The sequence below is a fragment of the Pseudotabrizicola formosa genome, assembly GCF_002900965.1.
Classification (GTDB): Bacteria; Pseudomonadota; Alphaproteobacteria; order Rhodobacterales; family Rhodobacteraceae; genus Pseudotabrizicola; species Pseudotabrizicola formosa.
This window is the reverse complement of record NZ_PJOM01000002.1, coordinates 798,336-855,851: the sequence shown is the minus strand read 5'-3', so window position 1 is coordinate 855,851 and position 57,516 is coordinate 798,336. Positions and strand designations below refer to the sequence as shown.

Below are 57,516 nucleotides of genomic sequence, written 5' to 3'. Positions count from 1 at the left end.
GATGAGGAGGCGGCCGAGGATCTGGCGGCTCTGGCCCGGATCACGGCGCGGCGCATGCTGTACATTTCACGGCGCGGCGGCATGTGGCTGATCGGCTTTATGTGCTTTGTCCTGACCGTTCTGGCTCTGCTTGGGGCGGTCTATGGGGTGGAGTTCGCACAGGCGGTGCTGCTGATGGCAGCCCCCATGGTGCTCATTGGCTATCTGACCCTGCGCCTTGCGCTGCGGGTCGAGACCGAGGCCCCGGTGGGGGCGGCTCTGGTGCGGCTTTTGATGCGGCACCGCTTTGTCACCCAGTTCATCGGCATGATCTCGATCTTCGTGACGGCGCTGTTTGGCATGTATCAGAACATCAGCTGAAGGATGCCGCTATGCCTGCCCTTGACGGGCGGGCAAAGGGGCGTAGGTAAGGCGGCCATGACCAAGACATCCTCTTCTGACCGTATCGTTCTGGGTGGCGCACCCGAAGGGTTTGACGCCCGCTTGCTGGCCCGTGAACTGGCACGCGGTGCGCCGGTGATTCATGTCGCCCGCGATGACAAGCGGATGGAGGCGATGCGGGTGGCGCTGTCGGTCATGGCGCCGCAAGCGGTGGTGCTGGACTTTCCGGCCTGGGATTGCCTGCCCTATGACCGGGTGTCGCCCAATCCCGATATCGCCGCACGGCGGATGGCCACTCTGGCCGCCCTGAGCGCCGGGGTGCCGGGGCCCTTCGTGCTGCTGACCACCGTCAACGCGGCAACCCAGCGGGTGCCCTCGCGCGCGACTGTGGCGGCCAGCAGCTTTACCGCCGCTGTGGGCAAGCGGGTGGATGAGGCGCAGCTCAAGGGCTTTTTGGCGCGCATGGGGTTTTCCCCGGTGTCCACCGTGGCCGAGGCTGGCGAATATGCCCTGCGCGGCGGGATCATCGACATCTACCCGCCGGGCCATCCGGGGCCAGTGCGGCTGGATTTCTTTGGTGATGTGCTGGATGGGCTGCGCCGCTTTGACCCGGTCACCCAGCGCACGGTGGAAAAGCTGACCGCCGTCGATCTGTCGCCGGTGTCAGAGGTCATCCTTGACGAGGCGTCGATTACCCGGTTCCGGCAGGCGTATCGCATCGAATTTGGCGTCGGCGGGTCGGATGATCCGCTGTACGAGGCGGTGAGTGCCGGGCGCAAGCATCAGGGGATGGAGCATTGGCTGGGCCTGTTCCATGACCGGCTGGAAACGCTGTTCGACTATCTGCCGGAGGCATCGGTGATGCTGGATGATCAGGTGACGCCGATGCGCCTGTCCCGCTGGGACGGCATTGATGACGCCTATGATTCCCGGCGCGAGGCGATGAGCGTGAAGGGTCGGCTGGATACGGTGTACAAGCCTGCGGCCCCGGGGTTGCTCTATCTGGATGATGCGGGCTGGCAGGCGGCGGTGGCGCAGCACCGCGTGGTGCAGCTGTCGCCCTATCCGCAAAGCCCCGGGCCGGGCATGCTGGATGCCGGCGGGCGGCAGGGGCGCAATTTCGCGCCCGAACGGCAGATGGAATCCATCAGCCTTTTCGGGGCCTTGGCCGATCATCTTCGGATGTTGCGTCAAGACAATCAGGTGGTGATCGCCAGCTGGTCGGAGGGCGCGCGCGAGCGGCTGGAAGGGCTGTTGCAGGATCAAGGCGTTCGCGACGCCAAACGCATCAGGGATATGCGCGACCTGCCCGAAGGGCGCGGCGGGCTGTTCCTGCTGGTCTGGGCGCTGGAGGCGGGGTTTACCGCCCCGGGGCTGGTGGTGATTTCCGAACAGGATGTGCTGGGCGACCGGATGGTCGGCAAGCCGCGCAAGAAGCGCAAGGCCGACAACTTCCTGCGCGAGGTCGATACGCTGACGCCGGGTGATCTGGTGGTGCATGTCGAACATGGCGTGGGCCGCTATCTGGGGTTGGAAACCATCACGGCACTTGGCGCACCCCATGCCTGTGTGGCGCTGGAATATGCGGATGCGGCAAAGCTTTACCTGCCGGTCGAGAATATCGAACTGCTGTCGCGCTATGGCCATGAAGAGGGCTTGCTGGACCGTCTGGGCGGCGGGGCCTGGCAGGCGAAGAAGGCCAAGCTCAAGGAACGCATCAAGGAGATTGCAGACCGCCTGATGCGGATTGCCGCCGAACGTGCGCTGCGCCATGCCCCGATTTTGGAAGCACCTCACAGCATATGGGAAGCCTTTGCCGCGCGCTTTCCCTATCAGGAAACCGACGACCAGCTGGCCGCGATTGCCGATGTCGTGGCCGACCTTGAAAAAGGCTCGCCGATGGACCGGCTGGTGGTGGGCGATGTGGGCTTTGGCAAGACCGAGGTGGCGATGCGCGCGGCCTTTGTCGCCGCCATGGCCGGGATGCAGGTGGCCGTCATTTGCCCGACCACCTTGCTCGCCCGCCAGCACTACCGCAGCTTTGCCGAGCGGTTTCGTGGATTCCCCGTTACCATCAAGCCCTTGTCGCGCTTTGTGAGCACAAAGGAGGCAAATGCCACCCGGGCCGCCATGACCGATGGCTCTGTGGATATTGTCGTGGGCACCCATGCCTTGCTGGCCAAAGGGGTGAAGTTCAAGAACCTTGGCCTGCTTGTGATTGATGAAGAACAGCATTTCGGGGTGGGCCATAAGGAGCGGCTCAAGGAAATGCGGTCGGAAATCCATGTGCTGACCCTGACCGCCACGCCGATCCCGCGCACCTTGCAACTCTCGCTCACCGGGGTGCGTGACCTTTCGATCATCGCCACCCCGCCGGTCGACCGTCTGGCGATCCGCACTTATGTGTCAGAGTTCGATACGGTCACCATCCGCGAGGCGCTGCTGCGCGAACGGTTCCGGGGCGGGCAGTCGTTTTATGTGGTGCCGCGCATTTCCGACCTGCCGGAGATCGAGGCCTTCCTCAAGACCCATGTGCCCGAAGTCACCTATGTCATCGCCCATGGCCAGCTGGCGGCGGGTGAATTGGATGACCGCATGAACCAGTTCTACGACGGCAAGTTTGATGTGCTGCTGGCCACGACGATCGTGGAATCGGGGCTGGATATCCCGACCGCCAATACGATGATCATCCATCGCGGCGATATGTTCGGCCTGAGCCAGCTCTATCAGATCCGGGGCAGGGTCGGGCGGTCCAAAACCCGCGCCTATTGCTACCTGACCACCAAACCGCGCAGCCCGTTGACACCGCAGGCGCAAAAGCGGCTCAAGCTCTTGGGGTCACTGGATAATCTGGGGGCCGGGTTCAACCTTGCCAGCCATGACCTTGATCTGCGCGGCGCGGGCAACCTGCTGGGTGAGGAGCAGTCAGGCCATATCCGCGAGGTGGGGTATGAGCTGTACCAGCAGATGCTGGAGGATACGATTGCCAAGATCAAATCGGGTGAGATCAACGGCCTGGCCCCGATTGATGACCAATGGTCGCCGCAGCTGAACCTTGGCCTGCCGGTGATGATTCCGGAAGATTACGTGGTCGATCTGGATGTGCGGCTGGGCCTTTATCGCCGCTTGTCTGGCTTGACCACCAAGGTCGAGCTGGAAGGCTTTGCCGCCGAATTGATCGACCGTTTCGGCCCGCTGCCGAAAGAGGTCAACACGCTGATGCTGATCGTGCGGATCAAGGCGATGGCGAAACGGGCCGGCATCTCCCGCATCGACGCCGGGCCAAAGGGGGCGACCATCCAGTTCCACAATGACAAGTTCGGCAATCCGGCGGGTCTGGTGGATTTCATCAAGGCCGAAGGGGTGGGCGCAAAGGTGCAGGGCAACAAGATCGTGCTGCTGCGCGACTGGAAGTCTGAGGCCGACCGGATCAAGGGGGCCTTTGCCATCGCCCGCGATCTTGCGGAAAAGATTGTGCGGCCAAAGGGATAGCGATGGTTTTGCACGTGCCCCCGCAGGGGCACGTGCATGGGATCAGAGCCTGCGCGCCACCGCATAGGCCAGACCGGTGAACAGCATGACCCCGATCATCAGCGGCAGCGGGGTGCCGTTGAAGGCCAGCCCCACCGGGGCTGCGAGGATCACCGAACACACTGTCGACAGCGCCCCGGTGACCGAAGCCGCCATGCCCGCAATATGCCCCACAGGTTCCAGCGCCAGGGCATTCAGGTTGCCGATGGTCATGCCCACCATGAAGAACACGCCGATGGTCCAGATCAGATAGGCGAAGAATTCCAGCTCCAGCACCTCGGGCGCGGGCCAAAGGTTCAGGGTGAAGGCGATCACAAACGCCGCCGAGACCAGCATCTGCGTGGCAAAAGACACCCGCACCAGACGCCGCATGCCCAGACGCATCACCAGCGAGGCGTTGAGCAGCGAGGACGAGCCGGAAATCAGCGCGATCAGCGCAAAATAAAGCGGAAAGCTCTCAGCCCGGCCATAGGTCTGGTCAAACAGCTGTTGCGTCGAGGAGAGCGTGCCGAACAGGGCGGCAAAGCCAAGGGTTTGCGCCAGAATCGAGAGGCGGATGCTGCGCAGCGACAGCACCTCTTTCAATGCGGCCCAGATTGGGGCGGCGCGGAACGGGCGACGGTCGGCGGGCAGCAGGGTCTCGGGCTGCCGGATCGTGAGCCACAGCACCGAGACGGCAGAGAACAGCAAGAAGGCCAGGAAAATGCTGCGCCAGCCAAAGCCTGCCATGATGTACTGGCCCAGCAAGGGGGCTGCGGCAGGCACGAGTGTGAAGATCATCATCGCAAAGCTGACGATCCGCGCCATGCGCGGCCCCGAATGCACATCGCGCACCAAGGCCAGCGACACCACGCGCGGGCCAGCCGCCCCGAGCCCCTGAAGCACGCGGGCGAGCAACATGGTTTCCAGCGTGGGTGCGACATAGGCCAGCAGGGCCCCGCCACAATAGAGCAGCGCCCCGCCCACGATCACCGTCTTGCGGCCAAAGCTGTCGGACAATGGCCCGGCAAACAGCGTGCCGATCCCCATGCCGAAGACGAAACTGGTCAGGATCAGTTGGGCATTGTTGGGGGCATCGGGGGAAAGCTCGGCCGCGATCTCCGGCAGGGCGGGCAGCATCGCGTCGATGGAAAAGGCGATGGTGGCAAACAGCATCGCTATCAGCGCGATGAACTCGGTCTGGCCGAGGGCGCGCTGCGGTGGGTGGGGGTGTGACATGGCTGTGTCCTTTCCGCGCTTGGCTAACACGCGCGCAAAGGAGCGACCATGGCGCTAACGGCCTGTGCTCTGTGCGCTCCCGCGCAGTTCGGCCAGCACATCGGCCCAGACTTGCGGCGGCTGCGCGCCGGACACCACGTATTGATTGCCGATGATAAAGCAGGGCACCCCGGTGACCCCGCGCTGCCGGGCGTGGATATCGCGGGCTTTCAGCGCCTCGCGATCCTCATCCGTGGCCAGCAGGCGTTCGGTCAGGGCGCGGTCCATGCCAGCGGCCTCGGCAATATCGGTCAGGGTGCTGGCATCACCAATGTCGCGCCCCTCGCGCCAATAGGCGCGAAACAGCGCCGAGACGATGGCGGTTTGCCGCCCCTCCAGCCCGGCCCAATGAATCAGGCGGTGGGCGTTGAGGGTGTTGGGCATGGTCTTGATGCTGGAAAAGTCGATCGTCAGTCCGGCCTCCCGGGCGGCCTGCTCCACACGGGCGTAGATCTCGACCGCCTTGGCCTTGCCGCCGAATTTTGCCTCCAGATACGCGGCCCGGTCCACGCCTTCAGCTGGCATGCCGGGGTTGAGCTGAAAGGGATGCCATTCGATGTCGAACGGATGATCCGGGGCGGATTCGAGCGCGCGGTCGAGGTTGGCCTTGCCGATATAGCACCAGGGACAGACCGGATCGGAAAAGATATCAAGCTTGATCATGAGACCCCCATGCCGCGCAGCGCGCGGCGGTTGAGCTTTGCATTGGCCCCGCGGGGCAGGGCGGGCAGGTGGCGAAAGAGGCGCGGCTGTTTGTAGCGGGCCAGATGGGTTTCGGCATGGGCGGACAGGGCCGCGTCCTCCAATGGGGTGGCGGCCGTGTAGAAACAGGCGATGACGGTGACGCCGGGCTTGACCTCGACCTCGGTCACCGCCGCTTCGATCACCCCCGGACAGCGGGCCATCGCGGCCTCCACCTCGACCGGGCTGACACGGTAGCCGCCGGCATTCATCTGGTCATCGTCGCGGCCCAGATAGGTCACGGCGCCTGATGCGTCGATCTGCACCTGATCTCCGGTCAGGAACCAGTCGCCCTTCAGCCGTGCCGCGGTGGCCTCGGGGGCGTCCAGATAGCCCAGCATCAGCCCCGGATCACGGCGGTCGATCGCCAGCTGGCCGGGGGTGCCGCGCGGCACCGGGGCCAGGTCCGGCCCAAGGGCGGCAATGCGCCGCCCGGCTTGTGCAAAGCCGGTGGCCCCGTCCGGTGCGGGCCGGTCTGGTGCTTCCGAGATGAAGGTCGAGATTTCCGACATGCCAAGCGCCTCACAGACCGGAGTGCCTGTGGCGCGGGTCCATGCGGCGCGCGTCTCGGGCGCCAGTTTCTCGCCCGCTGACAGCCCGTGGCGCAGATGCGGCAGGGCGCGCAGGGGAAGGCGCAACATCTGACGATAGACGCCGGGGGCGGCGGCAAAGATCGTGGCGCGGTAGCTGTGCAGCAGGTCGGGCAGATCGGCGGGGCTGGTCCCCGCGCCGGGGATCAGCGCCGTGGCCCCCACGGTCCAGGGGTCCATCAACCCGGTGCCCAGCGTGTAGGTCCAGTTGAAGGCGCCCGCGTGCAGCAGGACATCCTCGCCGGTCAGCCCTTCCCAGCCGTCATGCATCATCCGGCGTGCCAGGATGGCACGATGCGCATGCACCACGGCCATCGGATTGCCAGAGGTGCCCGAGGTGAAGATGATATAGCCGGGCCGGTCGGGATCGCCCTGGTGAAAGGCTGCTGGGGGCAGGCTTTCCATCGCCCGGATCTCGGCATCGCTGATCACGGGGCAGGTCTGGCCATCGGGCAGCGCCACGCCGTCGCTTGCCACAATCAGACAGGGGCCGATGCGCGCCGCCATCGGCGTGATCTCGGCCCGGGTCAGCTGTGCCGAGGTTGCGACCGGCACCATGCCAGCGGCCAGAGCCCCCAGAAACAGGATGGGAAATTCGACCTGATTGGCCAGCCGCATCAGGATACGGTCGCCGGGCCGCAGCCCTTTGGCCAAGAGACCGGCGGCGCAGCCCAGAACCGCGCCATGCAGACGGGCATAGCTCCAGTCCTCTGCGCCATGCGCCGTGATGATCCGCAGCGCCAGCTTGTCGGGCGCGCGTGCCACCGAACTGGCCAGCACATGCTGCGCCATGTTGAACGGCGCAGGCACGGTTGGGGCGGGTCCGGTCTCTAGAAGGGATTGCATGACCCTTGCCTAATCTGCCGCGCCGGCCCGCGCAATCGCAAACCCGGCTGATCAACCGGCACAGGGCCGCAGCGTCAGCCGAGCCAGCCCGATACGCGGTTGGCCCCGCCGGAAATGTCGCGGCCAATGCCCTCGACCGTGGCGCAGCCCGAAAGGATCATCAGAGCGGCCGCCGCCGCCATCAGAAAGGATTTACGCATCTGTCTGCCCGTTTCTTGGTTTATTGCTCATGCCACCAGACCTCTGGCTGAAACCCGATCCAGTCGCCATACAGCGGCAGACGGGCAGGGAATTTCAGCTCTTTGCGGTGTGCCAGTCGTGAAACATCAGAATACCACATCGGCACCACATATCTACCCGTGGTCAGCACACGGTCCAGCGCCTGTGTCGCGGCTGCAAAGGTCTCGGTATCGGGCGCATTGAGCATTGTCTCGATCATCGCCTCGGCCGCCGGAGACGCCATGCCCATCCAGTTGCGGGTGCCGGGCTGCGTTACCCCGGCGGACCCCCAGTAGAGCGTCTGTTCATTGCCCGGCGACAGCGACAGGCTGCGGATGTAATGCGTCATGTCAAAGGCATAGCTGTTGGTGCGTTCGATGTACTGCGCATTGTCCACGGTGGTGACGCGCGCCGAGATGCCAAGGCGCTTCAGGCTTTCGACATAGATATCGGCGGCGGTGATCATGTCATTGGCCCCGTTGACCAGCAGGATCTCGAACGCCACCGGCTGGCCTGCGGGGTCTTTCAGCTGGCCTGCGTCAATCGTGTACCCCGCCTCGGCCAGCAGGGCGGTGGCGGCGCGGATGTTGCGGCGGTTGGCCTCGGTGCCATCGCCCTGCGGGACGCTGTACCCTTCAATCGCGCCGGGCAGCAATCTGTCGGCAAAGGGCTCCAAAAGCTCTAGCACCCGCCCCTGTGCCGGGGTGCCGGGGGTAAAGCCCAAGGGAGAATTGCCGAAATAAGACGGGATGCGCGGATTGGCCCCGCCATTGATGGTCTGGTTCACCAATTCAAAGTTGAAGGCCAGAATCATCGCCTCGCGCACCCGCCAGTCGGCAAACAGCGCGCGCCGCGTGTTCATCACAAAGCCTTCGATGCCCGAGGGGCGCTGATGCGGGATTTCGGATTTGACGATGGTGCCATCGGTCACCTCGGGCCAGGTATAGCTGCTGGCCCATTTGGCCGGGCTGGTTTCGCGCCATGTGCTGATCAGCCCGCCCTTGAACGCCTCGAACACCACGCCGCCATCGCCGAAATACTCGGTGCGCACCTCGTCAAAATTGTGCTGGCCGCGGTTGAAGGGCAGATCCTTGCCCCACCAGTCCGGGTTGCGGCGAAAGCTGACGGAGCGCCCGGTCTCGAAGCCATCGACGACATAGGGGCCCGAGCCGATGGGCGCTTCCAGCGTCGAGGCGTCGAACGCCTTGCCCTCCCATTGCGCCTTTTGCAGGATCGGGCGCAGGCCCAGGATCAGCGGCAGTTCGCGGTCGGCTGTGTTGAAGGTAAAGCGGATCGAGCGGGGGCCCGTGATCTCGGCCCGGTCGATCTTGTTCCAGGCGGTGTGATAACGCGGGTTGCCAAGCGTGCCCAGGGTTTCAAACGACCAGCGCACGTCTTCGACCGTGACCGGGCTGCCATCAGAGAATCGGGCAGCCTCACGCAGGGTAAATTCTACGTAGGTCCGTGCCGCATCGGTGGTGATCGATTCGGCCAGCAGACCGTAGAGCGTGAAGGGTTCGTCATAAGACCGGCCCATCAGCGTCTCGACCGTCAGGCTGGCCACCGACGCCGGCGCACGACCGCGCAGGATGAACGGGTTCATCGAGTCAAAGCTGCCCGACTCGCCGGTGATGATGCGCCCGCCCTTGGGAGCCTCGGGGTTCACATAGGGCAGCGACACAAAATCCGGGGGGAGGGCGGGGGTGCCATACATAGCTATGCCATGAGCCGCAGAATCACTTCCCTGTGAAACACCCGGAGTGGCGGCGAACACAAGCAGCGCCGCGACCACAAATCCCTGTCTGATGTGGAAAAAATCTGGTCCCATTCCGGCAACAAACCCCCGCGGCCTTGGTTTCTTTGGCCGCACGCTAGGCCGGGTTGTGAGCCTTTTCAAACTTTTAACTTGGCCATCGGCGACAAGCGGCGTATATAGAGGGCACTGCTCGATAGGTTTCTTGCCTGTATGAAACCTGCCTCAATAACTTAACGCCGGCTTCGTGCCGGCGTTTTTTTTGGCCCGGTCGGGAACCTGCACCCCTGTCATTCGCGTTTGCAGCATGTAAGCTGCATCAGCAGCAAAATGAGGGGAACGCCATGAGCCTGAAGGGCAAGACCGCCGTCATCACCGGATCAACCTCGGGTATCGGGCTGGGCATCGCCGAAGCCTTGGCCGGGGCGGGTGCCGATGTCGTGATCAACAGCTTTACCGATAAGGATGAAGATCACGCCCTGGCCAAAGAGCTGGCCGACAAGCATGGCGTCACCGTGCGCTACATACAGGCCGACATGTCAAAGGGCGAGGATTGCCGCAAGCTGATCGAGCAGGCCGGGGCCTGCGATATTCTGGTCAACAATGCCGGTATCCAGCATGTGGCGGCGATCGAGGATTTCCCGGTGGAGAGCTGGGACCGGATCATCGCCATAAACCTGACCTCTACCTTCCACACCACCGCCGCCGCCTTGCCGCTGATGCGCAAGGCCGGCTGGGGCCGGGTGATCAACGTGGCCTCGGCGCATGGGCTGACCGCCAGCCCCTACAAGGGGGCCTACGTTGCGGCCAAGCATGGGCAGGTTGGATTCACCAAGGTCACAGCGCTGGAATGTGCGGGGCAGGGGATCACCGCCAATGCGATCTGCCCCGGCTATGTGCTGACCCCGCTGGTCGAGGCGCAGATCCCCGATCAGATGAAAAAGCATAACATGGACCGCGACACCGTGATCGAGAAGGTGATGCTGGAGCGTCAGCCCAGCAAGGCCTTTGCCACGGTCGAGCAGATCGGCGGGACGGCGGTGTTTCTGGCATCCGACGCGGCGGCACAGATCACCGGCACCACGATTTCGGTCGATGGGGGCTGGACGGCGCTGTAGCGCCGCTGCATCAAGGCCCGCAAAGGGCGGGCCTTGACCCGCGAAAGGCGGGCCTTGATGAGCGACATTCTCTGTATCGGATCGGTTCTGTGGGACATCATCGGCCGCGCGCCCGCATCCTTGCGGCTGGGGTCGGATGTGCCCGGTCGCATCACCCGGCTGCCGGGGGGTGTTGCACTCAACATCGCGATGACGCTGACCCGCTTCGGCCTGCGCCCCGCGCTGTTGACGGCGGTCGGCCGCGATGCCGAGGGTGACGAGCTGATCGCGGCCTGTCTGCGGATGGGCATGGAGTGCAGCCATATCTACCGCTCGGATGATCTGCCGACCGACCGCTATATGGCGATCGAGGGCGCAAACGGGTTGATCGCGGCGATTGCCGATGCCCATTCGCTGGAAATGGCAGGTGACAAGATCCTGCGCGCCCTGGGGGATGGCTCCTTGGGATCGCAAGCCGCGCCCTATGCCGGGCTGATCGCGCTGGACGGCAATCTGACCGAAGCCTTGATTTCCGACATTGCCCGCTCGCCCCTGTTTGCGCGGGCCGATCTGCGGGTGGCCCCGGCAAGCCCGGGCAAGGCAGAGCGGCTTATGCCGCTATTGGGGCATCCGCGCGCCACGCTTTATGTGAACCTTGAAGAGGCCGGGCTGATCGCCAAGGGCCGGTTTGACACGGCGGCAGAGGCGGCCGAGGCCTTGCTCGCGCGCGGCGCGGCCCGGGTGCTGGTCACCGATGGCGGGCGCGATGCGGCGGAAGGCACGGCGGGGCAGGGTGTCATCACCGGCGCGCCGCCACCGGTTCTTGTGACCCGGGTGACGGGGGCAGGTGATACATTTATGGCCGCGCATATCGTGGCCGAACAGCGCGAGGGCGCGTCGCGCACCCGTGCCTTGGAGGCGGCGCTGCAGGCGGCTGCCGATTACGTTTCTGGAGATATCGGATCATGACCCTTCCCCTGACCTATGCGCCCGAAGTGGCACAGGCCCGCGCGCAAGGCGCAGCCATCGTGGCACTGGAATCCACCATCATCACCCATGGCATGCCGTTCCCGCAGAATGTGGAAACCGCCCGCGCGGTCGAGGATGAGATCCGCGCGCAGGGCGCGGTGCCCGCCACCATCGCCATCATGGACGGGCGGATCCACATCGGCTTGACCGAGGCAGAGCTGGACCGGCTGGGGCAGGCGCAGGATGTGGCCAAGCTGAGCCGCGCCGACCTTGCGGCCTGCCTTGCAACCGGCGGGATGGGGGCCACGACAGTTGCCGCCACGATGATCTGCGCGCATCTGGCCGGCATCCATGTCTTTGCCACGGGCGGCATCGGCGGGGTGCATCGCGGGGCCGAGACCACCTTTGATATTTCTGCCGATCTGCTGGAGCTGGCGCAGACCCCGGTGACGGTGGTGGCAGCGGGGGCAAAGGCCATTCTGGACCTGCCCAAAACGCTGGAGGTGCTGGAAACCCATGGGGTGCCGGTGATCGCCTATGGGCAAGATGACTTTCCGGCGTTCTGGTCGCGCTCCTCGGGTCTGAAGGCCCCGCTGCGCATGGACACGGCGGCACAGATCGCGGCGGCGCAGCGGATGCGCACCGCGCTTGGCCTGCCCGGCGGCCAGCTGGTGGCCAACCCGATCCCAGCGGAGGCTGAAATTGCCAGTGCCGAGATCACCCCGGTAATCGAAGCCGCGCTGCAACAGGCCGAGGCCGATGGCATCAGCGCCAAGGCGGTGACGCCCTATCTGCTGGACCGCATGTATGAGATGACCGAAGGCCGGTCGCTGACCGCCAATATCGCGCTGGTGCTGAACAACGCGCGGCTGGCGGCGGGAATCGCGCGCGAAATGGCAGCAGCCGTGCCGCCCGCCGCATAAAATTCGTGTGGTGGAAGGGTTTGGCTGCACAAGTGCCATTGTGCAGCCTCCGGCCCTTGCCTAACTATGTCCCCACCAGCGAGGGATCATGTCAGAGCACGCACCACACACCAAACGCAAAAGCCTGCTTGCGGGCCTGCGCTCGTCCTTCCTGACCGGGTTGGTGGTGGTTCTGCCCATCGGGCTGACCATCTATCTGATCTGGACCGTCATCGGCTGGATTGACGGCTGGATCCTGCCGCTGATCCCCGGACCGTGGAAGCCCGATGCTCTGGTGCGGCAATGGTTCGGGCCGGAGGCCACCATTCCGGTGCGCGGTGTCGGCGTGGCGGTGTTTCTGGTGTTCACGGTCTTTGTCGGCTGGCTGGGCAAGGGGTTCATCGGGCGCAAGTTCCTGACCTGGGCCGAAGGTCTGGTGGACCGGATGCCAGTGGTGCGCTCGCTCTACAACGGGTTGAAGCAGATTGCCGAAACCGTGTTTTCGCAAAACGAGAGCAGCTTTGAACGCGCCTGTCTGGTGCAATATCCCAAGGAACATATCTGGGCCATCGGCTTTGTCTCGACCCGCGCCAAGGGCGAGTTGCAGGCCAAGCTGAACCATGAAGGCTATCTGGACGTGATTTCGGTGTTTTTGCCGACCACGCCGAACCCGACCTCGGGGTTTTTGCTCTATGTGCCGGAAAAGGATGTGGTCTATCTGGACATGAAGGTGGAAGACGCGGCCAAGCTGATCATCTCGGCCGGGCTGGTCTACCCCAACGGCAAGGATGCCGCCGGGGTCACGGTGCGCAATCCGTCAGCCAAATAGCGCAGCCAGATCAAAGCTGGCCTCATCCCCCAGCTTTTTGCCATGCGCCTCCAGAAAGCCATCCGCCGCGGCATGACCCGCCGCCCGCAGCCGTGCAATCAAGGTCGGCGAGGGCGACATCTTGCTGGACCCGGTCATCTCGGTCATCAAGGCCTCATCGCTGATCAGATGGGTACGGATCCCCTTCATCGTGCCGCTTTCCAGCCGCCCGTCACGCAGCAGGCGGCGCACGAAATGCACGGCGCGCAATTCCCCCAGCAGCGCCGAATTGAAGCTGATTTCATTGATCCGGTTCTGAATCTCGATCGGGGTTTTCGGCACCCCTTCCCGCAGGAAGGGATTGATCGAGACGATCACCACATCATCGGGCAGATCGGGCTGATACAGCGGCCAGAGTGCGGGGTTGCCGGCATAGCCGCCATCCCAATAGGCATGGCCGTCAATCTCTACCGCCTGAAACACGGTTGGCAGACAGGCCGAGGCCATCAGCGCCTCTGGCGTGATCTCGTCGCCGGCAAAGATGCGGATGCGGCCGGTGTCCACCCGCGTCGCCCCGATATACAGGCGCGGGCCCTCATCGGCACAGACCTGGCTGAAATCCAGCCGCCGCACGATGCGTTCCAGCGGATTGCGCCACATCGGACCCCAGGCGTAGGGTGTGTAGACCTGCGCGGCCAGCCCCGCCGGTGAAAACGGTGCCATCGACAGGGCAAGCTGCCCCAGCGCCTCAAACCCCGGTGCCATCGGTTGCATCCATTCGGGGATGCGCAGATCGGACACCCGCGCCACATCGCGCCACAGCCGGGCCAGCGAGGCGCGCGCGCCCGTGCGCCCGCCCCTGATCATGCCGGCCTTGAGTGCCGCCGCGTTCAGCGCCCCCGCCGAGGTGCCGGAAATCGCGGCAATTTCGATGCTGTCATCCTCCAGCAGCCGGTCCAGCACGCCCCAGGTAAAGGCCCCGTGCGCGCCGCCGCCCTGCAGGGCCAGATTGATCTTGGTTGCCATGCGCGGTCTCCTTTTCGATCATTCTAGTCTTTCTGCACTGCAGCACAAGGTTCGCCCTTGCCATTCTACAGCGATAGGGGTAACGACACGCCACTTCACAGGCAGGTGCGGGCCATGACGGGGAGACATCCCGTCTGGTCCACCGGTTGGGGGAAACCCTGAGAACACTTGCCGAGGCGCAAACCGGAAAAGGATACATGGACATGGCGCTCCCAGAATTTACCATGCGTCAGCTGCTTGAAGCTGGCGTTCACTACGGTCACCAGACACAGCGCTGGAACCCGAAGATGGGCGAATACATCTACGGCGACCGCAACGGCATTCACATTCTTGACCTGACGCAGACCGTTCCGATGCTGGATCAGGCGCTCAAGGTCGTGCGCGATACGGTTGCCAAGGGCGGCCGCATCCTGTTCGTCGGCACCAAGCGTCAGGCGCAAAAGCCGATCGCCGAAGCAGCCGAGCGTTGCGCACAGTTCTACATGAACCACCGTTGGCTGGGCGGCACGCTGACCAACTGGAAAACCATTTCGGCCTCGATCCAGCGTCTGAAGCAGATCGACGAGCGTCTGGCATCCGGTGCTGAAGGCCTGACCAAGAAAGAACGTCTTGGCATGGAACGCGACCAGGCCAAGCTGCAGGCGTCGCTTGGCGGCATCCGCGAAATGGGCGGCACGCCGGACCTGATCTTCATCATCGATGTGGGCAAGGAAGATCTGGCGATTCTGGAAGCCAAGAAGCTGGGCATTCCGGTTGTGGCCGTGGTCGACACCAACTGCTCGCCCAAGGGCGTGGATTACGTGATCCCCGGCAATGACGACGCGGCCCGCGCGATTGCTCTGTACTGCGAGCTGATCGCCCGCGCAGCGCTTGACGGCATGTCGGCCCAGATGGGCGCGGCGGGCGTTGACCTTGGCGCGCTGGAAGAAGCGCCTGCCGAAGACGCGCTGGAAGAAGCTGCCGAAGCCTGATTGGCTGTCGTCAATTTGTGACATGGCGGGGGGATAACCCCCGCCAACCCCATTTTATGGAATTCGGGAGACTGACCATGACAATCACCGCAGCAATGGTGAAAGAACTGCGCGAATCCACCGGCGCAGGCATGATGGACGTGAAAAAGGCCCTGACCGAAAGCAATGGCGACATGGACGCTGCCGTGGACTGGCTGCGCACCAAGGGTCTGGCCAAGGCTGCCAAGAAGGCCGACCGTGTTGCCGCCGAAGGTCTGGTCGGCGTGGCTGTGACCACCGGCAAGGGCGTCGCTGTCGAGATCAACTCGGAAACCGACTTTGTCGCCAAGAACGCCGATTTCCAGGCGCTGGTGCGTGATGTGGCCAATGTTGCCCTGACCGCAGGCGATTCGGTCGAAGTGGTGAAGGCCGCGCATCTGAACGGCAAGACCGTGGATGACGTGATCCAGGAATCCATCGCCCGTATCGGCGAGAACATGACCTTCCGCCGCATGCACATCCTCGAAGGCGAAACCGTTGTGTCCTATGTGCATAACTCCGCCGCCGAAGGCATGGGCAAGATCGGTGTTCTGGTGGCGCTGAACGGCCCGGCTGACAAGGCGCAGGCCGTTGGCAAGCAGTTCGCCATGCACATCGCGGCCACCGCACCCCTGTCGCTGTCCGAAGCCACGATGGACCCGGTTGTGGTGGAACGTGAGCTGACCGTGCAGACCGCCAAGGCGCTGGAAGAAAACGCAACCTCGGCCAAGCCGAAGCCGGAAAACGTGATCACCCAGAACATCATCCCGGGCCGGATGAAGAAGTTCCTGGCCGAGAACACGCTGCTGGGTCAGGCTTTCGTCATCAACCCCGACCTGACGGTCGAACAGGCCGCCAAAGAGGCCGGTGTTGAAATCGTGGGCTATGCCCGCGTGGCGGTTGGCGAAGGCATCGAGAAGAAAGAAGAAGATTTCGCGGCAGAAGTCGCAAAAATGGTTCAGGGCTGATATCAGCCGAACCCGACTGGAACAGGGCGGCCTCCGGGCCGCCCTTTTTCTTGGCAAAGCGCTGCAAAGGGCAGGGGGCACCGATCAGCGCCGGACCCAAAAGAAACGGTGCGCCCCTGAAGGGACGCACCGTAAAATGCTTGCACCGCACCAATGGGGATGAGGACAGGGCACAAGCGGAACAGTCTGACGATCACACCGGTAATTGACGCTCCCGCCAGATTTAAAAGCCCAAGGGACTGGGGTTCCCAAGGGCCGATACGGTGACAAGAGGCACAGCAATGAAAATGCATTGCCTGCCACTGGCCGTTCCATTGCCCGAAGGCGACCACTTACGGAACAAGGCTACCATGCGTTGAAATCTGACGTAGCGTAAGTCAGGATTTCCCTACCATCGGGGCCTTTGGCACGCGCTGGAAAATCAGGTTCAAAAGGGAAGCTTTTGCAACAGCTTGAGTCGTCGTCTCGACCTGCAGCGCTTCACGGGCCAGTCGCAGGTGTTTTTCCACCATGGCAGGAGACACTTCCATCAGCATCGCCACATCCTGTGTGGTCTTGCCATCAGCCACCCATTCCAGCGCCTGACGCTGACGCTCGGTCAGGCTGCGCTTGGCGGCGGGCTGGGGCAGGGTGATGATCTTGAGATGCATCAGATGGGCCACCGCCATCAGTTCATCGCGATGCCGCTCCCAGATCGCCTCAACCTGATCCGGGCTGATGCCGACATTGGCAATCAGACCCAGCGCCCCCTTGGACCGGGTGGACGCCTCGGGAAAGCTGACCGAAACACCGGCCACCACGCCAATGGCCAGGTTCTGCCGCACGGCATCCATTTCCTCGGGCGTCAGCTGGCCGGCGTCATAGGCATCGCGGACCCATTTCCAGGTGCAGGCCCCGACATTCGACACCGCCCAACGGTACACCGGGGTGCGGGCGTAAAAGCCGTTCTGAAAGTAGAACCGGGCATAATCGGCCCCGCAGGTGGTCAGGAAAATGGCGTCATCCGGGTCCCCGACATTGCGCTTGTGCAAAAACCGGGTGAAGCCATAATTGGCGCGGTCAAAGCCAAGACTGCCGAAGAATCCCGACGCAAGGCCCCAGACCTCATCCACGGTAGCAGATTCGGCAATGCGTGACATAAGCGGCAGAACTGCCGTCATCCTGTTCCCTATCATTCTACCTGTGAAGGTATCTTGTCCTTACCCCTGACAGTTGTTCTAACCCTCCTTGGCAATTTGGTCAAATTCCTGTGATTCTGAGAAGGGCGCATGATGCAGGCGGATGTGGTGGTCATCGGCGGAGCGGTGATGGGGGCATCGGTGGCCTATTGGCTGACGCTGATGCAGCCGGACCTTGAGGTGCTGGTGGTCGAACAGGACCCCAGCTTTGCCCGCGCCTCGACAGCGCTTTCGGTGGCGTCGATCCGGCAACAATTCACCACGGCGGTGAATGTGGAGATTTCGCGCTTTGGCATCGGCTTCATCCGCGACTTCAAGGCCCGGATGGGCCTTGATCTGGGGTTGAAGGAACAGGGCTATCTGTTTCTGGCGCAAAGCGTGGAAGGGGCGGCCACCCTGCAGGATGTGGCACAGATGCAGCGTGCCCATGGGGCTGCCACCGAGGTCTGGACGCCGGACCAGATCAAGGCGCGCTTCCCATGGCTGGAGGTCGACGACCTGACCGCCGGCAGCTTTGGCGCGACGGGGGAGGGCTGGTTTGACAATATGGGCCTGCTGTCGGGCTTGCGCACGCAGGCCAAGGCGCAAGGCGCGCGCTTTGTGACCGACCGGGTCACAGGGCTGCGCATGGCAGGCGGGAAGGTGGCAGGCGTGATGCTGGAAAAGGCCGGAGAGGTGTCGTGCCGCTTTGCCGTGAATGCCGCCGGCACCCGGGCGGCCGAGGTCTGCCGAATGGCAGGACTGACCCTGGCGGTGGAGCCGCGCAAGCGCACGGTGTTTGTCATCGACGCGCCCAATGCGCGCCACCCGGATGCGCCTTTGCTGGTCGATGCCGGATTCTACCTGCGGCCCGAGCAAAACCACTGGATCACCGCCACAGTGCCGCAAGATGACGGCCCATGTGCGCCAGATGATTTCGAACCCGACCTGCATCTGTTCGAGGATGTGATCTGGGAACAGCTGTATGCCCGCGCGCCGGGCTTTGATGCGGTCAAGGTGGTGCGGCACTGGGTGGGCCATTACGCCTATAACACGCTGGACCAGAACGCCATTCTCGGCCCGCATCCCGAGGTGCCGAACCTGGTGCTGTGCAACGGCTTTTCCGGCCACGGCTTGCAGCAAGCGCCCGCCGTGGGGCGCGGCCTGGCCGAACACATCCTGACCGGTGGCTGGCAGACCCTTGACCTGAGCGATCTTTCCGCAGCGCGCATGATCGATGGCCGCGCGTTCCGTGAGCTGGCGGTGGTCTGACGCCGTCTGCCAGCATCCTTATATTACATAATATGCATTATCGGTTAATTATATCCGACACCATCGACCGGCCTCGTCATCCCTTCTGAACGCTTTTTGGAAGTGGTGCACCCAGCACGATTCGAACGTGCGACCTTTGCCTTCGGAGGGCAACGCTCTATCCAGCTGAGCTATGGGTGCCTTGGGTCGGTCTATAGCGGCCTTGGCGCGGCCCTGCAACGGGAAAGGAATTGTTGCGGACCTGCCTTGGCAAAAAAATCCGCTCTCAGCCAAAGATCTCGTGGCAGAACTCCAGCGCGTTGACCAGCGCATCGACCTCGGCCTGCGTGTTGTACATCGCAAAGGACGCGCGGCACGTGGCACCCACACCCATATGCGCCATCAGCGGCATGGCACAATGCGTGCCCGCGCGCACCGCGATGCCGCGTTTGTCGAGGATGGTCGATATGTCATGCGCATGCGCCGCACCGGTCAGCGTGAAGCTGAAGATCGCGCCTTTGCTGGCCGAATTGCCCTGAATGTTCAACCAGTTGAGGCCGGACAGCCGCTGTTGCGCATAGTCGCGCAACTGCCGCTCATGCGCCGCGATCCGCTCCATCCCGATGTCCATCAGATAGGACAAGGCCACGCCCAGCCCCGTCTGCTGCACAATGCCCGGCGTGCCTGCCTCAAACTGCATCGGCGGGTCATTGTAGGTGACCGTCTCGCGCCCAACCTCGCGGATCATGTCACCGCCACCCAGGAACGGCCGCATCTCGGCCATCCTGTCACGGCGGATGAAGATGGCACCGGAACCACTTGGCCCGTATAGCTTATGTCCGGTGATGGCAAAGAAATCACAGCCCATGGCCTGCACATCCACCGGCATATGCACCGCCGATTGCGACCCATCGACCAGAGTCGCAACCCCCCGCGCCCGCGCGGCGTGGCAGATGCTGGCAACATCCACCACGGTGCCCAGCACATTCGACATCTGGGTGACCGCCACCAGTTTGGTGCGCGGACCGATGGCGTCGATCACCGCCTGCGGGTCCAGATCGCCATTGGCGTCACACTCCACCCATTTCAGCACCACCCCCTGCCGTTCGCGCAGGAAATGCCAGGGGACGATGTTGGCGTGATGCTCCATGATGCTGAGCACGATTTCATCGCCCGGTTCAAACCGCGGTGCAGCCCAGGCATAAGAGATCAAATTGATCGCTTCGGTCGTGCCGGTGGTAAAGACAATCTCTTCCTCTGACGCCGCATTCAGAAACCGGGCGATGATCCCGCGCACGGCTTCGTACTTGTCAGTCGCAAGGTTGGAAAGGTAGTGCAAACCTCTGTGAACATTGGCATATTCCATCGAATAGGCCGTGGTCACCGCGTCAATCACGCATTGCGGCTTTTGCGCCGAGGCCCCGTTGTCCAGATAGACCAAGGGCTTGCCGTTCACCTGCCGCGACAGGATCGGGAAATCGGCCCGCAGCCGGGTGATGTCGAGGGCCGTCATATCATGGGCCCCACAAAGGGGATCAGCAGCAATGCCAGGACGAAACCGATGGCAAACAGGGTCACCACCACGCCCAGAAAGGTCATCAACACCGAAGAGAATCCGTGAAGTTCAGCAACGAAATTGCTGAGAAGCCAAAGGAAAATGCCGATCGAGACATAGCCTACCAGCACGGATGCCGGCGGCAGTATCACTTGTATGACGATCTGCACCACCTGCAGGATCAGCAGAATGAACTGCAGCCAGATCATCAGGATCAGCGCATCCTCGAACCGGCCCTTGCCGCCGCGCCACCGGCCCACCGCATGCATGACAAAAACCGCCGTCAGCATCAGCGCGCCCTGCATGATGGCGCTGGTGAGCGGGCTCGACATCGCCCCGTCCATCGCCGAACGCACCTCTGCCGGCATCAGCGCAAAGGCCAGATGCGCCAGAATGGCCGAGATCACCGCCATCAGCGCCAGCGCCACCCAGCGTGCGGCGATGGGAAGGTTGGCCCCCATCACCATGCGTGCGCCCTCCCGCGGATTCTGCACCGTAAAGCGCGCCAGCGACAGCAGGGATGACAGCGACAGGTCCATTCAGCGTTCCACTTCGATCAGGGCAAGCGCCCAGAATATCACAAAGGCCAATCCGGCCAAGGCACTCACCGCCGTCAGCCCCGGACCGGGGCCGATCATGCCCGAAACCAAGCCTTGCAGCAGCATCAGCGGCGTCACCGCCACCAGCGACCAGAACAGCGCAATCCGCGCACCATACCAGCTGCCCCTGCCCCCAACCGCCCGCGCCACCAAGCGGCTGAGTGCTGCCAGACCGTACCACAGTGGAATCGTCGCCAACAGCGCCAGTGCAATGGCAAGAAGCCGCGGGGCCACCGGCGTATTGCCAGCCTCGAAGGCCGCGCGCGACGCCGCCGGCCATTGCGCCACAAAGGCCAGCACCAGAAAGGCCACCAGCAGGCTGAAGGCAAAGGGTTCCGACCGCCCGCGCGCCAGATGCCTGCGCACCACAAGGCGCGGGCGGCGCCAGCTTTCCACGATGTCAGTGGTGATCGACATCAGTGCTCATGGCGCTGCAGCCAGCCTTCCAGACGCAGGCGGATGTCTTCGGCAATCGCCTCATCCTCGATCTCGCCGATGGCTTCGGCCAGAAAGGCCAGCACCAACAGGCTTTGCGCCACACGCTTGGGCACGCCGCGCGATTGCAGGTAGAACAAAGCCGTGTCGTCGATCGCGCCAGAGGTGCTGCCGTGGCTGCATTTCACATCGTCGGCATAGATTTCCAGCTCGGGCTTGGCCAGAAACTGACTGTCGCCATCAAGCAGCAGGCTCTGGCTGATCTGATAGCCATCGGTCTTCTGCGCGCCCGGCTTGACAAGGATCTTGCCTTGAAACACGCCCACAGCCCCATTCATCAGCACTTTCTTGAACACCTGCCGGCTTTCGCAGCGCAGGCCTTCATGCGTCATGAAGACGGTGTCATCATGATGGAACGTGCCGTCGCCCACGGCAGCACCCGCCACATGGGCCACGCCGTCATTGCCGACCAGCTCGACAATCTGCTCGTTCCGGGTCAGGCAGCCATTTGCGGTCAGGGTAAAGGACTTGAACAAAGCCCCTGCCCCGATGCGTGAAAACACATGCGTCGCGGCGCGGCGCGCGTGATCACGGCCCTGCGCGCGGATGTGGTGAAAGCGCGCCCCATCGGCAACCTCCACCTCCATCACCGATGTCATCCGGGCGGCGGCGGGACCGCTCTCCAGAATGGTCAGCTCCGACCCCGGTTCCATCTTGATGCAGTGGTGCAAAAGTGCGTCGGAAGTAGTTGATTTGTGATGGTAAATAAACGAAACCGGCTTGGCAGCTTTTGCCGTTGCGCGGATCAGAAATCCTTGGGTCGCATAGGCCGTGTTCAGCGTGGCCAGCGGGCGCTGCACCGGAATCTGGCCCCGGGCTTCCAGAACGCCGTAAACCTCACGCGCCCAATGGATATCAACGCCCTCCGCCTGCGACAGATGGGTGATCTCTATCCCTGCCGTTGCGGGGTCATCCGACTGGGCCGGATCAAACATCCCATCGACAAACACCAGCTTCACCGCATCAATGCCGTCAAAGGCCGGCGCCTCATCGCCGGCGTCAAACAGCGCGGCAGGCTCGGGTGTCGCCGCGGTCAGGCTGGCAGGATCGGTATAGCGCCAGTATTCGTCGCGTTTGGTGGGCAGGCCCATCGCGGCCAGCCGCGCCACGGCATCGCGCCGGGCAGCGCCCAGCCAGCCGGAGCCCGAAGCGGTCAGCGCCGCCGTGCGCGCCGTCAATGCTTCGGTCTTTGCCTCAGCCCGCATCATTCCGCCTCCGCCAGCAGATCGGCGTAGCCGTTGTTCTCCACTTCCAGCGCCAGCTCCGGCCCTCCGGACTTGATGATGCGACCGGCGGCCATGATATGCACGAAATCAGGTTGGATATGGTCCAGAAGCCGCTGATAATGCGTGATGACAAGGAAAGACCGGCCCTCGCTGCGCAGCGCGTTCACGCCTTCGGCCACCAGCTTCATGGCATCGACATCAAGGCCAGAGTCGGTTTCGTCCAGAATGCACATCCGGGGTTCCAGCATCGCCATCTGCAGGATCTCGTTGCGTTTCTTCTCACCGCCCGAGAAACCTACATTGACCGGGCGCTTGAGCATGTCGGCGTCGATCTGCAAGGTTTTTGCCTTGGCGCGCACGATTTTGAGGAAATCGCCTGCCGAAAGCTCTTCCTCACCGCGCGCCTTGCGCTGTGCATTCACCGCCGTCCGCAGGAAGGTCATGTTGCCAACGCCGGGAATTTCCACCGGATACTGAAATGCCAGGAACAGGCCAGCGGCTGCGCGCTCCTCGGGTTCCATGTCCAAAAGCTCGGTGCCCTCCAGCGTGGCGGAGCCTTCGGTGACGGTATAGCCTTCGCGGCCTGACAGCACATAGGACAGGGTGGATTTGCCAGAGCCGTTCGGCCCCATGATGGCATGCACCTCACCGGCCCCGATGGCCAGATCAACCCCGTTCAGGATGACTTTGTCTTCTTCTTCAAGTTTGACGTGCAGGTTCTTGATATTCAGCATGTTTCCGGCTTTCCAGATTTCTGATGCGGCGCAAGGCGCCAAAGTTTGTGTTTGCGGCCTCAGCCGACCGAGCCTTCGAGCGAAATAGCCACCAGCGCCTGCGCTTCCATGGCAAATTCCATCGGCAGGGCCTGCAGCACATCCTTGCAAAAGCCGTTCACCACCAAGGCGACCGCCTCTTCCTCATCCATCCCGCGCGAGCGGCAATAGAACAGCTGGTCCTCGTCCACCTTGGACGTGGTCGCCTCATGCTCCACCCGGCTCGAATTGTTCTTGACCTCAATATAGGGCACCGTATGCGCGCCGCATTTGTCGCCGATCAGCAGGCTGTCGCACTGGGTGTAATTGCGGCTGTCGGTGGCGCGCGGGTGCATCGACACCAGCCCCCGATAGGTGTTCTGCGCGCGGCCCGCCGAAATGCCCTTGGACACGATGCGCGATTTGGTGCGCTTGCCCAGATGGATCATCTTGGTGCCGGTATCGGCCTGCTGGGCGTTGTTGGCGATGGCGATGGAATAGAACTCGCCCTGGCTGTCGTCGCCGCGCAGGATGCAGGACGGGTATTTCCAGGTGATCGCCGATCCGGTTTCCACCTGCGTCCACATCACCTTGGCGCGTGCCTCGCGGCAATCGGCGCGTTTGGTGACGAAGTTGTAGATGCCGCCCACGCCGTTTTCATCGCCCGGATACCAGTTCTGTACGGTCGAATACTTGACCTCGGCATCCTCCAGGATCACGATTTCCACCACGGCCGCGTGCAGCTGTGGAATGTCACGCTTGGGCGCGGTGCAGCCTTCGAGGTAAGAGACATAGGCCCCCCGGTCGCAGACAATCAGCGTGCGTTCAAACTGGCCAGTGTTTTCGGCATTGATCCGGAAATAGGTCGAAAGCTCCATCGGGCACTTCACACCTGGTGGGATGTACACAAAAGAACCGTCTGAAAACACGGCAGAATTCAGCGTGGCAAAGAAGTTGTCGGTCGGCGGCACGACCGAGCCGATGTATTTCTTCACCAATTCGGGATGTTCGCGCACGGCTTCCGAGATCGAGCAGAAGATCACCCCGGCCTTGGCCAGTTCCTTCTTGAAGGTGGTGCCAAGGGAGACGGAGTCGAACACCGCATCAACCGCCACCTTGCGCTCGCCTTCCGGGGCCTCGACCCCGGCCAGCAGCGCCTGTTCCTTCAGCGGAATGCCCAGCTTGGCATAGGTCGCCAGCAGCTTGGGGTCCACCTCATCAAGCGATTTCGGCTTGACCGCCATGCTTTTGGGTTTGGCGTAGTAATACTGGTCCTGATAGTCGATTTTGGGATAGCTCACCATCGCCCAGGTCGGCTCTTCCATCTTGACCCAGCGGTGATACGCCGCCAGCCGCCAGTCCAGCATCCACTGCGGCTCTTCGTTCTTGGCAGAGATCAGGCGGACAATATCTTCGGACAGGCCCTTGGGGGCGTAATCCATCTCGACGTCGGTTTCCCAGCCATGCTTGTACTTGCCCGACATCGCCTGCACGGTTTCGATCGTTTCCCGGTCTACCCCGTCGCGCACTTCCAATTCAACACCGTCCATCGGACTTTTCCTTTTTCTCAGGGCCTTGCGACCCGTATTTCATGCGGCGCGCGTTTGCGCCCTTGCATAGGCGGCGGCCCAGACCTCGGCAAAGCGCAACACATCGTCACGCGAGATGCCGGGGCCGATCGAGATGCGGATCGCTTGTGCAGCCAATCCATCTTCAAAGCCCATCGCCCGCAGCACCCGGCTGGCACGTACCTTGCCGCTGGAACAGGCAGAGCCTGCCGAAATGGCAAAGCCGGCAAGATCCATCGCCATCACCTGCGTCTCGCCTTTCCAGCCCGGCGCAATCAGGCACAGGGTATTTGGAAGCCGCGACACTTCTTTTCCGACTGAAATAGTATTGTTTGCCAAGGCCGACAATGCTGAATCTAGAATATTTCTAACTTCGGCGACCTCTTCCCAAACCCCATTCGCCAGATCGCGCGCCGCCGACTCTGCCGCTGCGGCAAATCCGGCGATACCGATCAGGTTTTCGGTCCCTGCCCTGCGGCCCATTTCCTGCCCGCCACCGCGCAACTGCGCCTGCGTTTCCAGCCCTTGCCGGACAACCAGCGCGCCGATGCCCTTTGGCCCGCCCAGCTTATGGGCGGACACCAGCCCCATGTCGCAGCCCAGCCAGTTGAAGGCAAACGGCACCTTGCCAAAGGCCTGCGTCAGGTCTGACAGCGCAAGGCCCTGCGGCAGGGTTTGCAGGATGCCGGTTTCGGAATTGGCAAGTTGCACGGCGGATTCGCGCGGCACATTGGCCTCGATCCGCCCTGCGGCATCCACCGGCAGCAAAGGGTCGCACCACGCCAGAACCGCATCATGCTCCACCTCGGAACAGGCCAGATCACGGCCCGCCGAGGCCAGCGCCGCCGCCTCGGTGGCACCAGAGGTGAAGACAATGTCCGCGCCATCCGCCCCCAAGGCCGCCGCAATCTGCGCGCGGGACTTTTCCATCAGCGCCTTGGCCGCGCGGCCTTCGGCATGCACGCTCGACGGGTTGCCGACCAGATCCATCGCCGCACCCATCGCCGCGCGCGCCTCAGGGCGCAGCGGCGTGGTGGCGTTCCAGTCCAGATACATCCGGGTCATTCGTCATCCACCACGCGAAACAGCGCCGGCACCGCCGGGCAGGGCTGCATTTCATTGCGGATCACATCCGACAGCCGGGTCTGGTGCAGGAACACATAGACATTGGCCGAAAGCCCTTCCCACAGCCGGTTGGTCAGGCTTTGCGCCCGTGACCCCGAGACACCGCCCGATGCCCCTGCCCCGGTGTGCAGCGCATCCACCGTTTCCTCTACCGCCTCCATCACCTCGGACACCCGGATTTCCGCCGGCGGGCGGGCCAGCTTGTACCCGCCGCCCGGCCCCCGCACCGCCTCGACCAGCTTGGCGCGGCGCAGTTTGACGAAGAGCTGCTCCAGATAGGGCAAGGAAATGTCCTGGCGCTTGGCAATTGCCGCCAGCGACACCATCTCTCCGGTCTTGGCCTTGGCCTCCATCAGCGCCAGATCGGCCAATGCGACCATTGCATAGCGCCCTTTGGTCGAGAGTTTCATCTTCTTACCCCTGAATGGCGGAAATACCGCCCGCAATTGGCCCCGATCGGGCCCGATACGGATTGACGCGGCACAACGGGGCCATTACCTGAAATCGACCCGTGGGCTGGCCCCGTCACATGTGACACGTCATGCCTTAGAACGGTTCTAGATATGCCGAGCGGTACCGTCAAGAAATCGCTCGCGGGAAAGACAGGCAGGAAACACATGCCCGAAGTGATCTTCGCAGGCCCAGAAGGCCGACTTGAAGGCCGATACCACCCGCAAAAGGATCGGGATGCCCCCATCGCCATCGTCTTGCATCCGCATCCGGCCTATGGCGGGACGATGAACAACAAGGTGGTGTATAATCTGCATTACGCCTTTTACAATCTGGGCTTTACCGTGCTGCGGTTCAACTTCCGCGGTGTCGGGCGAAGCCAGGGCGAATATGATCAGGGCATTGGCGAATTGTCCGATGCGGCTTCGGCCCTCGATTACCTGCAGTCGATGAACCAGAATGCCAAGCATTGCTGGGTGGCGGGCTTCAGCTTCGGGGCCTGGATCGGGATGCAGCTGCTGATGCGGCGGCCCGAGATCACCGGTTTCATTTCGGTGGCCCCGCCAGCCAATCTTTATGACTTCTCTTTCCTTGCACCCTGCCCCTCTTCCGGTCTAATCATCAACGGGACCGCCGACAAGGTGGCCCCGCCCAAAGACACCAAGACCCTGGTGGGCAAGCTGCATGAGCAGAAGGGCATCACCATCACCCATACCGAGATTGACGGCGCGGATCACTTCTTCAAGGATGAAGAGGCCCATATGCAGCCGATGATCGGCACGGTTTCCGATTATGTCCGCCGCCGTCTGGGTGAGGTGTCGCGGTGAGCGATTTCATCCAGGATCTGGCCGATGGCCTTGCCCGCGATGTGCTGGCAGGCTCGGTCGATCTGGATGATCCCTATTTCTACGAACAGGTCGCCAAGGTGGTGGGCGCCTCCTCGCCCACTTTGCAAGAAGCCTTCATGACCTCGATCCGCATCCGGCTGGCGGAAAAGCGCGGGCGCGAGTTTCTGGAGAAGGCCCTGGCCGCCAAGCGCGCCGGGGCGAAACCGCCCGAGGCCCCGCGTGAGGCGGAAAAGGGCGGGCATTGACGTGGACGGTGCCGGCACGGTCTCTGCCCGGCTGGAGGCGCAGTTTGCCTTTCTCAATGAGGCTGACCGGCTGAAATCGGTGCTGCGCGCCACCACGCTGGTCGATGGGTCGCGCCCGGAAAATTCAGGCGAACATTCCTGGCATCTGGCGCTTTATGCGCTGGTGCTGGCCGATCAGGCCAAAGCCGGGGTGGATATCAACCGGGTGATCCGGATGCTGCTGATCCATGATCTGGTGGAAATCGACGTGGGCGATGTGCCGATCCATTCCGCCAATGGTCTGGCGCATGGGTCAAGCGAGACGATGGCCGCAGAACAGCGCGCCGCAGACCGGATTTTTGGCCTGCTTCCCAACGATTTGCGCCAGGATCTTCGTGCGCTGTGGGAGGAGTTCGAAGCGGCCCAGACCCCGGATGCTATCTTTGCCAAAAGTCTGGACCGGGTGCAGCCGGTGATGGCCAACCTGATGTCGGGCGGCGGAACCTGGACGACCTATCAGGTCACTGCTGATCAGCTGGAACAGCGGGTGGGAACAAAGATTGCACGCGGTGCCCCGGCCCTTTGGGAATGGATAAAGGCCAGGACGGCGGCATTCTTTCCCTGATTGATCGCATTTTCGGTATGCAATTGCATACAATCCTTCCCTGCCGTGCCGTTTCGCGCTATAGAGGCGACGGCGCGAATCTTACACCGAAAGGGCGATTATGACCAAGATCAAGGTGGCAAACCCCGTTGTTGAACTCGACGGCGATGAAATGACCCGGATCATCTGGGATTTCATCAAGCAGAAGCTGATCCTGCCCTATCTGGATATAGACCTGAAATATTACGATCTTGGCATCGAAGAGCGGGACCGCACCAATGACCAGATCACGGTCGACGCGGCCGAAGCCATCAAGACCTATGGCGTCGGCGTCAAATGCGCGACCATCACGCCCGATGAGCAGCGGGTGGAAGAATTCGGACTCAAGCAGATGTGGCGCTCGCCCAATGGCACCATCCGCAACATTCTGGGCGGTGTGATCTTCCGTGAACCGATCATCTGCCAGAACGTGCCGCGTCTGGTACCGGGCTGGACCCAGCCGATCGTGGTGGGCCGCCATGCCTTTGGCGACCAGTACCGCGCCACCGATTTCCGCTTTCCCGGCGCGGGCAAGCTGACGATGAAATTCGTGGGCGATGATGGCACCGTGATCGAAAAAGACGTGTATTCCGCGCCTTCGGCCGGGGTCTACATGTCGATGTACAACCTTGATGACTCGATCATCGATTTTGCGCGGTCTTCGATGAATTACGGGCTGATGAAGGGCTGGCCGGTGTATCTGTCGACCAAGAACACCATCCTCAAAGCCTATGATGGCCGGTTTAAAGACCTGTTCGCAAAGGTTTACGCCGAAGAGTTCGAAGACCGGTTCAAGGCCGCGGGCATTCATTACGAACACCGCCTGATCGATGACATGGTGGCAAGTGCAATGAAATGGTCGGGCGGCTATGTCTGGGCCTGCAAGAACTATGACGGCGATGTGCAATCCGACACCGTGGCGCAGGGCTTTGGCAGCCTCGGCCTGATGACTTCGATCCTGATGACGCCCGATGGTCAGGTGGTGGAAGCAGAGGCCGCGCATGGCACCGTGACGCGCCACTACCGCCAGCACCAGAAGGGCCAGCAGACATCGACCAATTCGATTGCGTCGATCTTTGCCTGGACCGGGGGCCTCAAGCACCGCGCCAAGCTGGACAGCAATGATCAGCTGCTGCGTTTTGCCAAGACGCTGGAAAAGGTGACCGTCGATGCGGTGGAAGACGGGTACATGACCAAGGATCTGGCGCTGCTGGTCGGGCCGGATCAGAAGTGGATGACCACGATGGGCTATCTGGAAAAGGTGGATGACTACCTGAACCGGGCGCTGAAGGGCTAAGATCACGGTTCAGCGAAAAAGGGTCCGGGGGAGCGATTCCCCCCGGATTTTTTCATGCCGTATGGACGAAAACGAAATCGTTCGGGCCAATCGGTGTGGCCTTGTAGCCCAAAGGCTCCAGCAAGGCGGCGCAGGCCGCGTAATCGCTGTCTGTATCGGTCAGCGCGACCCAGATGGCGGGCTTGTGCGTGGCGATCACCTGTTTCGCACCCTGCAACACCTCCAGATGCATGCCTTCGACATCGACCTTGAGGAAAGACAGGCCCTGCAACTCTTCGGCCTCGATCAGATCATCCAGTGCCACCATCGGCACCGGCCCGTCCGGCATCGGGATAAAGCTGGTGGCCCCGATATTGCGCGGGTTGAAGCGGGCAATATCGCCCCGCCCTGACTCTGCGCCCACCATGCAGCGATAGGCCAGCGCCTCGGTCAGCCCGTTCAGGTCAAGGTTGCGGCGCAATGTGCCATAGGCCTGCGGCAACGGCTCGAAGGCCACCACCCGCCCCGCACCCAGCACCTTGCCGAAAAACACCGCCGCATTGCCGATATTGGCCCCGATGTCGCAGACGGTGGCCCCGGGGCGTATCAGCCCCAGGCTCTGCACCGTGGCCAGCAGCCGCGCCTCGTAGAACTGGCGGGTCCGCAGGATGACGCGCTGCACATAATCATCCTGCGCCTCGGGCAAGGACAGCGCCACCGGCACCAGCCCGGCATGAAAGCGCAGGATATGGCCCGCCTCCAGCAGTGCCACCTTTTGCAGGTGGATGGAGTCTTCGGTCAGCCGGATCAACTGATCCAGCTTGGCCGCCAGCGCCGTCCCCTGTTCAGGGGTCTCCGCCAGTGTGGACGATACAATTTCCAATGCGCGCTTTGCCTGCATCTTTTCAGCCTTGCGTGTTTATCGGGCAATCTGCCGTTCGGCATAAGAAACACGCCCATCAGGGCCAATCTAAGGCAGGAAAAGGGCTGGACAGGTCAGTATGGCTGCCATAATCATCCGCCATGTCCATCGCCTCGAAACACAGCCTGACCGAAGATGCGCAGGGGCTTTCCCTTGGGGTGCTGTTGTGCACGCTGGGCCTGCAGTTCCTGACCCATGCCGGGCTGATCACCGGGCAGACGGCGGGGATTGCGGTGATCATCTCCTACCTCTCCGGCTGGGGTTTTGGCCCGGTGTTCTTTCTGATCAACCTGCCGTTCTATGCGCTGGCCTGGGTCCGGCTTGGCCCGGCCTTCACCGTAAAATCGCTGATCTCGGTTACCGCCCTGTCGCTGGGGGTGGAACTGATGCCGTTGGGCTTCCGGATTGATAGCCTGTCGGTGCCCTTGGCTGCGGTGATTTTCGGGGCGCTGACCGGGCTGGGGTTGCTGGCGATGTTCCGGCACAACGGCTCGCTTGGGGGCCTTGGCATGCTGGCTCTGCTGATTCAGGATCGCTTCGGCTTTCGTGCCGGCTATGTGCAGCTTTGCGTTGATGCGGTGATATTCGGCGTCGCCGCGCTTTTGTTTCCGCTTCACGTGGTGATCTGGTCACTGCTGGGCGCTGTCGTGCTTAATCTGATCATCGCCATCAACCATCGCCGTGACCGCTACGTCGCCACGTGACCCCTGCGTGATCGGCACTGGCCAATGCGGGGAAAACCCTGTAAGGGCTGCGCAACAATCATCAGACCCTATTGAAAGAGACCCCTCCCGATGGAGCTTCGCAACATTGCCATTATCGCCCACGTTGACCATGGCAAAACCACGCTCGTCGACGAGCTTCTGAAACAGTCGGGGTCTTTCCGCGACAACCAGGCCGTCGCCGAACGTGCCATGGACAGCAATGATATCGAGCGTGAGCGCGGCATCACCATTCTGGCGAAATGCACCTCCTTGGAATGGGGTGGTGCGCGGATCAACATCGTTGACACCCCCGGCCACGCCGATTTCGGCGGCGAGGTGGAGCGTATTCTGTCGATGGTCGATGGTGTGGTGCTGCTGGTCGATGCCGCCGAAGGCCCGATGCCGCAGACCAAATTCGTGACCTCCAAGGCGCTTGCGCTGGGGCTGCGCCCGATTGTTGTGCTCAACAAGGTCGACAAGGCCGATGCCGAACCCGACCGCGCGCTGAACGAGGTGTTCGATCTGTTCGCCAACCTTGGCGCCGATGACAACCAGCTTGATTTTCCGGTGCTTTATGCCTCGGGCCGGTCGGGCTGGGCCGATGTAGAGCTTGACGGTCCGCGCAAGGACCTGTCGGCACTCTATGAGCTGATCATCCGCCACGTGCCGGAGCCAAAGCAAATTCAGCGCCGGGCTGAGCCGTTCCAGATGCTGGCGACCACGCTGTCTGCCGACCCGTTCATCGGCCGTATCCTGACCGGCCGGGTCGAGGCGGGCACGCTGCGCGCCGGCGAGACGATCAAGGCATTGTCCCGCGATGGTGAGCGGATCGAACAGTTCCGCGTGTCGAAAGTCCTAGCCTATCGCGGGTTGGTGATGACGCCGATCGATGCGGCAGAAGCGGGCGATATCGTCACGCTGGCCGGCATGACCAAGGCCACCGTGGCCGATACGCTGTGTGCGCTGGAGATTGACACCGCCCTGCCCGCACAGCCGATTGACCCGCCGACCATCTCGATCACCTTTGGTATCAACGACTCGCCGCTGGCGGGCAAGGAAGGCTCCAAGGTGCAGTCCCGCGTGATCCGCGAGCGTCTGATGAAGGAAGCCGAGATCAACGTGGCGATCAAGGTCACCGACACCCCGGGCGGTGATGCCTTTGAAGTGGCGGGTCGTGGCGAATTGCAGATGGGCGTTCTGATCGAGAACATGCGCCGCGAAGGCTTCGAGCTGTCGATCAGCCGCCCCCGCGTGCTGTTCCGGGAAGAGGACGGCGTGAAGCAAGAGCCGATCGAGGAAGTCACCATTGACGTGGATGACGAATACACCGGCCCGGTGATCGAAAAGCTGACCGGCCCGCGCAAGGGCGATCTGGTCGAGATGAAGCCTGCGGGTGCCGGCAAAACCCGGATCATCGCCCATGTGCCCTCGCGCGGCTTGATCGGCTATCACGGCCAGTTCATGACCGATACGCGCGGCACCGGGGTTCTGAACCGCGTGTTCCACGGCTGGGCCCCGCACAAAGGCCCGATTGAAGGCCGCCGTCAGGGCGTGCTGATTTCCATGGAATCGGGCATTTCGGTGGCCTATGCGATGTGGAAGCTGGAAGACCGCGGCCATTTCTTCATCGGCGTGCAGGAACCTGTGTACACCGGCATGATCATCGGCGAGCACAGCCGTGACAATGATCTGGAAGTGAACCCGCTGAAAGGCAAACAGCTGACCAACGTGCGCGCCAGCGGCACGGATGAAGCGGTGCGCCTGACCACGCCGGTCAAGCTGAGCCTGGAACAGTGCATCGCCTATATCGACGATGACGAGTTGGTTGAGGTCACGCCGAAATCGGTGCGGATGCGCAAACGCTATCTGGACCCGCATGAGCGCAAGCGGCACAGCCGCAGCGCCTGAGACAAACGGCCCCTTCGGGGGCCGTTTTCATTGGCGGGGGCCGTTTTCATCTGCGGCCTCACGGCGGCGGCAGGCGGCCCGTGACCTGCAACCCCTGCCCCATCCTTTGCGCCACCACAGCCTCACCCGAGCGGGGCACGATCCCGGTCAGCGCGGTGATGTTGACCTGATGGGTCACGATCAGCACCCGCGCGCCCGCGGGCAAAGCCGCCAGATGTGCCAGGAGCGCGGCAGTTTGCTGCGGTTCATCCCCCCGGTTGGCAAAGAAGGAATTGACCGGCGGAAAAGCGGTCACCGGCCCCAGGCCCAGCAGATCGGCGGTGTCGCGGGCGCGGCACCATTCCGAGGTCAGGATCTGGTCAAACACGATACCGGCGGCGCGAAACCGCGCGCCGATGGCCCGCGCCTCGGCCTGCCCCGCCGCTGACAGGTTGCGCTGCGTGGCGCAGTCGCCCAGTCGAAAGCCGGGCGGGTCACCGGTGCCGGGGGCGGTGGCGTGGCGCATGAGCACCACAGCCCCCGGCGCGCGGGCCGCGTCCAGCGGGTCTGCCCGCAAGGGGGTGACCAAAAACAGAAACATCACAGCCAGGAACATGCGCATGAGCAGAGCATAGCGCGCAGGCGCGATGAAAAAAGGGCCGCCCGAGGCATTCTGGGGCGGCCCTGTGGTGTCAGACCGTCACAGGCCCTTAATCGGCCCCGCGCGCCACCGCGCCGGGCTTGACCAGCCGCTTCTGGATGGCCCAGACCACCAAGGCCGTGGTGATGCCGATAAAGTCGGTCAGCCAGCCCGAGTCGATCATGGCGACCGCCGCCACTGCCAGAACGATCCGCAGGATCGGATGCAGGTGGCCGAAGTACCAGGCCTGCACTGCCGAAGACAGCAGGAACACCCCCAGCAGCGCACCGGCAACCACATGGATGATGTTCAGCCATTCACCCTGCATGAGCAGTTCGGGTGACGAGAAGAACATGAAGGGCACCACAAAGGCCGCCATCCCCATCTTGAACGACTCGACGCTTGTCTTCATCGGGTCAGACCGGGCAATCGCCGCCCCGGCATAGGCCGCAAGCGCCACCGGCGGGGTGATCGCCGACATCACCGCGAAGTAGAAGATGAAGAAATGCGCGGTCAACGTGTCGATCCCAAGGCTGATCAGCCCGGGCGCGATGACCGAGGCCGCCACCGCATAGGCCGCCGTGGTGGGCATCCCCATGCCCAGCACGATCGACACCACCATCGCAAAGAACAGCGCCAGCATCTGGTTGTTTTCGGCCAGCCCCAGCAGCAGGCTGGAAAAGCGCGTGCCAAGACCTGTCAGCGCGATCACGCCCACGATGATGCCCGCCGCCGCACAGACCGCGACCAGTTGCAGAGTCATCTTGGTTGAGATTTCCAGTGCGAACAGGATCTCCTTGACGCCCATCTTGTGGGGCGTCAGCCATGAGACGACCGCCGCCGAGGCCATCGCCAGCGTGCCGGCCCGGATCACCGAATAGCCCATGAACAGTGCGCCGATCAGGATGATGATCGGGATGAACAGGAACACCTGCTTGGCCAGCTTGCGGAACTGCGGCAGCTCTTCGCGCGGCAGGCCCTTCATGTTGAACTTCTGCGCCATCAGATCGACGTTGAAGTAGACACTGACGAAATAGAGCAATGCCGGGATGATCGCGGCCACCACGATATCAGAATAGGCAATGCCGGTGATTTCCGACATGATGAAGGCGCCTGCCCCCATGATCGGCGGCAGGATCTGCCCGCCGGATGAGGCCGCAGCCTCCACCGCTGCTGCGGTCTGCGGCTTGTAGCCCACCTTTTTCATCAAGGGGATGGTCAGCGAGCCTGTCGCCACCACATTGCCCGCCGAGGTGCCGTTGATCATGCCCATCAGGCCAGAGCCGAAGACCGCCACCTTGGCAGGCCCCCCGCGCCGGTCACCGGCCGCGGCAAAGGCGAAGTTCACGAAATACTCGCCCACCCGGCTGGCCTGCAAGAAGGCGGCAAAGGCCACGAACAGGATGATATAGGTGGAGGAAATCGCCGTCGTTGGCCCAAGGATACCTTGGTCGGTAAAGACATAGGTGAAGAACCGGGTCAGCGAATAGCCCCGGTGATAGAGGATACCGGGCAGCCAAGGGCCGACAAAACTGTAGAGCACGAAGATACCGGCGATGATCACCAGTGCGAGGCCCGCCATGCGGCGGGTCAGCTCCAGGATCAGGATCACCCCGATCAGCGAGGCGAACATATCCGCCTCTTTGGCCAGCGCCGTGCCCGCGCGCAAGCGCAACAGCGGCGCGTGAAAGATGATATAGGCCGTCACCGCAACGGCGGCAAAGGCAAGGATGATATCGGCCAGATCCAGCTGCCCCCGGCGCGGGTCCGGCATCAGCCATGCCACCACCAGCGCCCAGACCGTCCCGATCAGCAGTGGCACACCAAAGGTCCAGCGCATGGCCGTGGCCGGTGCGGCCTGATCGACCCCGGTGCCGCCCGCCCAGAACAGCATCACCTGCACAAAACCCACGCCCACAAGCACCGCCGCGGGCAGCAGCATCATCGTGCGGCCCGCCCGCGGGTTGCCCTCGACCTCCATGAAGTTCAGCGAAGAGAACAGCAGGAACCCGATCACCAGCCCGCCGCCGACATGCAGCAGCCGGTAGGTCCAGGTTTCAATCGGATAGAGGTTCATCACCCCGATATGAAAGGCGGTATAGGCGATACACATCGCGGCGATCAGCAGACCAACCGAGCCGAGCGGTTTGCGCTGGTTGGCCGAGAAAATCTCATTGTCGACGCCAGAGGCAATATCCTGCGTCGGGACGTCCGTGGTGGGAGCGGTCATGATCTGGTGTCCCCGAATGACGGTTGTGAAAAGGGCGTCCGATCATGGCCGGACGCCCGTAAACCACTGCGACGCGTGGCTTATTTCAGGGTGTCGGGAATCGTGATCCCTTTTTCCTCGTAGTACTGGATGGCGCCGGGATGGAACGGCATGAAGGTGTTCTTGTCCCAGTTTTCTGCCAGCGTTTCAGCCGAAGTGGCGTGAATTTGCACCATGCGGTCATTGTTGTCCAAGGCCAGCTTGGTGATCTCATAGGCCAGGCTGTCAGGCATGTCGGCATGGGCAATGGCAAAGTTCCACAGCGCGACGGTGGGCTGATCATAGTCATGGCCCGGATAGGTGCCCGCCGGAATGTTGAACGGGGCCATCGCCGGGAAGGCTTCCAGCACCTTGGCGGATTCTTCCGGGGTCAGGCCGAACATCAGCACGTCCTGCTGGGCGGCCAGTTCGGAAAACGCCGAAATCGGCACACCGGCAGCAAAGGCAAAGGCGTCGATCAGACCGTCGCCCAACTGGCCCGCCGCATCGGCGGCGCCGGCATAGGATACATTGGCCTCCACCCCCACTGCCGACATGAACTGTGGCCAGTAGGTGCCCGGCGTGCCGCCTGCGGGGCCCACCGATACGCGCTTGCCGGCCAGATCCGACACCGAGGTGATGCCCGAGGATTTCAGCACAACCACCTGAAACGGGGTCTGATACATCGGGAACAGCGCGCGGATCGACCGGTGCTCCAGCCCCGGGGCCAGTTCCGACTTGCCCATCCAGGCGTCATAGGCCGGGCCCATGGTGACCAGACCCATCAGGTGATCGCCGGTTTCCACCAGCGTCACGTTCTGCACCGGGCCGCCGGTGACTTCGCCGGTGGCGTTCACACCAAGCGCTTCGGACATATAGCCCGCAAAGCCATTGCCATAGACGAAATAGGTGCCGCCCTGCGACGCGGTGCCGATGGTGATTTCCCCCGGCCAGTCCGATTTGTCCTGTGCCATGGCAGTGGTTGCAACGAGGCCGACCGCGCAAGCGGCGGCAAGTGTCTTGATGAACATGCAGTCCTCCCAAAAATTCTACACTGGCACGCGCCTCCTGCGCGGACCGTGCTGATCTCAGAAAGCCGTCATTCCATCGCTCACTCAACCGTGAATCTGGCTGTTTGCGCAACCAAGGCGTGGATTGAACCGGCGGATGGGTGGAAACCGTAACATTGCGGGCAAAGCATGGGGGGATTTCGTGCCTGACGGAGGGCCTATTCCGCCCCTGCCTCGCCCCCGGCCCCGAACTGCGCCTTGTCCAGCCCGTGCTTTTGCATCTTTTCCCACAGGGTCTTGCGCGACAGGCCAAGGGATTCATAGACCGGCCTGAGGTTGCCGCGATGGGCCGCAAGCGCTGCCTCGATCTCGCGTTTTTCAAACTCTGCCACCCGTTCGGCCAGGCGCGATGGTGCCTCTTCCACCGCCTGCGCGCCTTCGCCCAGACCCAGGGCATAGCGGTCGGCGGCGTTGCGCAATTCGCGCACATTGCCGGGCCAGTCGCGCGCCGTCAGTTGCGCCATCAGCGAGGGCGGAACCGGGGCCGGGTCTGACCGGTGGCGGCTGGCCGCTTCGGACAGCAGCCGCAGGAACAACAGCGGAATATCCTCGCGCCGCGCCGCCAGGGGCGGCACCTGCAAGGTAACCACATTGAGCCGATAGAGCAGATCGCCCCGGAAGCGCCCGGCCTCAGCCTCGGCCTCAAGCGGCACGCGGGACGTGGCCATGAAGCGCACGTCGAGACTCAGCGCCTCATTCGAGCCAAGCCGGGTGACGGTCCGCTCTTCGATCACCCGCACCAGTTTGCCCTGCATATCGAGCGGCATGGAGGCGATGTCATCTAGCAGAATGGTCCCACCCCGCGCATGTTCAAACTTGCCAAAGCGCGCGCGCAAGGCACCCGGAAACGCCCCTGCCTCGTGCCCGAACAATTCGGATTCGATCAGCGCCGCCGGAATCGCCGCGCAATCGATGGCGACAAAGGGTTTGCGCGCGCGGGGCGACATATCGTGCAGGGCGCGCGCGACCACTTCCTTGCCCGACCCCGTTTCCCCCACGATCAGCACATCGGCCTCGGTCGGGCCAAGGGTACGGATGCGGCGACGCAGGTCGATCATGACGTTGGACCGCCCGATCAGGCGTTGTTCCATGTCATCGACCTGCCCCGCCGCCGCCTTGAGCACGCGGTTTTCCAGCACCAGACGCCGGTAGTCAGAGGCACGCGCGACAATCTCCGCCAACTGGCTGGCAGCAAAGGGCTTTTCGACAAAATCATAGGCCCCTTCGCGCATGGCCCGCACCGCCAGCTGCACATCGCCATGCCCGGTGATCAGGATCACCGGAATGTCGCGGTCAATGTCATGGATGCGGTTCATCAGCGTCAACCCATCCATGCCGGGCATGCGGATATCGGTCAGCACCACGCCGGGAAAGCCGAAACTGACCAGATCCATGATCCGTTCGGGTGCCGCAAAATCCTGCACCGCAAAGCCTGCCAGATCCAGCGCCTGCGCGGTAGAAGCGCGCAGATCGGGTTCATCATCGACCAAAAGAATGCGCAGCGGAGTCATTCAGCAGCCTCTTGCCGGAGGGTCGGGGCGGCGCTCAGCCGCAGGGTAAAGCAGGCCCCGGGGTTGGAGGCCACGGAAAGATCGCCGCCGAAGTCTTTGACGATATTGTAGGAAATGGAAAGACCCAACCCCAGCCCCTTGCCCACGCCCTTGGTGGAAAAGAACGGATCAAAAATCCGCGTCGCGAGCCCTTCGGGCACGCCCGGGCCGGTGTCGGAAATGCGGATCAGCACATGGTCGCCCTGTGCCTCTGCCGTCAGCTCGATCCGGCGATCGGCCAAACCCTCTACCGCGTCGGCGGCATTGGTCAGAATGTTGACCAGCACCTGCTGCAGCCGCACCGGCCCTGCGATCACCACCGGCAGGTCCGGGGCAAGCCTGACGGCCAATGTGGCCTCCGCCGCCCTGATGCGCAGCGCGGCGATCTCCACCGCCGCCTCCACCACCTCGGCCAGTGACACATGGCTCAGCTTCTGGCCCGGCGCGCGGGCAAAGCTGCGCAGATGGCGGCTGATGCTGGTCAGCCGGTCGATCAGGCTCAGGATGCGCTCGATGTTGCCGCGCGCTTCCACCATCCGGCCCCGGTCCATCAGCACGCCGGCATTGTCGGCATAGGTGCGGGCGGCGGCCAGCGGCTGGTTGAATTCATGGCTCAGCGCCGCCGACATCTGGCCAAGCGCCGCCATCTTGCCCGCCTGCACCAGATCGGCCTGCGCCTGGCGCAGCTCATGCGTGCGTTCCTCGACCCGGCGTTCCAGATCGGCGCGCGCTTCGGCCTGCACCTGCAAGCGTTCGTCCAGGCGCAGCCGGCGTTGCCACAGCACCGCCCCCACCATCGCCAGCACGCCCGAGGCCAGCATGGCCGCAATCGCCAGCGTCAGGGCAGAGGCCCGCGCCGCGGCGGTGTCGATGAGCACATGCACCACCCAGCCTGCCCGGTCCATCGGCATGTCACGCTGCAGATATTCGCGTGCGCCACCGCTTTCGGCGATCCGCAGCACCGGGCTGCCGCGGTGTTGCCCTTCGTCGGTGATCTGCAACAGGCCGATCGCTGTGCCGGCATAGCGCCGCGTGCGCTCGATCCGGGCCTGCGCCTCGGCCCCGAGCGGATGCATCGCGGCAAAGCGCCAATCGGGGCGCGAGGACAGAAAACTCACCCCTTCGGGATCGGTGACCAGCACATCATAATCGCCGCCCGCCCAGGTGCTTTCGATTGCATCAAGGTCGATCTTGATGGCCAGCACCCCCGCAGTTTGCCCCTCCACCAGCACCGGCGCGCCAAAGTAATAGCCGCGTTTGCCGCTGGTGGTGCCAAGCGCATAGAATTGTCCGGCCCCGCCCGCCAGAGCATCATAAAAATAAGGGCGAAAGGCAAAATTTCCACCGATGAACGAGGTATCGGTATCATGGTTCGAGGCCGCGATGGTCAGGCCTTGCGCGTCCATCAGATAGATGTCGGTTGCGCCCAGCAAGCGCTGAATCCGGCGCAGGTAATCATTGGCCTGCACCACCAGATCCGGATTGCGCGGGTCCGCCGCCATCCGGGTCACGATGGTCTGCTCGGCGATCAGCGGCGGCAGGCGTTCAAACCGGTCCAGCTCGCCCGACAGGGCGGTGGTGGCGAGTTGCAGCACATTGTCACCGCGCCGGGCGGTTTCATCCAGCGATTGCGCCAGACTTTGCCGCCAGGTCAGCGCACCGGCCAGACAACAGCCCAGCACCGCCAGAGCGGCGGCCAGAACCAGCCAAGTGCGTGTGGTCTTGCGCATTCCGCCGCCCCCTGCCCAACCCTAGCGGCAAAGCCGGTCTGGCCGCAACCTCGGTTCAGGCGGCGACGGCAAGGCGGCAAGGATGGAAGTCTTCCACCCGGACATCAGGGCCGTCAAAGGTGCAAAAGCTGAAGGGCGGGGCCTCGATCCAGCCGCGCTCATTGGTTTCCAGCGGTTCCGACACCACTGCGGTGCCGCCGCGCGTCTCTGACCAGCGGTGATAGAGCGTGGGCGCATGATCATCAGTGGCATAGCGCATGGCATAAAGCCGCTGGCCATCCGACAACGCACCGGTCAGCCGCAGATGCGGCGCCGCCCCCTTGGCGCGCGACAGGCGGATCAGCTTTGCCGCTGCCCGTTCCATGGCACCCTTGGGGTCATCCTCCAGCCCTTCGGCAATGGCGATCAGGAACAGGGCTTCGGAATCCGTCGCCCCCTTGCGGCAGGGATAGAGCGCATCGGGGATCATCATATCGGCATCGCGGCGGAACGCGTCATAGCCGCCAATCTGACCGTTATGCATGAAGGACCACCGCCCCCAGGTGAAGGGATGGCAGTTGTTGCGGCTGGTGGCGGTGCCGGTGCTGGCGCGGACATGGGCCATGAACAGGCCCGATTTCACCTGAGCGGTCAGGCTGCGCAGGTTCGGGTCCGACCAGGCCGGCATCACATCGCGGTACAGCCCCGGCTCTGGCCGCTCTCCGTACCAGGCCACGCCAAAGCCATCGGCATTGATGGCGGTGTGGCATTGCGTGGCGCAGTGGGACTGATGGATCAGCGAATGGCCCGGACGGCTGACAATCTCTTCCAGAAAGATCGGTGCGCCGGTATAGGCGGCCCAACGGCACATCAGCGGCCCCCTGCGGTGGTGAACATGGCTCTGCCCCAGCGTTTCTTAGTGGTGTTACGTCCCGTGACAGTAGCATGAAATAAAATGGCGCCGGAAGGTGCTTCCTTCCGGCGCGCTGTCAGTTTGCAAGCACATGCTGAAAAATCAGCCGATTTCCTCAACCACGACCAGATCGCGGACAGAGGCGCCTTTGGCATGGGCCAGCGCCGCTTGATATTCTGGGCTGTGATAGCAGGCAACCGCCGCTTCCAGACTGGGGAAACGCGCGACCACGTTGCGGGCGCGGTCATTGCCTTCCAGTTGAACATAGCGTCCGGCACGGGCCAGAAACTCACCGCCATGGGCGGCCAGCGCCGGGCCTGCACCCTTGGCATAAAGCCCATAGGCATCAGGGTCGGTTACCTCGACATGGGCGATCCAGAGGGCGGTTGGCATGGGTTTATCCTTTGATGACGGCTGTCGCGGCGGCAATGGCGGCTTCGGCCTGGGTGATATCTGCGCCGCCGGCCTGCGCCATGTCAGGCCGGCCGCCGCCGCCCTTGCCGCCCATGGCCTCGGCCGCGGCCTTGACCAGGGCGACCGCGGAAACCGATCCGGTCAGATCGGCGGTGACCCCTGCCGCCACCGCAGGTTTGGCCCCGGTATCGGCGATCAGCAGCACGGCACCCGATCCAAGCCGGGTTTTCATCTCGTCAATCAGCGCGGGCAGATCCTTGCCGGAAACGCCTTGCAGAACCTGTGCCAGGAATTTGATCCCATTGATCTCTTGCGCCTCCGGCCCACCGGACTTGCCCCCCATCGCCACCTCGCGGCGCAATTGCGCCACTTCGTTCTGCAGCGCGCGACGTTCGTCAAACAGGGCCTTCACCCGTTCCACCACCTCTGCCGCTGGCGCCTTGAGCACTGCGGCCACATCCGCCAGCCGCGCATCCTGCTGGCGCAGATGGTCGAGTGCGGCCTGCCCGGTCAGCGCCTCGATCCGGCGCACGCCGGCGGAGGAGGCCGAGTCGCCCAAGAGCACAAAGGCCCCGATGTCGCCGGTCCGCGCCACATGGGTGCCGCCGCACAGCTCCAGGCTGTAGGTGTTGCCCTCGGTCCCCTTGGCGCTGCCGTCGAGCACGCCCATCGACACCACGCGCACCTCATCCCCGTATTTCTCGCCAAACAGCGCCTGCGCACCGATGGCGCGGGCGTCATCCGGCGTCATGATGCGGGTTTCGACAGGGGCGTTCTGGCGGATGTACGCATTCACCTCGGCTTCCACCTGCGCCAGTTCTGGCACCGTCAGCCCGACCGAATGGCTGAAATCGAAGCGCAGACGGTCAGACGCATTCAGACTGCCCTTTTGCGCCACATGATCACCAAGCGCGCGTCGCAGCGCCTCATGCAGCAGGTGGGTTGCCGAATGGTTGGCGCGGATGCGGGCGCGGCGGGTATGGCCCACCTCCAGCTTCGCAGGCTGGCCTTTGGTGATCGTGCCTTCGATCACGGTCGCGATGTGCAGGACCACGCCCGCGATCTTGCGGGTATCGGTCACCTCGGCCATGCCCGTGGCAGTGCGGATCAGGCCGGTATCGCCGACCTGACCGCCGGATTCGGCGTAGAACGGCGTCTGATTGACCACAATCTGCACCGATTCTCCGGTTTTTGCTGCCTCGATGGCTGCGCCGTCGCGCACCAGAGCGTTGACCACGCCTTCAGCCGTTTCGGTGTCATAGCCCAGGAATTCCGTGGCCCCATGCTCTTCGGCCAGTTCAAACCAGATCTTGCCATCCGCCGCCTCACCCGTGCCTGTCCAGGCCGCGCGGGCCTTGGCCTTCTGCTCGGCCATCGCCGTATCGAAGCCCGCCACATCCACGGCGCGACCGCGTTCGCGCAAGGCATCCTGCGTCAGGTCCAGCGGGAAGCCGTAGGTGTCATACAGTTTGAAGGCGGTCGTCCCCGGCAGATCGCCGCCTTCGGGCAGGCGCACCAACTCGTCATCCAAAAGCTTCAGGCCACGGTCGAGCGTGGTCTTGAACCGGGTTTCCTCCAGCTTCAGCGTTTCCTCGATCAGGCTTTGCGCGCGCGCGAGTTCCGGATAGGCCGCCCCCATCTGGCGCACCAAAGCGGAAACCAGTTTGAACATCACCGGGTCTTGTGACCCAAGCATATGCGCATGGCGCATCGCGCGGCGCATGATGCGGCGCAGCACGTAGCCGCGCCCTTCATTCGACGGCATCACGCCATCGGCAATCAGGAAGCTGGTGGAGCGCAGATGGTCGGCAATCACCCGGTGATGGGTCTTGCCCGGGCCATCGGGGTCGGTGCTGGTGGCATGGGCCGAAGCCTCGATCAGGCTGCGCATCAGGTCGGTGTCGTAATTGTCGTGCTTGCCCTGCAGCAAGGCGCCAATCCGCTCCAGCCCCATGCCAGTGTCGATGCTCTGCATCTCCAGCGGGCGCATGCTGCCATCGGCGAATTGCTCGTTCTGCATGAACACGTTGTTCCAGATCTCGATGAAGCGGTCGCCATCCTCTTCCGCGCTGCCCGGCGGGCCGCCCCAGATATGGTCGCCGTGATCATAGAAGATCTCGGTGCACGGGCCACAGGGGCCGGTCGGCCCCATCCGCCAGAAATTGTCATCCGTCGGGATGCGGATGATCCGGTCATCGCTGAACCCGGCCACCTTTTTCCAGATCGCCGCCGCCTCGTCATCGGTGTGATAGACGGTGACGAGCAGCTTGTCCTTGTTCAGGCCGAAGTCTTTCGTCAGCAATTCCCAGGCAAAGGCAATCGCATCATCCTTGAAGTAATCGCCAAAGCTGAAATTGCCCAGCATCTCGAAAAACGTGTGGTGGCGCGCGGTATAGCCGACGTTATCAAGGTCATTGTGCTTGCCGCCCGCGCGCACGCATTTCTGCGCGGTGGTGGCGCGGGTATAGTCGCGCGTCTCCACCCCGGTGAACAGGTTCTTGAACTGTACCATGCCGGAATTGGCGAACATCAGCGTCGGATCGTTGCGCGGCACGAGGGGGGAGCTGTCCACCACCTTGTGGCCGTTGCGGGCAAAGAAATCGAGATATGTCGAGCGGATATCGTTCAGCGACGCCATGGTCATGTTGCCCTTCGGCTGAGGGTGTCATCGGGTTTCGTTCCCATCTATCGCCGTGCGCAGGGCCTGTCCACCGGGGGCTGCGGCTGGCTTGCGCAAAAAAGCCGCCACCACGCAGCAAAAGGCCGGGACACTGCCCCGGCCTTTTGCCCTGTCGGGATGGATCAGCCGTCCATCACATCATCATCTGCGGTGGCTTCGCTTTCTGCCATATGGAAATCCAGCCCGTTGGCGGCGCGGATCTTGTCTTCGATCTCGGCCGCAGTGGTCGGGTTCGACTTCAGGAAGAGCTTGGCATTTTCGCGGCCCTGCCCGATCCGTTCATCGCCATAGGAATACCAGGAGCCGGACTTTTCAACCACGCCGGCCTTGACGCCAAGATCAACCAATTCGCCGGTTTTCGAGATGCCTTCGCCATACATGATGTCGAATTCCACCTGCTTGAAGGGCGGCGCCACCTTGTTCTTGACCACCTTGACGCGGGTCGAGTTGCCGACCACGTCATCTTTTTCCTTGATCGAGCCAATGCGGCGGATGTCCAGCCGCACGCTCGCGTAGAATTTCAGCGCATTGCCACCGGTTGTGGTTTCGGGCGAGCCGAACATCACGCCGATCTTCATGCGGATCTGGTTGATGAAGATGACCATGCAATTGCTGCGACCGATGCTGGCGGTCAGCTTGCGCATCGCCTGGCTCATCAGGCGGGCCTGTGCGCCCATCTGCATGTCACCCATGTCGCCTTCGATTTCCGATTTGGGCGTCAGCGCCGCAACCGAATCGACGACCACAAGGCTGACAGCACCCGACCGCACCAGCGTATCGACAATTTCCAGCGCCTGTTCGCCGGTGTCGGGCTGGCTGATCAGCAGCTCATCCAGATTGACGCCCAGTTTCTTGGCATATTGCGGGTCCAGCGCGTGTTCGGCATCGACAAAGGCGCAGACGCCGCCCTTTTTCTGCTCTTCCGCCACCACATGCAGGGTGAGCGTGGTCTTGCCCGAGCTTTCCGGCCCGTAAATCTCGATGATCCGGCCCTTGGGCAGGCCACCGATGCCCAAGGCGATATCAAGGCCCAGTGACCCGGTTGAGGTCGCCTCGATATCCATTGCCGGGCTGTTCATCCCCAGCCGCATGATCGAGCCTTTGCCGAACTGCCGTTCGATCTGTGCCAGAGCGCTTTCCAGCGCCTTTGACTTGTCCATTTCGCGCTTCCCGTTCAAATCGAGGAGGTTCGCCACCGCCATTGTCCGCTCCTTATTTCACAGCCGCGACATGGCGGCAATCTTTGCGCTTGTTCCCCAAGTGTTCTTATCTGTATGGGAATAAAACAGGAACATTTCAACCTAAATTCTCAGAGTTCCATCTTTTTCACAGTTTGGTTAAGCGATAGTTTACCAAAACGGTAAAAAGCAGGACCACAGATTGGCCAAGCGCGCCCGGCAGAGGCGCAAAGACGGGGGCGGGTGACGATGTTGGTGTTTTGGGAACAACGGCTGGCGATATTGGCAACGCCAAAAACCGGGTCAACCGCAATCGAAGCCGCGCTCGAATCGCTGGCCGCCGTGTCGATCCAGCGGCCGCCGGCGCTCAAGCACACCAATGTCGCCCGCTTCCGCCGCTTTGTCGGCCCTTACCTCGAAACGGCGGCGGGCGGGCCCTTTACGGTGGTTGCCCTGATGCGCGAGCCGCGCGACTGGCTGGGCAGCTGGTACCGCTATCGCAGCCGTGACGATATCCCGGACCCGGCCAAGAGCACGCAAGGGCTCAGCTTTGACACCTTTGTGCAGGCCTGGTGCAGCCAGCCGCGTCCGGCCTTTGCCAAGGTCGGCTCGCAGGCGCGGTTTCTGAAAGGGATCGAGGGCCATGGCGCCGACCGGGTGTTTCGCTATGAAAACATTGATACTTTCATCGAGTTTCTGGAAGATCGTCTGGATTTCCAGATCTTTCTGCCGCAGTTGAACGTCTCGCCCAAAGCCCCGATGGAGCTGTCGGCCGAAACGCAGGCCAGGCTGCAGGTCGCCGCGGCAGAGGATTTTGCGCTCTATGACAGCCTGGCCTGAGCGGTCAGTGCAACTGACCCTGCACCGTGATGGCCAGATCGTTGAGCGAAAAGGGTTTGGCCAGAAACACCGAATTGGGCACCCTGCCCTGTTCATCTGACAGGCAATCTTCGGCATAGCCCGAGATGAAGACCACCCGCGCCTCCGGCCGCGCCTCCAGCGCCAGCTTCACCCAGCTTGGTCCGTCCATGCCGGGCATCACCACATCGGTGACAAAGACATCAATCTGCAGCGACGGGTCTTCCAGCAGGCGCAGCGCTTCTTCGGCGCAATCCGCCTCCAGCACGGTATAGCCGCGCAGGCGCAGCGCGCGGCTGGCAAAGGCCCGCACCGGCGCCTCATCCTCGACCAGCAGCACCACGCCTTCGCCCTGGCGCAGCACGATCTTGCGGGCGGGCTCTGGCGGGGCGGCTGCCAGCTCTTCCTCGGTGGCCTGATGGATCGGGAAATACAGGTGGAACACGGTGCCTTCGCCGGGGATGGAATCCACAAAGATGAAACCGCCGGACTGTTTGACGATGCCGTAAACCGTGGACAGGCCAAGGCCCGTGCCTTCGCCCGACCGTTTTGTGGTAAAGAACGGTTCAAAGATCTTGTCCAGCCATTCGGGCGGAATGCCGATTCCGGTGTCGACAACGCGGATCGTGGCATAATCGCCCGCCGGTACGATCGCCCGGTTGCGGCGCAGTTCGGTATGCAGGGTCAGCGCCTCGGTTTCGATGCGGATGGACCCACCATCGACCATCGCATCGCGGGCGTTGACCACAAGGTTCATCACCACCTGTTCCAGCTGCCGCTTGTCGGCGCAGATCATTCCCATGTCGGCGGCATGGGCCAGATGCAGCTGCACTTTTTCGCCAACCAGCCGGTTGAGCAGATGGATCATGTCCGACAGCACGTCGCGCAGATCAATCCGCTCGGGTTTCAGGGTCTGCTTGCGCGAGAAGGCCAGCAGCTGGCCGACAAGCGACGCGGCGCGGTTGGCGTTTTGGTGAATCTGCACCAGATCGGCAAAATCGGTGTCTTCCTTGCGATGGCGCAGCAGCAACAGGTCGCAATGCCCCGAGATCGCGGTCAGCAGATTGTTGAAATCATGCGCAATCCCCCCCGCCAACTGGCCAATGGCCTGCATTTTCTGGCTTTGCACAAACTGCGCCTCCAGCCGCTTCATCGCCGTGGCATCCTGCACCACCGCCATCACACCCGGGCGGCCCTGTTCGACATAGCGGCGCAGGGTGACCTGATGAAAGGCATCGGGTTGGCCGACGCGGGCGCGCAACACCTCGGACCCGCCGATGTTGCGCTCGGCCACGACATCGCCGACCCAATCCAGAACCGACCGGCCAAGCCCCTGATAGAGATCGTAAAACATCGGGCGCGCCTCTTTTTCGAGATCAAGCACATCGCGCGCGGCCCGGTTGGCGGCGAGCATTCGGCCCGCCGAGTCGAAGCGCAGAATGGCAACGGGGATCTCTTCCAGATCTTCCATCATCTGCGTCTGGGCGGGCGCGGTATTGACCGGCAAAAGATAGATTTCCCGCCGTTCCCCCGCTCCGGGCACCTCGGCCAGGATCGCCCGCACCGGACCATTGGCCCCCGCAACCTGCACCTCTTCGCCGTTGCGCAGGTTCGGGGTGGAAAACACCTTGTCGAGCCGCTTTGGCCGCCCCCCCAGCAGACGGCGCATCGCCTCATTGGTGAACAGCACGACACCGGCCTTGTTGATCACCAGCATCGGCAGGCTGAGCCCCTCCGCCCCGCGCCCGGACACGGCCCGGTCGACGAATTCATCCAGCCGCCACAGGAAACGGTCATCACCGATGCGATGCACGCAGAGCCGGGTATGGCCGCGCCGCGTGATCACATCTTCCCGCGCCGCACCGGCCTTCAGCGCGCGCGCCTGCAGGCGGTAAAGAACCGAGGCCGGGCTGGTGAAATGATCATGCAGGGCGGCCGTCAGCGAGGCCGCCGCCAGACCGAAGCGCCCTTGGGCCGCCGCGTTGCGATAGAGGATATGGCCTTGGGTATCGGTGGTGAAACAGGGCGTGGCGTCTTGGTCGAACAGCATGGCCACCGCGCCTTCTGCCCGGCGGTCCTTGCGGTCAGCCAGCCCGACCACCAACCAGAACAGGCCGACCAGAGCGGCGAGCGTCAGCCCCACCACGGCAGCGGCAACCCTGACCGCAGGGTCTGTCGCAAATCCCGCCGCAATCAGCGCCACCAGACCCCCGCCCAAAAGCAGACGGGACCGCATGGCCATGGCGCGCGACAGCGCAACGATTTCGGTGGCTCCCTGAATGCCCGCCAGCACGCCACTTCCCCAAGTTGATCTTCACCCGTTTCAAGGGGCAGAACATCATATAAACGGTTAACACGCTCTTAACGGTGCCTTGCCTGCGCGAGCATGACGCAAGGCCCCCGGGCAAATCAAGCAGGCGCTTGCCTCAGCTGGGCCAGAAAAAAGCCATCCCCGCCGCTCAATGGCGTGAAACGCTGCAGACCTGCGATCTGCCATCCCGGATGGCGCGACAAAAAGGCGTTGACCCGGTCTTCATTTTCAACCCTCAGCAGCGAGCAGGTGGCATAGGCCAAGACCCCCGCGGGGGCGACCAAAGGCGCCAACCGGTCCAGAATGCTGTCCTGAACGGCGCCGATCTGGGCCAGACGCTCTGCGGTCAGGGCCCATTTGCCCTGCGGATCTCGGCGCCAGCTGCCCGAGCCGGAACAGGGCGCATCGGCGAGGATCAGATCGAACGGCGCCAAGCTTTCCGGATCGTCGGTCCGTGTCAGCCTGACACCGGCCCGCGCCGCGCGGACGGGCAGATCGCGCATCCGCCCCGGATCTGCATCATGGGCAAAGAGCGACAGCTGCGCCCGTGCCGCCATGGCAAGGGCCTTGCCACCCCCGCCCGCGCAATGGTCGAGAACGCGCATTCCGTCGCGCAGGGGCAAGGCGCTGACCACAGCCTGCGACGCGGCATCCTGCAGTTCGACCAGACCCGACAGATAGGCCTGACTGGTCTGAATCTTGCGCGCGCCCTGCGTCACCATCAGCGCCGTGTCGGCAAGCGCATGTGGCTCTGCCACAATGCTCTCGGCCTGCAGCGCGGCGATCCCTTGCGCCAGCGATCCCCGCCGCAGGTTCACGCGCAAGAACACCGGCGCACGCTGGCGCAACGCCTGCGCCGTGGCGGCAAGATCCGCGCCCAGCGACTGTGTCAGCTGTGGCAGCAGCCAGTCCGGCAGGTCCAGCGCCTCTGCACCCTCGGGCGGGCGTCCCTCTTCGCCGGCCGACAGCGGCACCGGCGCATGGCCGATCCCAGTGAACAGCGTCGCAGGATCCGTGCCGGCCGCGCGCAAGGCCCCCAGCATCAGGCCGCGCCCGCTTTGCGCCCCGCCCAGAGCGGCATAGGACCGGCGGCAGCGCAGCGCATCATAGACCAGATCGCGCACCGCATTGCGGTCGCCCGAGCCGGCAAAGCGGCTGGCCCGGCCCCAGTTGGTCAGCGCCTGTTCGGCAGGGCTGCCGCTCAGAACGCGGTCCAGCACGGCAATCGCCGCGGAAACCCGGGCGGCGGGCGTCATGGTCGAGGTCCTTGCCGCACAGGCTCAGCCCACCCGATAGTTCGGGCTTTCCCGGGTGATCTGCACGTCATGGACATGGCTTTCCTTGAGCCCTGCCCCGGTGATGCGGACAAACTGGCAATTGCTGCGCATCTCGGCCACGGTGGCGCAGCCGGTATAGCCCATGGCCGCGCGCAGGCCGCCGACCATCTGGTGAATCACCTGCGCTGCCGATCCCTTGTAGGGCACCTGTCCCTCAATCCCTTCGGGCACCAGCTTGTCGCTGGCGGCATCCTTCTGGAAATAGCGGTCGGCCGAGCCGCGCGCCATCGCGCCCAAAGACCCCATCCCGCGATAGGATTTATAGGACCGCCCGTTCCACAAGATCACCTCGCCCGGAGATTCGTCGGTCCCGGCGATGGCCGAACCGACCATGGCGCAGGAGGCCCCCGCCGCGATGGCCTTGGCAAAATCGCCAGAATATTTGATGCCGCCATCGGCGATGATCGGAACATCCCCCGCCGCCCGGGACGCGTCCATGATCGCGGTCAACTGCGGCACACCGACGCCCGCCACGATGCGGGTGGTGCAGATCGACCCCGGCCCGATGCCGACCTTGACCGCATCGGCACCGGCACCGATCAGCGCGCGGGTGGCCTCTGCCGTCGCCACATTGCCCGCCACCACCTGTACGGTGTTCGACAGCCGCTTGATCCGTTCCACCGCCCGGGCCACCCCTTCGGAATGACCATGGGCCGTATCGATCACCACCATATCGACCCCGGCATCAATCAACGCCTGTGACCGCTCGAACCCGGCATCGCCCACCGTGCTGGCAGCGGCGACGCGCAACCGCCCCATCTCATCCTTGCAGGCATTGGGGTTGAGCACGGATTTCTCGGTGTCCTTCAGCGTCAGCAGCCCGGTCAGTACGCCGGTGCCATCGGTGACCAACAGTTTTTCGATCCGGCGCGCCTTCATCAGGCTGATCGCCTGCTCGCGGTCGATCGGTTCGTGCAGCAGCGCGAGGTTTTCGGAACTCATCATCACCGAAACCGGTGTCTTGTCATCACTGGCAAAGCGCATGTCGCGATTGGTCACGATGCCCAGCACCCGACCGTGGCCGTCCACCACCGGAAAGCCGGTGATGTTATAGCGGCCCATCAGGATTTTCGCATCGGCCAGAGTCTGGTCCGGCGTCAGGGTGATCGGTTTGTAGACCACACCGGATTCGAACCGCTTGACCCGGCGCACTTCGGTCGCCTGCGCCTCCAGGTCCAGATTGCGGTGGATCACGCCGATCCCGCCGGCCTGCGCCATGGCAATCGCCATCCGGCCTTCGGTCACCGTGTCCATCGCGCTGGACAGAAGCGGGATGTTCATGCGGATGGATTTCGTGACAAAAGTCGAGGTGTCCGCATCGGACGGCAGCACCGATGAAGCGGCCGGAACCAGCAGAACGTCGTCGAAAGTATAGGCCTCGCGAATCTCCATAGGAGCCTCCAAAGGAGTGATCGTTTGGCGGTTCCCTGTTTCACCTCTCTTCCGGGGATGCAAGGGAAAATGGCACGCCCAAAGACAGCCGCTCGCCATCCGTTCTGCGCTGACCGCATTATCTGTTCAAAAATATCCTCGGGGGGGTCGGGGGGCAGACAGCCCCCCGGCGACGGTTGTGCAGGGCACCACCGTCTAGAGGTCGCGGTACTGCTTTTCCTGCCGCGCGGTCCAGCGCAGGGACAGGTCCCAGCCGTCATCGCCTTGCGACTCTGCCTCTACCACGCCTTGCGCGTGCAGCCAGGCGTGGCGCCGGCCCTCGGTGAAGGGCAAGGTGAGCCTGCGTTCGGATGTTGCCTCGTCAAACACCTGCGACACCCGGTAGAGCAGCGCTTCCACCCCCTCCCCGGTCAGCGCCGAAACCGCCAGCACATCGTTGCGCTGTGCCGCTTGCGCGGCCAGAGCGTCGCGTGCCGAACCGTCGACCAGATCCAGCTTGTTCCAGATCTCCAGCATCGGTGTGGCCTTGTTCACCCCCAGTGAGGTCAGGATATCCATCACATCTGCGGCTTGCTCGGCCGATTCCGGGTGGGAAATGTCGCGCACATGCAAGATCAGATCGGCCGACAGCACCTCTTCCAGCGTGGCGCGAAAGGCGGCGACCAGCGTGGTGGGCAGCTCACTGATGAAGCCCACGGTGTCGGAGAGGATGATCTTGCGGCCCGTGCCAGACCCTGCGCCACCTTGCGGCACCGGCAGCACCATGGCGCGCATCGTCGGGTCCAGCGTGGCAAACAGCATGTCCTTGGCCAGCACCTCGGCCCCGGTGATGCGGTTGAACAGCGTGGATTTCCCCGCGTTGGTATACCCCACCAAGGCCACAATCGGGAACGGCACCTTCTTGCGCGCGGCCCGGTGCAACTCTCGCGTCTTGACCACCTTGGCCAGCTGGCGCTTGAGCCGGATCACCTGATCGTCGATGGCGCGGCGGTCGGCCTCGATCTGGGTTTCCCCCGGCCCGCCGACAAAGCCAAAGCCGCCGCGCTGCCGCTCAAGGTGCGTCCAGGCCCGCACCAGACGGGTGCGCTGGAACGACAGAGCCGCCAGTTCCACCTGCAACACGCCTTCGCGGGTGCGGGCGCGGTCGGCGAAAATTTCCAGGATCAGCCCGGTCCGGTCCAGCAGCTTGACGCCCCATTCCTTTTCCAGATTGCGCTGCTGCACCGGCGAGACCGGCCCATCCACCAGCACCAACCCGACATCCTCGGCCTTGAAACGCGCGGCCAGCTCCTCGACCTTGCCTGACCCGAACAGCATGCCCGGGTGAAGCCGCGGCAGGCGCACAACCTCGGCCCCCACCACCTCGATCCGCGGCAGGGCGGCGGCCAGGCTCACCGCTTCGGCCAGCCCATGTTCGGGCAGGCGGCGCGCGGGTTTCGACTTTATGTCGGGGTGCAGCACAAAGGCCCGCGTCGCGGGGCTTTCGCTTTCATAGGCGTCAAGACCTGTGCCCGTATCGGGCCAGATCTCTTCGTCCTCGTCATCGTCCGGCAAATCGGAAATCAGTCTTCACCTTCATAAAGGTTGATCGGCGCGCCCGGCATGATGGTGGAAATCGCGTGTTTGTAGACAAGTTGCGATTGACCATCCCGGCGCAAAAGCACGCAGAAATTGTCAAACCAGGTGATCACGCCTTGCAGCTTCACCCCGTTGATCAGGAAGATCGTCACTGGAACTTTTGCCTTGCGGACATGGTTCAGGAAAGCGTCCTGCAAGTTCTGTTTATCACCGGCCATTCTCTTCGTGCCCTTAATGTTGCGCGTTTTATCCGTCCCTCGGCTTATCAGCCTGCCGCTGGCGCATTGCCGCATACTATGGGACGGGATTCGCAGAGATTCCAGCCCAAAAAGCAGCCCCTTGCCCAAGCATCGGTCAGCGTTGCCAGCTGGAGGGGGCAAAGAGCGCCAGAAGCGCCAATGTCTCCAGCCGTCCGACCACCATCACCACGGCCAGAAATACCTTGGCCGCCGTATCCAGGTCGGCATAGCGGATCGGTACGGTGCCAGCCAGATCGGCCAGCTGGCCCGTGGTGGACAGGGCGGCAAGCGTCAGCACCAGCGCATCCTCGAACGGCAGGTTCATCAATGACAGCGCCGCCGTGCTCACCGCAATCGACAGGGCAAAGAGCATGAAGAACAGCCAGGCGAAATAGGCCCCTTCGCGCCGCAGACGCCGCGCCTGTGACCCCTGCCCGCCGATCGATGACGGGTGGATCAGCTTTTCCAATTCACGCTCGCCATGGCGGAACAGGGCATAGACCCGCAGCAGCTTCACCCCGCCCGCCGTCGTCGCCACCCCGCCGCCGATGATGGCCAGACCCAGCAGCACAAGGCCGGGGCTGGGCAGGCCCGACCAGCTGCGCGCCGCCGCCCATTCGCCCGATTCGTAGCCCGTGGTGGTCAGAAAGCTCACCGCCATGAAGAATGTGCCCCACAGCGCGCGCAGCGCAGAGGCGGCATCATCGGTTGCTTCCACCTCGATGGCACCGATGAAATGACGAAAGAACAGCACCCCCGTGGTGGTCGCAACCACGATGGTCGCCAGCCGCACCTCCGGGTCACGATGCAAGGGCCCCTGCATCAGCACCGATTGCGCACCGGGCAAAAACCGCCGCGAGATCGCCAGCATCAGAAACAGCACGATCAGCATCTCGCCCAGCAGACCGGTGCGCAGCATGCTCAGATCGCCGTCCGGCCCGATGCCAGAGGTGGACAGCGTGCCCATGGCATGGATCAGCGCCACCAGATTGACCTCGCCCGCAATCATCAAGAGCAGCCACAACAGCAGGGTCAGCCCGGAATAGATCGGGAACAACAGCATCGTATAGCGCAAGAAGCGCTGCGACGGATCGGCCACCCGGGTGATCTGGCTCAGCCCCGCCGCGCCGCGTCCCGGCGCGCGACCCGACATCACCTCGACCCCGCCCAGATTCATCGGCGCAAGGATCGCGGTGGCCGTGACCAGAATGAACAGCCCCCCCAGCCATCCCACCGTGGCCCGCCACAGATGCAGCGACGGCGCCAACCGGCCCGGCGTGTCATAGAGCGAGGCCCCCGTGGTGGTGAAACAGGACACCATTTCAAACCAGGCGTTCAGAAAGCTGGTGTCAGGCAGCGCCTGTGTGACCGGAACCGCAAAGATCACCGGCATCAGCGCATAGGCCCCGGCGAGGGAGGCCAGCTGGCTGCGCGCCAGATTGCGCGGCTTCCAGCTTGACGTGGCAAGCCAGACCATTGCCGTGACAATCAGCACCATCAGCCCGGAATAGAAAAAGCCCTGCGCCACCTGATCCATATTGGTCAGGGTGGCATGGGCGGCGGGCAGGAACATGGACAGTCCCGACAGGGCCGACAGCGTCACCAAGAGCGGTGCGGCCAGCAGCCGTTCACGCCAGACCATCAGAAAAAGTCGATGGAGACCTGCAGCAGCCGCTCCACCTCCCGGACGTCAGAGGTCATGGAAAACAGCGCGATGATATCACCCGATTCCAGCCGCAGCTCTGCCCCCGGCTTCACCACCTTGTCGCCCTTCATCACGCCGCCCACCAGCACGCCTTCGGGAAAGTCGATCTCGCGGATCATCTTGCCCGCCAGCGAACTGGTCGACAGGATCTGCGCCTCGATCATCTCGGCCTCGGCATCGCCGATCGAATAGACCGCGCGCACCCGCCCATGGCGAATGTGGCGCAGGATCGAGCTGACGGTGGTGGCGCGCGGGTTGATATAGGCGTCAATGTCCAGCGGCCCCATCATCGGCGCAAGCGTCGGATCGTTGACCAGCGCAATCGCCATCTGACAGCCGGCCTGTTTGGCCCGCACCGCCACCAGCAGGTTGGTCTTGTCGTCATCGGTCACCGCCAGCACCGCATCGGCGCGGTCGATGGCGGCTTCCATCAGGATATCCATGTCCATCCCGTCGCCATGCAGCACGATGGTGCGCTCCAGACTGTCGGCCGCGCGTTCGGCGGTGGGACGGGATTTTTCGATGATCTTGGCGCGGACCCGGTCACTGCGGGCCTCCAGCGCGCGGGCCACACCCAGACCCACGTTGCCACCGCCGATGATGACAATGCGCTCCTGTTTTTTGGCTTTCTTGCCAAAGATTTCCAGCGCGCGGTTCACATCTTCGGAATGGGTGAAGACATAGATCTGGTCGCCCGCAAACAGTTGATCATCCGGGTCGGGCGCGAACAGCCGCCCGTCGCGGCGCACGCCCACCACAATGGCGCGCAGCGTTGAGAACAGGTCATTCAACTGCCGCAGCGGCGTGTTCAGCACCGGGCAATCCTCATCCAATGCGATGCCCAGAAGCTGCGCCCGGCCCAGCATGAAACTTTCGGTGTCGAAGGTCGATGGCGCCGCCAGTCGTTGCAAGGCGGCCTCGGCCACCTCGCGTTCAGGGGAAATCACCACATCGATCGGCAGATGCTCGCGGCGGTACAGGTCGGAATAGATGGCATCCAGATAGCTTTGCGCCCGCAGCCGGGCAATCTTGCGCGGCACGGAAAACACCGAATGCGCGACCTGACAGGTGACCATGTTCACCTCGTCGGAATGGGTGGCGGCGATGATCAGATCGGCGTCGCGCGCCCCTGCCCGTTCCAGCACGTCAGGGTAGCTGGCAAAGCCCACAATGCCCTGAACATCCAGCGTATCTGTCGCGCGGCGCACCAGATCGGGGTTCACATCGACCACCGTCACGTCATTGCGTTCACCCGACAACTGGCGCGCAATCTGCCAGCCCACCTGACCCGCGCCACAGATGATGACCTTCATGTCAGCCCCTTATAGGATGGCATGGCCCGCCTTGGCCCCACCACAGGCCCCTTGCATCGCAGAAGGCGGGCGCAGGGTCAATGTCGGGCACAAGGTGACTGCCGGGCGCCGGGGGTGTCAGCTTTCATCCTCGTCTTCCAGCTCGTCAAAATGCGCCGACCGCCCGCCGGATTTCGAGGTGGTCACCACACCAAGCGATTTCAGCTTGCGGTGCAGGGCCGACCGTTCCATGCCGACGAAATTCGCGGTGCGGCTGATGTTGCCGCCAAAGCGGTTGATCTGGGTCAGCAGGTATTCGCGTTCAAACACCTCACGCGCCTCGCGCAGCGGCAGGGTGGCCATGGCCCCGCCCAGCACCAGCCGGCCATTGCCCTCGACCGCCGCCTCCTGCCCCGGCAGTTCCGACGCCTCGATCGGGCCAGAGGCTTCGCCCAGGATCAGCACCCTCTCGATCACATTGCGCAGCTGGCGCACATTGCCGGGCCAGGCGGTGGTCTGCAGCATGGCCTCGGCCTCTTGCGTCAGCTGGCGCGCGGGCAGGCCTTGGGTGCGGTGGAACAGGTCGATGAAATGGCGGGTCAGTTCCGGAATATCCTCGCGCCGTTCCTCAAGGCTGGGCACCGGGATCGGCACCACGTTCAGCCGGTCATAAAGTTCCTGCCGGAACCGCCCCGCCGCGATTTCGGCGCGCAGATCCCGGGTGGTCGATGACACCACGCGCAGGTCAACCCGCACCTTGTCGGTGCCGCCCGCCCGGGTGAACTGTTGTTCGGTCAGAACCCGCAGGATTTTCGACTGGGTGCCAAGCGGCATGTCGGCCACTTCATCGAAATAGACCACACCGCCATGCGCCTGTTCCAGGAGGCCCTTTTCAATCCCGCGCTCTGCGGTTTCGCGGCCGAACAGAACCTCTTCCATCCGGTCCGGCTCCACCGTGGCCGAAGACACCGAGACAAAAGGCGCCGTGGCCCGGTTGGAATTGCTGTGAATGAACCGCGCCGCCATTTCCTTGCCGCTGCCCGATGGCCCGGTCAGCATGACCCGCCCATTCGACTTGGTCACCTTTTCCAGCTGTGCCTTCAGTGCGCGGAAAGCGGGGCTGGAGCCGAGCATTTCCGAACTTGTCACCTCGCGCCGGCGCAGATCGGCGTTTTCGCGGCGCAGCCGGCTGGTTTCCATCGCGCGCGACACCACCACCATCAGCTGATCAATGTTGAACGGCTTTTCGATGAAGTCATAGGCCCCCTGCTTGATCGCCGCGACCGCAATTTCAATGTTGCCATGCCCCGAGATGATCACCACCGGCACATCGGGGTTGTCGCGTTTCACGGTTTTCAGAATATCGATCCCGTCCATCCGGCTGTCCTTCAGCCAGATATCCAGAATCATCAGGCTGGGCGGATCGGCGTTGATCTCGGCCATCGCATCGTCGGAATTTCCTGCCAGACGAATGGTATAGCCTTCGTCCTTCAGAATATCACCGATCAACTCGCGAATGTCTTTCTCGTCATCTACGATCAGAATGCTCATCTCAGCCTCCCTGGCCCTGTGCGACCATGTTGTTGCGCCCGCGTTTGCGGGTCAGTCGTGGCAGACGGATTTCCGCCATGGCCCCCGCTTGG

Annotated in this window: 50 protein-coding genes and 1 tRNA gene (2 of these 51 running past the window's edge); 16 read left to right on the top strand and 35 right to left on the bottom strand. The window is 63.2% G+C overall.

Annotation, left to right across the window (positions count from 1 at the left end):
• Together CXR43_RS08110 and mfd are read left to right on the top strand one after the other, a co-directional pair.
• On the top strand, positions 1-360 hold the 3' portion of the coding sequence (locus CXR43_RS08110) for a component of SufBCD complex (protein WP_210402067.1). 150 nt of this gene lie to the left of the window's left edge; only the last 360 of its 510 coding nucleotides appear in the window; its start codon lies beyond the left edge, outside the window; it ends in the stop codon at positions 358-360.
• Positions 361-417: 57 nt separating this feature from the next.
• Positions 418-3,873, top strand: coding sequence for a transcription-repair coupling factor (gene mfd, locus CXR43_RS08105; RefSeq protein WP_103333493.1), 3,456 nt, complete (start codon positions 418-420; stop codon positions 3,871-3,873).
• 42 nt (positions 3,874-3,915) lie between these two features.
• Here mfd and CXR43_RS08100 read toward each other — a convergent pair whose 3' ends face one another.
• The 5 genes from CXR43_RS08100 to CXR43_RS08080 form a co-directional block, all read right to left on the bottom strand.
• Complete coding sequence (locus CXR43_RS08100) at positions 3,916-5,130, bottom strand: multidrug effflux MFS transporter (RefSeq protein ID WP_103333492.1); 1,215 nt, start codon at positions 5,128-5,130, stop codon at positions 3,916-3,918.
• Between the two features lie 54 nt (positions 5,131-5,184).
• Positions 5,185-5,832, bottom strand: coding sequence for a DsbA family oxidoreductase (locus tag CXR43_RS08095; protein ID WP_103333491.1), 648 nt, complete (start codon positions 5,830-5,832; stop codon positions 5,185-5,187).
• Complete coding sequence (locus CXR43_RS08090; RefSeq protein ID WP_103333490.1) at positions 5,829-7,346, bottom strand: class I adenylate-forming enzyme family protein; 1,518 nt, start codon at positions 7,344-7,346, stop codon at positions 5,829-5,831. Before CXR43_RS08090 ends, CXR43_RS08095 begins: the two co-directional genes overlap by 4 nt.
• A 74-nt stretch (positions 7,347-7,420) precedes the next feature.
• Entirely contained in the window at positions 7,421-7,546 is a 126-nt protein-coding gene (locus CXR43_RS18170; RefSeq protein ID WP_103333489.1) for an entericidin EcnA/B family protein, read from the bottom strand.
• A gap of 20 nt (positions 7,547-7,566) precedes the next feature.
• Entirely contained in the window at positions 7,567-9,393 is a 1,827-nt protein-coding gene (locus CXR43_RS08080) for an extracellular solute-binding protein (RefSeq protein ID WP_435530787.1), read from the bottom strand.
• 269 nt (positions 9,394-9,662) lie between these two features.
• Between CXR43_RS08080 and CXR43_RS08075 the strand changes: the two genes are divergently transcribed.
• The 4 genes from CXR43_RS08075 to CXR43_RS08060 all read left to right on the top strand — a co-directional run bounded on the left by CXR43_RS08075 (position 9,663) and on the right by CXR43_RS08060 (position 13,115).
• Positions 9,663-10,436 carry a 3-hydroxybutyrate dehydrogenase gene (locus CXR43_RS08075; protein ID WP_103333487.1) on the top strand — a complete coding sequence of 258 codons (774 nt, stop codon included), beginning with the start codon at positions 9,663-9,665 and terminating at the stop codon, positions 10,434-10,436.
• Between the two features lie 57 nt (positions 10,437-10,493).
• A complete protein-coding gene (locus CXR43_RS08070; protein WP_103333486.1) occupies positions 10,494-11,384 on the top strand; it encodes a PfkB family carbohydrate kinase in 891 nt (296 codons plus the stop codon).
• Positions 11,381-12,307: a pseudouridine-5'-phosphate glycosidase gene (locus CXR43_RS08065; protein WP_103333485.1), complete on the top strand. Its 927-nt coding sequence runs from the start codon at positions 11,381-11,383 to the stop codon at positions 12,305-12,307. The genes CXR43_RS08070 and CXR43_RS08065 overlap by 4 nt, the downstream gene beginning before the upstream one ends.
• Positions 12,308-12,395: 88 nt before the next feature.
• The gene (locus CXR43_RS08060) at positions 12,396-13,115 is read left to right on the top strand and encodes a DUF502 domain-containing protein (protein WP_103333484.1); all 720 of its coding nucleotides are present in this window, start codon (positions 12,396-12,398) and stop codon (positions 13,113-13,115) included.
• Here the strand turns inward: CXR43_RS08060 and CXR43_RS08055 are convergent.
• Entirely contained in the window at positions 13,104-14,120 is a 1,017-nt protein-coding gene (locus CXR43_RS08055; RefSeq protein WP_103333483.1) for a patatin-like phospholipase family protein, read from the bottom strand. The two genes, CXR43_RS08060 and CXR43_RS08055, sit on opposite strands and share 12 nt — an antisense overlap.
• A gap of 197 nt (positions 14,121-14,317) precedes the next feature.
• On the opposite strand from CXR43_RS08055, the gene rpsB reads away from it, so the two are divergent.
• Both rpsB and tsf read left to right on the top strand, forming a co-directional pair.
• A complete protein-coding gene (rpsB, locus tag CXR43_RS08050) occupies positions 14,318-15,091 on the top strand; it encodes a 30S ribosomal protein S2 (RefSeq protein ID WP_103333482.1) in 774 nt (257 codons plus the stop codon).
• A 77-nt stretch (positions 15,092-15,168) separates the two neighbouring features.
• Positions 15,169-16,077 (top strand): translation elongation factor Ts, encoded by a 909-nt coding sequence (gene tsf / locus CXR43_RS08045; protein ID WP_103334117.1) that lies wholly within the window; start codon positions 15,169-15,171, stop codon positions 16,075-16,077.
• A 377-nt stretch (positions 16,078-16,454) separates the two neighbouring features.
• Here tsf and CXR43_RS08040 read toward each other — a convergent pair whose 3' ends face one another.
• On the bottom strand, positions 16,455-17,237 hold the full coding sequence (locus tag CXR43_RS08040; RefSeq protein WP_168219778.1) for a helix-turn-helix transcriptional regulator: 783 nt from the start codon (positions 17,235-17,237) through the stop codon (positions 16,455-16,457).
• Positions 17,238-17,348: 111 nt separating this feature from the next.
• Here CXR43_RS08040 and CXR43_RS08035 point away from each other — a divergent pair, with 111 nt between their 5' ends.
• A complete protein-coding gene (locus tag CXR43_RS08035; protein WP_246831312.1) occupies positions 17,349-18,506 on the top strand; it encodes an NAD(P)/FAD-dependent oxidoreductase in 1,158 nt (385 codons plus the stop codon).
• A 103-nt stretch (positions 18,507-18,609) separates the two neighbouring features.
• Here CXR43_RS08035 and CXR43_RS08030 read toward each other — a convergent pair.
• The 9 genes from CXR43_RS08030 to iscR all read right to left on the bottom strand — a co-directional run bounded on the left by CXR43_RS08030 (position 18,610) and on the right by iscR (position 26,215).
• Positions 18,610-18,686 (bottom strand) — tRNA-Arg (locus tag CXR43_RS08030).
• An 85-nt stretch (positions 18,687-18,771) separates the two neighbouring features.
• Complete coding sequence (locus tag CXR43_RS08025; RefSeq protein WP_103333479.1) at positions 18,772-19,998, bottom strand: cysteine desulfurase; 1,227 nt, start codon at positions 19,996-19,998, stop codon at positions 18,772-18,774.
• Positions 19,995-20,579, bottom strand: coding sequence for a Yip1 family protein (locus tag CXR43_RS08020; RefSeq protein WP_103333478.1), 585 nt, complete (start codon positions 20,577-20,579; stop codon positions 19,995-19,997). Before CXR43_RS08020 ends, CXR43_RS08025 begins: the two co-directional genes overlap by 4 nt.
• Positions 20,580-21,056 carry a YIP1 family protein gene (locus CXR43_RS08015; RefSeq protein WP_103333477.1) on the bottom strand — a complete coding sequence of 159 codons (477 nt, stop codon included), beginning with the start codon at positions 21,054-21,056 and terminating at the stop codon, positions 20,580-20,582. It lies immediately after the preceding gene.
• Positions 21,056-22,342, bottom strand: a complete 1,287-nt coding sequence (locus CXR43_RS08010; RefSeq protein ID WP_103333476.1) for a SufB/SufD family protein — start codon at positions 22,340-22,342, stop codon at positions 21,056-21,058. Before CXR43_RS08010 ends, CXR43_RS08015 begins: the two co-directional genes overlap by 1 nt.
• The gene (gene sufC / locus CXR43_RS08005; protein ID WP_103333475.1) at positions 22,339-23,094 is read right to left on the bottom strand and encodes a Fe-S cluster assembly ATPase SufC; all 756 of its coding nucleotides are present in this window, start codon (positions 23,092-23,094) and stop codon (positions 22,339-22,341) included. The genes CXR43_RS08010 and sufC overlap by 4 nt, the downstream gene beginning before the upstream one ends.
• A 59-nt stretch (positions 23,095-23,153) precedes the next feature.
• A complete protein-coding gene (gene sufB, locus CXR43_RS08000; RefSeq protein ID WP_103333474.1) occupies positions 23,154-24,662 on the bottom strand; it encodes a Fe-S cluster assembly protein SufB in 1,509 nt (502 codons plus the stop codon).
• Positions 24,663-24,701: 39 nt separating this feature from the next.
• Positions 24,702-25,745: a cysteine desulfurase family protein gene (locus CXR43_RS07995; protein WP_103333473.1), complete on the bottom strand. Its 1,044-nt coding sequence runs from the start codon at positions 25,743-25,745 to the stop codon at positions 24,702-24,704.
• Positions 25,742-26,215 (bottom strand): Fe-S cluster assembly transcriptional regulator IscR, encoded by a 474-nt coding sequence (gene iscR / locus CXR43_RS07990; protein ID WP_103333472.1) that lies wholly within the window; start codon positions 26,213-26,215, stop codon positions 25,742-25,744. The genes CXR43_RS07995 and iscR overlap by 4 nt, the downstream gene beginning before the upstream one ends.
• A 207-nt stretch (positions 26,216-26,422) precedes the next feature.
• Between iscR and CXR43_RS07985 the strand changes: the two genes are divergently transcribed.
• From CXR43_RS07985 to CXR43_RS07970, 4 genes are all read left to right on the top strand, one after another.
• Positions 26,423-27,082 carry an alpha/beta hydrolase gene (locus CXR43_RS07985; protein ID WP_103334115.1) on the top strand — a complete coding sequence of 220 codons (660 nt, stop codon included), beginning with the start codon at positions 26,423-26,425 and terminating at the stop codon, positions 27,080-27,082.
• Positions 27,079-27,348: a hypothetical protein gene (locus CXR43_RS07980; RefSeq protein ID WP_354001004.1), complete on the top strand. Its 270-nt coding sequence runs from the start codon at positions 27,079-27,081 to the stop codon at positions 27,346-27,348. The genes CXR43_RS07985 and CXR43_RS07980 overlap by 4 nt, the downstream gene beginning before the upstream one ends.
• Before the next feature lies 1 nt (position 27,349).
• Complete coding sequence (locus CXR43_RS07975; RefSeq protein WP_103333471.1) at positions 27,350-27,952, top strand: HD domain-containing protein; 603 nt, start codon at positions 27,350-27,352, stop codon at positions 27,950-27,952.
• A 100-nt stretch (positions 27,953-28,052) separates the two neighbouring features.
• Positions 28,053-29,267, top strand: coding sequence for an NADP-dependent isocitrate dehydrogenase (locus CXR43_RS07970; RefSeq protein WP_103333470.1), 1,215 nt, complete (start codon positions 28,053-28,055; stop codon positions 29,265-29,267).
• Between the two features lie 52 nt (positions 29,268-29,319).
• Here CXR43_RS07970 and CXR43_RS07965 read toward each other — a convergent pair whose 3' ends face one another.
• Positions 29,320-30,147, bottom strand: coding sequence for an FkbM family methyltransferase (locus CXR43_RS07965; protein WP_103333469.1), 828 nt, complete (start codon positions 30,145-30,147; stop codon positions 29,320-29,322).
• 122 nt (positions 30,148-30,269) lie between these two features.
• On the opposite strand from CXR43_RS07965, the gene CXR43_RS07960 reads away from it, so the two are divergent.
• Together CXR43_RS07960 and typA are read left to right on the top strand one after the other, a co-directional pair.
• Positions 30,270-30,872: a YitT family protein gene (locus CXR43_RS07960; protein WP_103333468.1), complete on the top strand. Its 603-nt coding sequence runs from the start codon at positions 30,270-30,272 to the stop codon at positions 30,870-30,872.
• Positions 30,873-30,962: 90 nt separating this feature from the next.
• Positions 30,963-32,780, top strand: coding sequence for a translational GTPase TypA (gene typA / locus CXR43_RS07955; RefSeq protein ID WP_103333467.1), 1,818 nt, complete (start codon positions 30,963-30,965; stop codon positions 32,778-32,780).
• Between the two features lie 58 nt (positions 32,781-32,838).
• On the opposite strand, the gene CXR43_RS07950 is transcribed toward typA, so the two are convergent.
• From CXR43_RS07950 to recA, 9 genes are all read right to left on the bottom strand, one after another.
• Positions 32,839-33,381: a histidine phosphatase family protein gene (locus CXR43_RS07950; RefSeq protein WP_103333466.1), complete on the bottom strand. Its 543-nt coding sequence runs from the start codon at positions 33,379-33,381 to the stop codon at positions 32,839-32,841.
• Positions 33,382-33,469: 88 nt separating this feature from the next.
• Positions 33,470-35,629, bottom strand: a complete 2,160-nt coding sequence (locus CXR43_RS07945; protein ID WP_103333465.1) for a TRAP transporter permease — start codon at positions 35,627-35,629, stop codon at positions 33,470-33,472.
• 80 nt (positions 35,630-35,709) lie between these two features.
• Entirely contained in the window at positions 35,710-36,678 is a 969-nt protein-coding gene (locus tag CXR43_RS07940; RefSeq protein ID WP_103333464.1) for a TAXI family TRAP transporter solute-binding subunit, read from the bottom strand.
• A 197-nt stretch (positions 36,679-36,875) separates the two neighbouring features.
• Positions 36,876-38,228, bottom strand: coding sequence for a sigma-54-dependent transcriptional regulator (locus tag CXR43_RS07935; RefSeq protein ID WP_103333463.1), 1,353 nt, complete (start codon positions 38,226-38,228; stop codon positions 36,876-36,878).
• A complete protein-coding gene (locus CXR43_RS07930; protein WP_103333462.1) occupies positions 38,225-39,997 on the bottom strand; it encodes a sensor histidine kinase in 1,773 nt (590 codons plus the stop codon). Before CXR43_RS07930 ends, CXR43_RS07935 begins: the two co-directional genes overlap by 4 nt.
• Positions 39,998-40,052: 55 nt before the next feature.
• A complete protein-coding gene (locus CXR43_RS07925; RefSeq protein ID WP_103333461.1) occupies positions 40,053-40,847 on the bottom strand; it encodes a class II glutamine amidotransferase in 795 nt (264 codons plus the stop codon).
• A 144-nt stretch (positions 40,848-40,991) separates the two neighbouring features.
• On the bottom strand, positions 40,992-41,282 hold the full coding sequence (locus tag CXR43_RS07920) for a DUF1330 domain-containing protein (RefSeq protein WP_103333460.1): 291 nt from the start codon (positions 41,280-41,282) through the stop codon (positions 40,992-40,994).
• Between the two features lie 4 nt (positions 41,283-41,286).
• Positions 41,287-43,941 (bottom strand): alanine--tRNA ligase, encoded by a 2,655-nt coding sequence (gene alaS, locus CXR43_RS07915; protein ID WP_103334114.1) that lies wholly within the window; start codon positions 43,939-43,941, stop codon positions 41,287-41,289.
• Positions 43,942-44,105: 164 nt separating this feature from the next.
• On the bottom strand, positions 44,106-45,185 hold the full coding sequence (gene recA / locus CXR43_RS07910) for a recombinase RecA (protein ID WP_103333459.1): 1,080 nt from the start codon (positions 45,183-45,185) through the stop codon (positions 44,106-44,108).
• A 225-nt stretch (positions 45,186-45,410) separates the two neighbouring features.
• Between recA and CXR43_RS07905 the strand changes: the two genes are divergently transcribed.
• Positions 45,411-46,001, top strand: a complete 591-nt coding sequence (locus tag CXR43_RS07905; RefSeq protein ID WP_103333458.1) for a hypothetical protein — start codon at positions 45,411-45,413, stop codon at positions 45,999-46,001.
• Positions 46,002-46,005: 4 nt separating this feature from the next.
• Here the strand turns inward: CXR43_RS07905 and CXR43_RS07900 are convergent, their stop codons facing one another.
• The 9 genes from CXR43_RS07900 to CXR43_RS07860 form a co-directional block, all read right to left on the bottom strand.
• On the bottom strand, positions 46,006-48,261 hold the full coding sequence (locus tag CXR43_RS07900; RefSeq protein ID WP_103334113.1) for a hybrid sensor histidine kinase/response regulator: 2,256 nt from the start codon (positions 48,259-48,261) through the stop codon (positions 46,006-46,008).
• A gap of 167 nt (positions 48,262-48,428) precedes the next feature.
• Positions 48,429-49,586 carry an RsmB/NOP family class I SAM-dependent RNA methyltransferase gene (locus CXR43_RS07895; protein WP_103333457.1) on the bottom strand — a complete coding sequence of 386 codons (1,158 nt, stop codon included), beginning with the start codon at positions 49,584-49,586 and terminating at the stop codon, positions 48,429-48,431.
• A gap of 24 nt (positions 49,587-49,610) precedes the next feature.
• Entirely contained in the window at positions 49,611-51,059 is a 1,449-nt protein-coding gene (gene guaB / locus CXR43_RS07890; protein ID WP_103333456.1) for an IMP dehydrogenase, read from the bottom strand.
• Between the two features lie 195 nt (positions 51,060-51,254).
• On the bottom strand, positions 51,255-52,586 hold the full coding sequence (gene hflX / locus CXR43_RS07885) for a GTPase HflX (protein ID WP_246831362.1): 1,332 nt from the start codon (positions 52,584-52,586) through the stop codon (positions 51,255-51,257).
• Between the two features lie 35 nt (positions 52,587-52,621).
• Complete coding sequence (gene hfq, locus CXR43_RS07880; protein ID WP_023664101.1) at positions 52,622-52,855, bottom strand: RNA chaperone Hfq; 234 nt, start codon at positions 52,853-52,855, stop codon at positions 52,622-52,624.
• Between the two features lie 136 nt (positions 52,856-52,991).
• Entirely contained in the window at positions 52,992-54,518 is a 1,527-nt protein-coding gene (locus CXR43_RS07875; RefSeq protein ID WP_103333455.1) for a TrkH family potassium uptake protein, read from the bottom strand.
• Positions 54,518-55,894 (bottom strand): Trk system potassium transporter TrkA, encoded by a 1,377-nt coding sequence (gene trkA, locus CXR43_RS07870; protein ID WP_103333454.1) that lies wholly within the window; start codon positions 55,892-55,894, stop codon positions 54,518-54,520. The genes CXR43_RS07875 and trkA overlap by 1 nt, the downstream gene beginning before the upstream one ends.
• Positions 55,895-56,011: 117 nt before the next feature.
• On the bottom strand, positions 56,012-57,424 hold the full coding sequence (gene ntrX, locus CXR43_RS07865) for a nitrogen assimilation response regulator NtrX (protein WP_103333453.1): 1,413 nt from the start codon (positions 57,422-57,424) through the stop codon (positions 56,012-56,014).
• Between the two features lies 1 nt (position 57,425).
• Positions 57,426-57,516 carry the 3' portion of a sensor histidine kinase NtrY-like gene (locus CXR43_RS07860; protein WP_103334111.1) on the bottom strand. 2,171 nt of this gene lie beyond the right edge of the window, so the window shows 91 of its 2,262 coding nt (coding positions 2,172-2,262); the start codon falls outside the window, past its right edge; it ends in the stop codon at positions 57,426-57,428.

What these genes read in the sequence shown, in the direction of transcription:
- mfd (WP_103333493.1), top strand. Translation starts at nt 418, where the DNA reads ATGACCAAGACATCCTCTTCTGACCGTATCGTTCTGGGTGGCGCACCC.
- CXR43_RS08100 (WP_103333492.1), bottom strand. Translation starts at nt 5,130, where the DNA reads ATGTCACACCCCCACCCACCGCAGCGCGCCCTCGGCCAGACCGAGTTC.
- CXR43_RS08095 (WP_103333491.1), bottom strand. Translation starts at nt 5,832, where the DNA reads ATGATCAAGCTTGATATCTTTTCCGATCCGGTCTGTCCCTGGTGCTAT.
- CXR43_RS08090 (WP_103333490.1), bottom strand. Translation starts at nt 7,346, where the DNA reads ATGCAATCCCTTCTAGAGACCGGACCCGCCCCAACCGTGCCTGCGCCG.
- CXR43_RS18170 (WP_103333489.1), bottom strand. Translation starts at nt 7,546, where the DNA reads ATGCGTAAATCCTTTCTGATGGCGGCGGCGGCCGCTCTGATGATCCTT.
- CXR43_RS08080 (WP_435530787.1), bottom strand. Translation starts at nt 9,393, where the DNA reads ATGGGACCAGATTTTTTCCACATCAGACAGGGATTTGTGGTCGCGGCG.
- CXR43_RS08075 (WP_103333487.1), top strand. Translation starts at nt 9,663, where the DNA reads ATGAGCCTGAAGGGCAAGACCGCCGTCATCACCGGATCAACCTCGGGT.
- CXR43_RS08070 (WP_103333486.1), top strand. Translation starts at nt 10,494, where the DNA reads ATGAGCGACATTCTCTGTATCGGATCGGTTCTGTGGGACATCATCGGC.
- CXR43_RS08065 (WP_103333485.1), top strand. Translation starts at nt 11,381, where the DNA reads ATGACCCTTCCCCTGACCTATGCGCCCGAAGTGGCACAGGCCCGCGCG.
- CXR43_RS08060 (WP_103333484.1), top strand. Translation starts at nt 12,396, where the DNA reads ATGTCAGAGCACGCACCACACACCAAACGCAAAAGCCTGCTTGCGGGC.
- CXR43_RS08055 (WP_103333483.1), bottom strand. Translation starts at nt 14,120, where the DNA reads ATGGCAACCAAGATCAATCTGGCCCTGCAGGGCGGCGGCGCGCACGGG.
- rpsB (WP_103333482.1), top strand. Translation starts at nt 14,318, where the DNA reads ATGGACATGGCGCTCCCAGAATTTACCATGCGTCAGCTGCTTGAAGCT.
- tsf (WP_103334117.1), top strand. Translation starts at nt 15,169, where the DNA reads ATGACAATCACCGCAGCAATGGTGAAAGAACTGCGCGAATCCACCGGC.
- CXR43_RS08040 (WP_168219778.1), bottom strand. Translation starts at nt 17,237, where the DNA reads ATGACGGCAGTTCTGCCGCTTATGTCACGCATTGCCGAATCTGCTACC.
- CXR43_RS08035 (WP_246831312.1), top strand. Translation starts at nt 17,349, where the DNA reads ATGCAGGCGGATGTGGTGGTCATCGGCGGAGCGGTGATGGGGGCATCG.
- CXR43_RS08025 (WP_103333479.1), bottom strand. Translation starts at nt 19,998, where the DNA reads ATGACGGCCCTCGACATCACCCGGCTGCGGGCCGATTTCCCGATCCTG.
- CXR43_RS08020 (WP_103333478.1), bottom strand. Translation starts at nt 20,579, where the DNA reads ATGGACCTGTCGCTGTCATCCCTGCTGTCGCTGGCGCGCTTTACGGTG.
- CXR43_RS08015 (WP_103333477.1), bottom strand. Translation starts at nt 21,056, where the DNA reads ATGTCGATCACCACTGACATCGTGGAAAGCTGGCGCCGCCCGCGCCTT.
- CXR43_RS08010 (WP_103333476.1), bottom strand. Translation starts at nt 22,342, where the DNA reads ATGATGCGGGCTGAGGCAAAGACCGAAGCATTGACGGCGCGCACGGCG.
- sufC (WP_103333475.1), bottom strand. Translation starts at nt 23,094, where the DNA reads ATGCTGAATATCAAGAACCTGCACGTCAAACTTGAAGAAGAAGACAAA.
- sufB (WP_103333474.1), bottom strand. Translation starts at nt 24,662, where the DNA reads ATGGACGGTGTTGAATTGGAAGTGCGCGACGGGGTAGACCGGGAAACG.
- CXR43_RS07995 (WP_103333473.1), bottom strand. Translation starts at nt 25,745, where the DNA reads ATGACCCGGATGTATCTGGACTGGAACGCCACCACGCCGCTGCGCCCT.
- iscR (WP_103333472.1), bottom strand. Translation starts at nt 26,215, where the DNA reads ATGAAACTCTCGACCAAAGGGCGCTATGCAATGGTCGCATTGGCCGAT.
- CXR43_RS07985 (WP_103334115.1), top strand. Translation starts at nt 26,423, where the DNA reads ATGCCCGAAGTGATCTTCGCAGGCCCAGAAGGCCGACTTGAAGGCCGA.
- CXR43_RS07970 (WP_103333470.1), top strand. Translation starts at nt 28,053, where the DNA reads ATGACCAAGATCAAGGTGGCAAACCCCGTTGTTGAACTCGACGGCGAT.
- CXR43_RS07965 (WP_103333469.1), bottom strand. Translation starts at nt 30,147, where the DNA reads ATGCAGGCAAAGCGCGCATTGGAAATTGTATCGTCCACACTGGCGGAG.
- CXR43_RS07960 (WP_103333468.1), top strand. Translation starts at nt 30,270, where the DNA reads ATGTCCATCGCCTCGAAACACAGCCTGACCGAAGATGCGCAGGGGCTT.
- typA (WP_103333467.1), top strand. Translation starts at nt 30,963, where the DNA reads ATGGAGCTTCGCAACATTGCCATTATCGCCCACGTTGACCATGGCAAA.
- CXR43_RS07950 (WP_103333466.1), bottom strand. Translation starts at nt 33,381, where the DNA reads ATGCGCATGTTCCTGGCTGTGATGTTTCTGTTTTTGGTCACCCCCTTG.
- CXR43_RS07945 (WP_103333465.1), bottom strand. Translation starts at nt 35,629, where the DNA reads ATGACCGCTCCCACCACGGACGTCCCGACGCAGGATATTGCCTCTGGC.
- CXR43_RS07940 (WP_103333464.1), bottom strand. Translation starts at nt 36,678, where the DNA reads ATGTTCATCAAGACACTTGCCGCCGCTTGCGCGGTCGGCCTCGTTGCA.
- CXR43_RS07935 (WP_103333463.1), bottom strand. Translation starts at nt 38,228, where the DNA reads ATGACTCCGCTGCGCATTCTTTTGGTCGATGATGAACCCGATCTGCGC.
- CXR43_RS07930 (WP_103333462.1), bottom strand. Translation starts at nt 39,997, where the DNA reads ATGCGCAAGACCACACGCACTTGGCTGGTTCTGGCCGCCGCTCTGGCG.
- CXR43_RS07925 (WP_103333461.1), bottom strand. Translation starts at nt 40,847, where the DNA reads ATGTGCCGTTGGGCCGCCTATACCGGCGCACCGATCTTTCTGGAAGAG.
- CXR43_RS07920 (WP_103333460.1), bottom strand. Translation starts at nt 41,282, where the DNA reads ATGCCAACCGCCCTCTGGATCGCCCATGTCGAGGTAACCGACCCTGAT.
- alaS (WP_103334114.1), bottom strand. Translation starts at nt 43,941, where the DNA reads ATGGCGTCGCTGAACGATATCCGCTCGACATATCTCGATTTCTTTGCC.
- recA (WP_103333459.1), bottom strand. Translation starts at nt 45,185, where the DNA reads ATGGCGGTGGCGAACCTCCTCGATTTGAACGGGAAGCGCGAAATGGAC.
- CXR43_RS07905 (WP_103333458.1), top strand. Translation starts at nt 45,411, where the DNA reads ATGTTGGTGTTTTGGGAACAACGGCTGGCGATATTGGCAACGCCAAAA.
- CXR43_RS07900 (WP_103334113.1), bottom strand. Translation starts at nt 48,261, where the DNA reads ATGGCCATGCGGTCCCGTCTGCTTTTGGGCGGGGGTCTGGTGGCGCTG.
- CXR43_RS07895 (WP_103333457.1), bottom strand. Translation starts at nt 49,586, where the DNA reads ATGACGCCCGCCGCCCGGGTTTCCGCGGCGATTGCCGTGCTGGACCGC.
- guaB (WP_103333456.1), bottom strand. Translation starts at nt 51,059, where the DNA reads ATGGAGATTCGCGAGGCCTATACTTTCGACGACGTTCTGCTGGTTCCG.
- hfq (WP_023664101.1), bottom strand. Translation starts at nt 52,855, where the DNA reads ATGGCCGGTGATAAACAGAACTTGCAGGACGCTTTCCTGAACCATGTC.
- CXR43_RS07875 (WP_103333455.1), bottom strand. Translation starts at nt 54,518, where the DNA reads ATGGTCTGGCGTGAACGGCTGCTGGCCGCACCGCTCTTGGTGACGCTG.
- trkA (WP_103333454.1), bottom strand. Translation starts at nt 55,894, where the DNA reads ATGAAGGTCATCATCTGTGGCGCGGGTCAGGTGGGCTGGCAGATTGCG.
- ntrX (WP_103333453.1), bottom strand. Translation starts at nt 57,424, where the DNA reads ATGAGCATTCTGATCGTAGATGACGAGAAAGACATTCGCGAGTTGATC.